This is a genomic window from Massilimicrobiota sp. mt181 (genome assembly GCF_055420065.1).
Map to the genome: position 1 here is coordinate 173015 of NZ_JBVAYN010000002.1, position 45418 is coordinate 218432.

The following is a 45418-nucleotide window of genomic DNA, read 5'->3' on the forward strand; positions in this document are numbered from 1 at the left end:
ATTGAGTTCACCGCCAACACCAATTGCATCGACACCTGCATCTAACCAACTCTTTACATTATCAAGTTTAACGCCACCTGTGACCATTAGAGATGCTTGAGGCAAAGGTGATAAAATTGCCCCTACATATCCTGGGCCAAAAGCACTGCCAGGGAAAAGTTTTACCATTTCACTTCCTGCTTCCATAGCTGTCACAATCTCAGTTACAGTCATACACCCAGGAATATAGGGAACACCATAACGATTACATAAAACAGCTGTATCATAATGAAAGGAAGGTGAAACAATATATTGTGCTCCCGCTAAAATAGCACTTCTCGCTGTCGGAACGTCTAATACAGTTCCTGCTCCAATAAAAACATCTGGATCATCATAATACATTTCATTTAAATCCTTAATAATCTGTGAAGCATTTGCATTTGTATATGCCATTTCAATAGCTTTTAATCCACCTTCAATACAAGCCTTTGATATTTGAATACCTTCTTCTAATGTGTTTCCACGAATAACCGCCACAACGCCTTGTTGTCTTAATTTTGTTAGTACTTCTGATTTTTTCATTTTCTCTTCCTCCCTATTCATTTATGAAGTTATTTCATATATCCACCTTTCATAGCTGATACTGCTCTTTCAGAAAAGACTTTTAAAACACCATCTTTATATTTACTTTCAAATGGTTTTAAATGTTTTCTTCTTTCTTCCAATACTTTTTGAATATCTTCTTCAGACATTTTCTGACCATGGATACCACAAATACGTAATATACGTTTTGGGATATTAATTTCAATTAAATCTCCATCTTCAACCAATGCAATTGGTCCTCCGTCAGCAGCTTCAGGTGAGACATGTCCTATGGCTGGACCTTTTGAAGCTCCAGAGAAACGTCCATCTGTAATTAAAGCAATAGATGAACCCAATGTCTCATCTGAGGCAATGGCTTCAGTTGTATAAAACATTTCTGGCATACCACTCCCCTTTGGACCTTCATAACGAATAAACACAGCATCTCCTGGTTGAATAGAATGTGATAAGACTGCTGCAATAGCATCTTCTTCACAATCAAATGGTCTTGCAACTAATGTCGCCTCAAACATTTCTTTTGGTACAACTGTATGTTTTACAACGGCTCCTTCTGGTGCCAGATTTCCTTTCAAAATAGCAATACTTCCATCTGTTCCAAAGGCATTATCAAAAGAACGAATGACATCTTCTCTTTGAATGCCGTATTTTTCTAAGTTTTTAAAACATTTTTCATAATATCCACTCTGTTTTAATTCTTCTAGATTTTCTCCTAATGTTTTACCAGTCACAGTCATCACATCTAAATGCAGCATGCTTTTAATCTGTTCCATAATCATTGGAACTCCACCTGCATAATAGAAGAATTGTGCTGGCCAACGTCCAGCAGGACGAATGTCCAATAAATAATGTGCTCCTCGATGCAAACAATCAAATGTTTCTGAATCAATATTAATACCAAACTCTTTAGCAATAGCTGGTAAATGAAGCAATGAATTCGTTGAACCAGAAATAGCCGCATGAACCATAATCGCATTTTCAAAAGATTTCATTGTCACAATATCCTTTGGTTTGATATCATGTTCAGCTAACCAGACAGCCTGTTTTCCTGCACGATAAGCAAAATCTCGCAAATCTTGACTTGTCGCTGGAAGCAAAGCACTGCCTGGCAATGTTAATCCTAAAGCTTCAGCCATGATTTGCATTGTTGATGCTGTTCCCATAAAAGAACAAGCTCCACATGAAGGGCAGGCATGGTGCTTATAAAATTCAAATTTTTCTTTTGGAATTTCTCCTCGCTCATACATAGCACTATATGCACCAATCTGTTCCAAAGTCAAAAGATCTGGTCCTGCATCCATAACCCCACCTGTGACAACGATTGAAGGGATATTGACACGCGCTAATCCCATTAAGTGCGCTGGCATTCCCTTGTCACAACTGGCAATAAAGACACCACCATCAAAAGGTGTGGCATTGGCATGAATTTCAATCATATTAGCTATCATATCGCGTGAAGCTAATGAATAGTTAATACCATCATGTCCTTGTGCTTCACCATCACAAATATCTGTTGTAAAATAGCGTGCTCCAAATCCTCCAGCATCTTGAATTCCTTTTCTTGCTTCTTCAACAAGTTCTAACAAATGACCACTTCCTGGATGACTATCACCAAAAGTACTTTCTATAATAATCTGTGGTTTAGATAAATCTTCCAGTTTCCATCCTGTACCTAAACGTAAAGGATCTAATTCTGGCGCTATTTCCCTTAACTTTTGACTTTTTAACATTTAAAATCCTTCCTTCCTTTTCAAATTAGCAACAATACGAAAAGGCAATCTTAAAGCATAAAAGATTGCCTATAATCAATTATTTTTTTAAAGTTTCCAAAACAAGATTTAACACTTTTTCTCCATTCATCATGCCATAATCTCTCGTATCAATAACTTCTACAGGCTTATCAGTAAATGTAGAACGTATATGATTCAGTTGAAAACGAACCTGTGGACCTAATAAAATCATATCTGCATTTTGACCATATGTTTCTACTTCTGCCACTGGGCGAGCTTCAATATGAATATCTAACCCCTTTTTCTTAGCTGCCTCTAACATTCTTGTGACCAGTAAACTTGTAGACATCCCAGCTGAACAAACAAGCAAAATATTCATGTTTCATTCCTCCTATTTATAATCATTTTCTTCATCTTCAATTTCAAACTCACGTGTTTGAATTAAATCTTTATAAAAATATGCTGATTTTTTCAAATGTCTGTTTCGTTGATTTTCTAAATCAATTTCAACTAATCCATATCTATTCTTAAATGCATTCATTGGAGAAACATTATCTGTAAAAGCCCATAACATATAACCTTTACAATTTGATCCTTCCTGAATACCACGAATCAACCAATCTAAATGCATTTTAATAAAATCTATACGGTAATCATCCTGAATCATTCCTGTTTCATCTTTATATTGCTTTTCGTTTTCTACACCCATTCCACTTTCAGCAACAAACCATTCAAAATTATTATATTCTTTTTTCATACGCAAAGCCATATCATACATGATTTTTGGATAAATCTCCCAGCCACGATGAGGATTCATTTTTTTACCAGGCATATTAAAATCTTCATAATAGAAATCTGGATGGAATGGTGCATCAGGATGAACAGCAGTTGTGCGACCTTCCACACGATTAGGATGATAGAGATTAATACCTACCCAATCCAAAGTATTATTTTGAATAATATCTAATTCTTCTTGAGTATAATCCATTAAAATATCATGTTTCTTTAATAAATCAAAAAAACCTTCTTCATAATGTCCTTTAATCGCAGGATCTAAGAAAATACGATTGTAAAATAAATCATATTTATCAGCAGCATCTAAGTCTCTTGGGTTATGACCTCTAGGATAAACTGTTTCAATATTAATAATCGAACCAAATTTTCCTCCTTCAATGCGATAACCCCCCTCTTTATAAACCTTCATGATTTTATTCGTTGCTAGAGCTTTATTATAATTCCATTGCATCCATGCTTTGCTATCCTGGTAAAAAGGATAACGCAAAGCATCTAAATGAATACGTGTCTGCACAACAATAGGTTCATTAAAAGCAAACCAGTATTTCACTTTATGCCCATATCTTTTAAACGCTTCTTCAGCATAACGAACAAATAAATCCACAACATGTTTACTTGCAAAACCATCATACTTTTTAAATAACTCTCCAGGTATTTCATAATGTTCTAAACAAACCATGGGTTCAATACCTTGAGAAATCAATTCATCTAACATCTGATCATAGTATGCAGCATAATCTTCATCAACAATGACATTTTCATAATCTGTTAAAAAGCGTGTCCAGTTCAATGAAGTACGATAACAGTTCATACCAATTTCTTTCATATAACCAATATCTTCTTTATAGCGATGATAATAATCTGTCGCTACCGCTGGTCCATAGCCATTATGCCAGACATTTTTATTTTCTTTATACCATAAATCTATATAAGAATCCTGATGTTCTTTTTTACCGCTCCAACCTTCAGTTTGCCATGCACTGGCAGCAGCTCCTAAGAAAAAGTCATCAGGTAATAAAACTTTCTTTTTCATATACTATTTTCCTTTCAAAGCATCAATAATACCACCAAGATACATTGCTCCTAAAGCGCGATCATATAATCCATATCCTGGTTTACCTTTTTCTCCCCAAATCATACGTCCATGATCCGGACGAATATATCCATGAAAATCAGTTTCAATATAAGCTCGCATAATGTCAACCATATCTAAAGATCCACATTTTGAATAATGAGCACTTTCTTCAAATGAACCATCTTCTAAGATTTTCACATTTCTGACATGTGCAAAATGAATTCTTTTCATACTTCCATATTTTCTAATGAGATATGGAATATCATTAAGCTTTGTACATCCTAAAGAACCACTGCATAAAGTTAATCCATGATGCGTATCATCATATAATGATAAAAAACGATCTAAATTCTTTTCACAAGTGATAATTCTTGGAATGTTAAAAATAGACCAAGGTGGATCATCTGGATGAATCGCCATATTGACATCACATTCAACAGCTACTGGCATAATTTCCTGAATGAAATATTCAAGATTACTCCATAAACCTTCTTCACCTAATTGCTGATAAGCTTGGATTAATTCACTGACTTCTTCAGGTGAATAAGAGGAATCCCAACCTGGTAATGTCAATTTTGTTGGATCTAACTGATCTATTTCATTTTTATAATAAACAAGTGCCTGTGATCCATCTTCAAGAACATGGTCAATAGATGAACGTGTCCAATCAAAAACAGGCATAAAATTATAACAAATGCATCGAATACCACATTGTGATAAGTTTTTAATTGTCTGTTTATAATTATCAATATATTTTTGATAATCTCTTCTTCTTAATTTAATATCTTCATGTACTGGTACACTTTCAATGACTTCCAATTCTAAACCATATTGATGGACTTCATCTACCAGTTTCTGAATTCTTTCTAGTGGCCATACCTCACCAACAGGTATATCATAAATAGCACTGACCACTCCTGTCATATTGGGAATTTGTCTTATATTTTCTAATGTGACAGGATCATCTTCTCCATACCATCGAAATGTCATTTTCATGTCTATCGTCTCCTATCGCATACCCTAACTTTAATGAAATTGTATCTGCTACATTTTTCACAATCATACCTAAATCATCTAAATCAATCTGGCTTTCATAAAATCCTACACAACTGATAGATGCTATAACTTTGCCACTGTAATCAAATATAGGTGCTGCTGCAGCAATCTGCTGTAAAGTATTTTCACGATCATCAATTGCATATCCTTTTTTTTGGACTATTTCTATCTCTTTTCTAAACTCTTCAGGGGATGAAATAGTATACTCAGTAAAACATGTATATTCAGTAACAGCTATTGCTTTTTCTATTTCTTCTTTTGTACAAAAAGCAATCATGGCTTTCCCTAAAGCCGCACAATGAAGCGATCTCCTTGTTCCAATATTTGCAGTTGTGATAATACTTCTTTCAGATTCATATTTATAAATATATGTAACCATATAATCATTCAATACAGCCATAAAAGTTGTTGCCTGCATTTTATTAGCCAAATTAATCAAATCTTCTTTGGCATAATTCACTAAATCAATATTATTTAAGTAATGACTGCCTATAAGAAAAGATTGTAATCCGATTTTATAATGTGTAATACCTGAATGACTATCCTGTAAAATCATATTGCGATGTACTAATGTTTTGATAATATCAAAAAGGCTTGACTTAGGGCAGTTAAGCAATTGTGTTAACTCTGCTAATGTATAACCCTCTTTTTTTGTTGAAATGACCTCTAATACATCAATAGCTCTATCTACTGTTCTGTTCAATTTCATGGATATTACACCACCTTTTTACAATTTTTGTCAATTTTATTATAGTATATCTTTTTTCTGTTTTAAACTATATAATTTGATATCTTTCAAGTTGCAAAAGAATAAACATGACCAAAATTGTAATGGCAACTATTGATTGAGCCGTTTTTTCAATTTGAGTAAACTCTGATTTCTGACACCAAATCCTATATAATGCATAAGGTGGAAAAAGGACATTAAAAATATACGTAATGATTTTATATGTTGTGAATGCTTTCACTTGATGTGGATCTGGTTTATTTAATTTTTCTCTTAACTCTACAATATGTCTTTGGCGTTCATCAAGTCCTTCCATACTTTTTCGCCTATCTTTTCTTTTTTCTATTTTTGTAGCCATATTCTTCTCCTTTTATAAACTATATCCCATTGCTTTTGATATTAACATTGCTGTTGACATCACATTTTGAGCAATACTTTGTATATCTAAATTCTTTTGATAAAAATTGACACAACTTATTGCCGCTATAATCTTTTTGTTATGATTAAAGACAGGCGCAGCAACACAAACCTGATGAAGCGAAGCTTCACGATCATCAATGGCATATCCTTGTTTCTTCACATTTTCTAACTCATCCAGATATTTTTTCATAGATGTAATCGTATATTCAGTATATGGAATAAAATCTATTGTTTTTAAGATTTTTGTAACTTCCTGCTCATCTTTAATATAAGCAAGTAAGACTTTTCCTAATGCTGTACAATGAGGTGACATTCTTGTTCCTATGTTAGCTGTTGTAATAATACTATGTGATGATTCGTACTTATATAAATAGGTAACCAATCCTTCATCTAATATCGCTAAAAAGACTGTAGCCTTTTGCTTATTACCTAAATCTATTAAATATTTATTAGCAACCTCAACAATATCTAATCTTTCAAGACAACTACTTCCAATCACAAAAGAGTGAATACCCATTCGATATCGTATTTTTCCTAAATCATAATCCTCAACAATCATCTTTTTATATAATAAAGTCTGAACAATATCATATGCACTAGATTTTGGAATATCTAACATTTGTATAATTTCCATCAAAGTACAACCATTTTTGTGTTTAGATATAAATTCTAAAATTTCTATTGTTCTTAATGAAGTCCTATTAAGTTTCATATCAATCACCTTTGAATATAGTATCAAAAGCCGCTTTATATGCGGCTTAGATATCATTTATGCATTTTCCTCAGGTTGTTGTTTATTTGCAATAATGACAAATGGTGCATAAATAACAACTGAAATGACAATACATATAGCTTGAGTAATAATTGTACCAATACTTCCTCCCGAAGCTATCCAAGCATTTAAGAATGGCGGAGTTGTCCATGGAAAAGCATAAACAAGAACATCAGCGAATCCAATAACAGTCATAAAATAACCAAATGCCATTGTTGCTAATGGAGTAATAATGAATGGCAACATTAACAATGGGTTTAACATAATTGGTAAACCAAAATGTAATGTTTCTGAAATATTAAAGATATTAGGAACAATTGATAGTTTAGCAACCTGTTTATAATCAGATCTTTTTGAAAAAATCAAACATGCAATTAATAATCCCATGACGCATCCTGAACCACCAATATTTCCATAAGTATCCCAGAATGACATTGAAATAATATTAAGATCAGCAGGATTATAGTTTGGTGTATTGACAAGATCTGTATTTGCTAAAATGGCAGCATTTAATAATGGATCACGAACAGGTTTGATAATCTGATTACCATGAATACCGACACACCAGAAAATCTGAGCAACTAACATCAGTATAAGAACTCCTGGTAAACCTTGCACAACTGCTTGTAATGGTTGTTGTAAGAATGTGTAAATGATATCATATAATGACAAATGAACAATCTGAACAGCTGCAAAATTAATGGCTGCAAAGATAATAATTGTTAACATAAATGGAAATAAGTTATTAAAACTGTTTGTTACATTTGCTGGAACTGTATCTGGCATATGAATCTTTAAATATTTACTTTTCTGTAATTTTGTAAATAATTCAACAGACAATATGGCCACTAACATTCCTAAGAATAACCCTTTAGCAGCAGTGTAATCTTTTGCTAATCCTGCGACAGTTGTTGTTTCTTCACCAATTGTTGCCACAAGATTTGTATCTAAGCAAGCAACAAAACTACATAAAGCAACAATTCCTGGCATGAAACCTAGAATTTTATTTTTTTGTCCTAGTTCCAAACCAATTAAAACAACAGCAGCAACAGTAAAGAAATTAAGTGTTGCATAGTTAGCAGCGTTAAATAAATCTGTAAACATTGCCAACCAAGAAAAACCTGGTACTTTAGCTAAACTAATTCCGTTTCCGTCTGTAGCACATACAACGTTAACAACTAAAGTACAGAATGCTCCTGTAATGATAACAGGCATCAAAGTTGTGAATGCTGTTTTGATTGAATACATATGTTTTTGATTACTAATTTTATCAGCAATCACAAGTAACTTTTCTGTAAATGCATCTGAAATGTGCATTTCTCATTTCCTCCCTTCATATTTACGAACATCGTTCTTATATCTGTATTATAGGTTTAGGGGTAATCGCTTTCAATATCAAATCTTTATTTTCGTATCGTTTCCGTAAATGCGAACATTTTCAATCGATATACGAATATTTTGTCAATAAAAAGCACATAATGTGTTTTCTTTCCTTATATTTCATCGCTAAGACATTGACCATTTGTTTCAATAACTTTTTTATACCAATAAAAACTATCCTTTTTTATACGTTTATAGTCATTTTCTTTATCAACATAAACAAAACCATATCTTTTTTCAAAACCATCTCTTGTAGAATATAAATCTATTGCCGACCATGTCAGATATCCAATAATATTCACACCTTCATCTATAGACTTTTTCATATAACGTATATGTTCACGTAAAAACTCGATACGGTAATAATCATGCACTTGATTATTTTCTAAATTATCTTTATACCCCAAACCATTTTCCAATATTAAAATAGGCAACTGATAGCGATGATAATAATCATCTAATAAATGTTTAAAACCATAAGGATCAATATTCCAATCCCATTGTGTCTGTTTAACATAATGGTTAGGTGTTTTAATACAGTTTCTTAAATTCCCCTTATAAATACAATGATCGACTGGAATAGAGAAATAATATGTTAATGACTGAAAGTCAGGCTCGCTAGAACGAATAATATCCATATCTCCTTGATATATGACTTTATCAAATTCAGCTCCTCGAAAATCTTTTAAATAACGTTTAGTATAAACACCTCGATAATAGACATCGGCATTTCCATAACCAATTTTATACGCTAAATCATCAGCCAGTTCTACATCGATTGGATTGCATGTTTTCGGATAAAAGCATGCATTACCTATATTAGCTCCAACTTTAGCCATTGGATCGATGCGATGAATCAACTTCGTCGCTTTGGCGTATGCCAAATTAAAATGATGAACAATTTGAAATGTCTCTGTCATGTTTTTTTCTTTATATCCAGTCATATATTCTGCATCAAAACTTGCATGATTTTGTTCATTAAATGGTATCCAATATTTCACTTTTCCTTTAAACGCTGTGACAACTGTTTCTACATATCTCAAATAATCCTGTATACACTCTCTACTTAACCAACCATTATATTTTTCTAATAAATGATAAGGCAAATCATAGGCATACAAGGTTACAATAGGTGTAATATGATATTTTTCCAATTCATCTAAGATAGCACTATAAAAATCAATACCCTCCTGATTAACACAATCATCATTTCCATTTGGAAAAATACGTGTCCAGGCAATTGTAAAACGATAAGTCGTAAATCCCATTTCTCCGTAGTATGCTATATCTTCTTGATAATGATGATAATGATCACTTGCGACTTTAAATCCTTCAAAATCACCACTTTTTAAAGATGGTATATGCCTTTTATCAGCAATACTCAGACCCTTACGGCCTTCATTGGCTCCTCCTTCAAACTGTTGTGCATTGGTTGAGGAACCCCATAAAAAATCATTAGGAAATCCTTTTGTCATTCTATAAATCCTCCTTCAATATTTGATTATCAATGCTTTGATATTCTCATTATTATAAGTGATATATCGATTGTCAATTTTTTGAATGTAAATAGCATTGATTTAACTTGATATGTTATAATAATTGCGCAAATTATTTTCTCAAGGAGATTTCATATGAAAATACCATTAAAACAAATAGCTGAAGATTGTCAGGTTTCAATCACCACTGTTTCCCGTATTATCAATCATAAAGGTCGTATATCACAGCAGACCAGAGATAAAATTTTAAAATATATCGAACAAAAAGAAACCGAAATATATACACAATCTTTTCCTAAAAAAACCATTGGAGTTATCGTTCCCAATATTCAAAATGAATATTTTTCAACAATGATCAGTTTGATAGATAAATATTTTTCACAACATAATTGTTCTATTATGCTTCATATCACATCTAAAGATATCAATCAGAAAAAAGCTGCTTTTGAGGACTTTGTTTATCGACAGGTTGCAAGTATTATATATATTGGTGGCCCAGAAAAATTTCTTGACTATCATTCATTAAACAATATTCCTTTAATATGTATAGAACATTCACCCATTTTCAATGGATTTTGTGATTGCTTGATTCAAGTTGACCATGATATGGGTGGTTATCTAGCGACACAGGAATTACTAAAAAGTGGCTGTCGTCGCATATTATTCTTAGCCAATAGCAATATGTTAAAAGAAGAAACAGGTCGTTATTCAGGATATAAACGTGCTTTAATGGAAGCTAACATTCCACTTGATTCACAACTTATTTTTCAATCACCCAGCCAAAAATTTGGAATTATGGAAGCCAAAAATGCTATTCATTATTTACTTGCTAAATCGGTATCCTTTGATGGTGTCTTTGCAACAACTGATTGGCGTGGATACGCCGTGATTGCCGCCTTAAAAGAACATAATATAAAGATTCCCAAACAAATCCAAGTCGTTGGATATGATAATATCACAATATCAAAATACACTTTTCCATCTTTGACAACGATTCACATCAATTATGAACAAATTGCTCTCATTGCCTGTGAACAATTAGAAAAAATTCTTCATCAAAACAAAATTGAAAATCCTCTTATCACAATTTCACCACGTATTATCAGAAGAGAAACAACTCACATAAAATAAAGGAGATTCAACTTAAATCTCCTTTATTTTTCTTTATTCAATTGATATATCTTTCTTTCCAAAGAAACAAAAAAATGTTCTTTTGAACTTTGATCAAAATGTATCAGATAGAAAGACAAAACAAGACCTCCAATCACAGCTACCAGCATATCTGTGATTGTATCATGAACACCTGTTGTCCAATGGTTAATAGCATCATAATTAAAAAAGACTAATAATGCATATTCATAAAATTCCCATAATAAAGCAATTGATGCATTGACAGCATTTAAAAACAAAAACATCAAACTTTTACGATGATCTTCTCTTAAAAAATGTTTATATACAAAATATATCAGTTCACAAATGACAACACCACTGGCACAATGTGTAAATTTGTCATAATAAGGTGTTGAATAACCACCAAGACAACTTCCCCATAGACTCGCAAAATAAACAAAAACAAGATTAATAATGTAAAATTCTAATGGAACTTTGATATGTATGATTTTCATAAACATAGGTAAAATCCATGGTGTCAGACACGCAACAAAAGTCATCCCAAAATACTTACCTTGCCAATTCACATAGAACGCATATATCAAAGTCCCAATATAAATGATTAAACAACTATACCACACCATCTTCAATTTTTTCATAATGACACCTCTTTTTTATATTGTATCATTATTTCATGTTAATTGTGATGAAATAAATTTCTTTTTGTCGATTTTTCTCCATATTCATCATCACCCAAATAAATCTCCTTTTTAAATATTTTGTGAAATACCAAATCATTTAAAACAAGTATATCTTGTCTGATTCTGATAATACTGACATCACACAATAACATCATTTTTTATTATGTCAATTCTTTATATTGAAATCATAGAAATTTTCAACAATACGCATCAATAAATTTGGTTTTTGTTGATTTTTGTCTTTTATAATATCTAATAATACAAGACTTCCTCCACCTAAAGCACATAGCATATCCGTCATAGAATCATGAACACCTGTTGTGTAATGAAGAATACAATCATTGTTAAAAAAGATAAGCATAAAATATTCATAAAACTCCCAAATGACAGCAATGGATAAATTGACTGCCATAATAAAGATTAAAAAAAGAACATAATCTTGTTTATTATAAATTGCACGTTGTTTTTTAAGCATATAATAAAGAATCATTGCTATTATGCTCGCTAAAATACCACTAAAAAAATGTACAATTTTATCATAGAAAGGCCATGCATACCCTGAAAGAGCACTTCCTATCAGCGATGCAAAGTATATAAAAACAATATTAATAACTTTGATTTCATAGGTCATCTTTAAATGCAACAAATGCATAAGCAACGGGAACATCCATGGTGTTATACAAGCAACAAAACACATCATTATAGCTTTCAAATCTCCTACTTTTATATTCATAACAAAAGCAAATAAAAGTGTCACAATATAAATACCACTAACCAGATATAATATTTTTGACTGTTTTGTTTTCATAAATTTCCTTATCACCTTTTTATAAGAATCAATCCTTAAACAACTTTTTCGAATTCAAATTGCTTTAAAAATAACAAATACATCCAATAAACTCTCTATGAAGCTTAGGCCAAGGTAGTTTCTCAAACTCCAATCTTCAGTTACTCAGCATAATTGACCCAATGACGTAATATTTATAAGAGTATGACTTTTCTCTAACAAAACACATGACATCAATAGTCATATCTTTTATGTGTCAAAACAAATATCTACTTAACAAAAATTCTATCCATGTCAAATCATATCACTCTTAATAATATATAGACTACACAAAAGACTTTATGCTTATGAATTTATATATATAACCTATTTATTTTACTTACTTCTATATTTCCCATTTTGCATTATCCTAAACGAAATGCTATCAAACGATAACAATCAAACAAGTATCCCATCATTTAATAAAATACAAAAAATATTTTCTCTATAGTCTCCTTAATCCTTATAATAATTGATTCATTCTATAATAAAAAAGTAAAACTATTTTTCTTTTCATACTTACTTATATGTCTTGAAAACATAAAAAAGAGATATGATTTCTTTCATATCTCTTATAAAAATGATTCGGCCCATTTTTTTAAAGTATTTGCATCAACCTGACTATCAAAACGACGTCCTTGACATAGCTGAGCATTCACACAAGAGGGTGCTAATTCCTGATTTGTATTTCCCATACCACTGCCTCCTGATGTCGCAAAAGGAATGATTGTTTTTTCTGATAAATCATATTGTTCTAAAAATGTATTGATAATTGTTGGTGCTACATACCACCAGATTGGAAAACCAATAAAGATCACATCATAATCATCCATATTTTGCACTTCGTTTTGAATCGCTGGACGATATGTTTTATCTTTCATTTCTTGACTGCTGCGACTTTGAGGATTGTTCCAATTTAAATCAGCTTGACTATAAGGTTGAGCTGGTATAATTTCATGTAAATCCCCATGAATGGCTTCTGATAGTTTTTGAGCCACTCTGGCTGTTGTTCCACTTGCAGAAAAATACGCTACTAAAACTCTTTTCATTTTCTTCACTCCTATTCTCCAAAATATAAGGAAATCTCTTCCATTCTTTGCATTTGACTGACATGGAAAGGACAGCGGTGATTGCAATGCCCACATTGAATACAGTCACTAGCTTTCTTTTCTAGATGATGATAGTGATCACTAGCTAATTCATCACCTAATAATGCCAAATCATAATATTTATTAATCAAAGCAATATCCAATCCCATAGGACAAGGATGACAATGTTTGCAATAAACACATTTTCCCTGATGTTCTACAGCATCAAAAGTTGAAATAATCGTATAATCTTTTTCTTCATCACAAGCTTGTGTATACTTGAGGATGTCTTTTAAATCATTACGATTTCTCACTCCTGGCAAAACTGTCACAACAGCTGGTTTATCCAATGCATATTGGATACATTGAATACGTGTAAGTGCTTGGGGAAAAGGTGATTTATCGGCATCTAAAAGTTGCCCTGCACTAAAAGCTTTCATGACAGAAATTCCAACCCCTTCTTTTTCACAACGCTGATATAAAGCCATTCTTTCATCAGTCTGTCCAATTGCATATTCTCCATGTTTATAATCATATGCAGGATTAATACTGAACATCACCATATCTAAAATATGCATATCTAAAACTTTATGAACAATTTCTGGTGTATGTGATGATAATCCGATATGTTTAACAATACCCTGTTTTTTGAGTTCTTGAATATAATCTATAACCCCTGCTTCTTCAACAGCTTTTAAATCTGCTTCTTCATCAAGACAATGAATAAAACCAAAATCAATATAATCTGTCTGCAACATTTTTAATTGCCATTGTATTGATTGTTTAATCTTTTCTAAATTCGTTGTCCAGCCATATTCACCTGTTTCATAATTAGCTCCAAAATGAATCTGTAAATACACTTTTTCTCTTTGATCTTTGATAGCTTGACCAACTGCCTGAAATGTTTTCGCATGCCCACTAGCCAAATCGATATAATTCACCCCTTGTGCTATTGCTTCTTGAATCGTTGCAACGATTTCTTCATCACTTGATTCGCCAAGTGAACTGGTTCCTAAACCAATCACACTGATTTTTTCATTGCCATGTGGTAATTGTCTATACTCCATTGATTTCAACTCCTTTGCATATAAGTAAATTGTAAAATCTTTATCTCGTTGATAGTGCCCAAGTTGCTTCATGTGATGATGATCATAGAATTCATAAGCACAACTTGTGTCCGTATACAATATATAACAAGAACATGCTTCTTTTTGAAATAAAGATTCTGCATACTCATAAAGCCTTGTTCCTACACCCTGATGCTGATATTTTTCATCAACCATAAACAAAACAATTTCTCCATCATATGTCTGATGCGTCTGTTTTAATAACTGATCACAACTTTGATGATAAGCTTGCATCATTTGACGATAAGATGAAATAGAATGAAAGTCATCATGTTGATGATAGAGAAGATTCTGATATTCTTCGGGAATCAAAATTTTATCTTTTTTAGATAAAGATAGTGCTAAAAAACCAACAATATTTTGATTTTCAACCGTGATATATAAATCTGTTGAATGCAATAGAACATCATAAAAATATTCTTGTGAAAAAATCATTCCATTTTTTAAGCCCTTAAACATTTGATCTAATTTCCAGACATGGCAAATCATCTCTACGATTGTTGATGTCTCAGCCCATTGAAATTTTTCTATTTGCATAATGTCACCACAACTTTCAATTTTATTGTATATCACTCCATATATGACTTCAAATACTTATATTTCATATTCAATTATGCTTATAAAGCATAATAAAAGAATCACTTATCAAAGCAATTCTTATTCTAGATATTCTTTAATTGAACTCATTTTATCATCCAAATCATTTCACATCTACACAGAGGCAAATAACTACTGAGCTATATAATTCTCTTTATCTTGATTAATCACCATTTTATCTCAAATTGCCCTAAAGTTCATAATCCACTTTTTTCTAACTATGTGAATAGCATCCTGCAGTCATAAATATCATATTGAAAAGAACAGATCATAATAATCCAACAATATTATAAAGATACCATTGTTTCTACATTCCCTGAATAACCCTGTTATTTTAGCCATTGAGCAATGTTCACATGAGACCTTAAATGCGGATGAAGTGATGAGTGGCAGGATTTCTTCCTGCCACTCATCACTTCATCAACAAAAGTATCTTTAAACTGTTCAATCATCATATGACTTTTCTGCCTTATGATTTAATTGCATCTCTTTCATTTTATTTTTCATTTCAAAGTAGAACATTGTTGAAGTTGTCAAAACAGCAATGGTATCCGCAATAGGCTCTGCCAAAAAGACTGCAAAAACCTGATCAGATATCAACATTGGTAAAATATAAATCAATGGAATCAAAACAAGAATCTTTCTAAAGACTGCCAAAAAAGCACTCTTCTTTGAATTTCCAAAAGCAATAAATGTCTGTTGACATGAGATTTGAATACCCATCAATAAAACACCTGCCATATAAATTCTTAATGCCCAGATTGTGATTTCAGTTAATTGTGGATCACTTGTAAAAATAGCAACAAATAAACCTGGTACTAGCATAATCAATAACCATAATAAAGATGAATATGAAAAACATGAAATTGTTTGAAGTTTAAATGCCTTTTGAACACGTTCTCCCTGATTAGCACCATAGTTATAACTAATAATAGGTTGTCCACCTTGTGTTAAACCTTGTAATGGCAGCATCGCAAATTGCATAACACTTGATAAAATTGTCATAGCCCCAACAGCCAAATCTCCACCATATTTTAATAATGATGAGTTAAAGCATAATACCAAAACACTTTCAGTAGCCTGCATAGCAAAAGGAGCAACTCCTAAAGCAATACATGGAAGTAAAATATGAAAATCAATTTTCAAGTTTTTTCTTTTTAATTTCAAAGTTGTGTTTTTTCCTGATAGGAACCAGAATGCCCAGATGGCACTTAAGGCCTGTGATAAAACTGTTGCGATAGCTGCACCTTGAACACCCATGTTGAATCCAAAAATGAAAATAGGATCTAAAATAATGTTTGTGACAGCACCAATGACAACGGTTAACATACTGATTTTAGAAAACCCTTGTGCAGATATAAAAGCATTCAACCCTAGTGTCAATTGAACAAAGATTGTCCCTATGGCATAAATTGTCATATAATCCATAGCATAACCAATTGTATTTGTGCTCGCTCCAAAAAGGTATAATAAAGGTTCTTGAAATAATAAAACCAAAACTGTTAATAACACTGCAATGATTATTAATGATGTGGTACAGTTTCCTAAGATTTTTTCTGCAGTATCATTATCTTTTTTACCCATGAAAATACTGGCACGTGGTGCTCCACCCATACCAAACAAGTAAGCAAAAGCTGAAATAATCATAATAAGAGGAAAACATACACCTACGCCTGTTAAAGCTGTTGAACCAATTTCTGGAATATGTCCAATATACATACGATCAACCATATTATATAATGCATTGACAACCTGTGATGTAATGGCTGGTACTGCCAAAATAAACAGTAAATGTCCGACAGGTTCTTTTCCCAAATCGACTTCCTGTGACATTTTCAATTTCATAATCAAACCACCCTTTCTATTGATTTTCTTTAAAACGTTGAATAATTTTTGACATCGTCATTTCCATAGCCTTCATCTCTTCTTCACTAATATCTGCTAGAACATCATGATTAATCTTTTGAATCTCTGACTTTAAAACCTTAATCACTTCAGATGATTCTGATGTTAAATAAATATGCAAAACACGCCTATCAGAGACATCATTTTCACATCGAATCCATCCTTTTTTCATGAGACTATCTATACTTCTGCTAATCAATCCTTTAGAAACTCCCAGCAAAACATTCAACTGGCTGCTTGTGGTAATTGTAGGATTATTAGAAAGTAAAATAAGAATATTAATTTCATTAGGTGATAATTTTATATCTTTAAGTCTTTTATTCAAAATATTTGCATAACATTTTCTAATTTGAATAAAATATTCTAACATTGTTTCTATGTTCGTTTTCATACACCCTCCTTTTAGTTTACATGTATATCATTTACACATAAACAATATACATCCAAACTATAGTGAAGTCAATAGTTTTATCTGACCCTTATCATTAAAAAAAGTCCCAAAACATATGAATGTTTGGAACTCTCCATCATTATGAATTTTGTTTTAATAACTCTTCAAACAAATCAATATCATCTTTTATCATGTCTATTGAATTTTGCCAGAAATGAGCATCTTGTAAATCAATACCAACGCTTTTTCCAACATCTTCTAAACTCATCTGTCCTGTTAATGATAAAAACTTTTCATAAGTCTCACTAAAAGATGGTCCTTGTTGTTGATATAAAGCATATAATCCTTTCGCCAATAAAAGACCAAATGCATAAGGGAAATTATAGAAAGCATAATCTGCCTCATAATAATGTGGCTTCCATGTCCACATATAAGGATGTAAATAACGATGATCCAATCCTTGTCCATAAGCTTCCTTTTGAGCTTCAAGCATCAAATCTTTGATTTCTTCAACGCTTAAAGGTCCTTTTTGTCGTCTTTCAATCAGACGACTTTCAAATAGAAAACGAGAATAAATATCAACAATAACTTGTGCGCAATCACAAAGTTCATTTTCTAAAATAAAGAGCTTTTGTGTTGAATCAGCTGATTTTAAAGCTGCATTTTTAATAATAGTTTCACAAAATGTTGAAGCTGTTTCAGCAATAGGCATTGGATAATCTGCATTTAAAGCTGTTTGTTGATTCAAGCATTCTCCATGAAAACCATGACCGAGTTCATGTCCCAAAGTCACGGTATCACCAAATTCATTGCCATAATTCAATAAAAAGCGACTTTCCCCAATACAATGTAAATTATGGCAGAATGCACCTCCAACTTTACCTACTCTTGGATAAACATCAATCCAATGTTGTTCAACTGCTTTTTTAGCATAATCACCTAAATGTTTGGAAAAACTATAAAACTGCTCTATCACAAACTGACTGCCTTTTTCAAAAGGATAAGATTCATGACTTTCCACTACTGGAGCATACAGTTCATACCATGGTAATCCCTGAAAGTAGCCTAAGTGTTCCGCTTTTAAACGATAATATCTTTCAAAAATTGGTAATGCTTTTTTCATTGTTTCCAGCAAAACATCCAATGTTTTTTGTGACATTCTTGAATCTATTAAAGTACGCTGTAAAACAGAATCATAACCTCTTAATTGTGTTACTGTTATGGCTTCACCTTTAATAGCATTCAAAGCACTGGCCACACCCTGTTCAACTTGACTGTAGGCTGCCAGTTCTGCTTCGTAAGCTTTTTTTCTGACATCTTTATCCTTTGAATAAGCCATATTCAGCACTTCTGTTAATGGGTAATCTTTTCCATCCATTGACACTTTCATAGATGAAATCAACTGATCTTTATATTTCAGCCAGGCACTTGATCCCGTTGTTTTCATTTGTGCCAAGACTTTCTCTCCTTCATCACTTAAGAGATGATGATTGTTTTCCTGAATTTCTTGTAAAACATACATATGTTCCTGAATATAGGAATCTTGAATCTGACTCAAATCAAACTGTCCAATCCAACGATCAATTCTGGCTTGTGTATCAGCAAAACTTGCTAAAAGAGTTTCAATAACAGATGAATATTTTAAAGCATCCTGATTTGTTGTATCACTACTCATCGTTAATGATATAAAAGCATATATTTTTTCTACCAGATCCTGAAATTGATTGGATTGTTCTAAATATGACTTTAGATTGTCTTCGTGAACATCCTGACAAGGAATGCTTTTCATATCTTCTAGTCTTTTTTCTAAAGTCTTTATATCCTTTGAGAATTGTGGATCATCAAAAGATAAATATAACTGATTTAAATCCCAACATTTTTCCATAAAAAACCTCCTTGTTCTTATTATATACTTATTTTCTTCTTTTTACACGCTTATTGCTTTTGACGCCATTGTGCAATAGCCATTGAGATAAAAACAGTAATTGGAAAAATAACCCATCCTGGATGCCACCAGTTTTGTGTAAACCCCATAATCAAATAAATCATCGCCGCCAAAGGCATTGTTATAGCATAAATACTTTCATTTTCTTTTTCCTTTTCTTTTTCTTTGATATATGATGAATTATCAAGTAAGAATTTATACATATCATCCAAAATTCCATAATAGATAAAGAGAAAAACAGCCAGACTCACACACAAGATAAACTGTGCTGTAATCAGTTGAGGATAAGGTATGTGAAGTTCACTCAATAACGCAACAATCGCTAAAGATAAAATAATAATCAAAACTCCTGAAGCCATAGCTACTACAAAACGTGAATGAAAATGTTGATATTGATTTTGTAGTTGCTGCAAAAGAGAATAGCTCATTTTCATTTCTTTGTTTTCTATATCTTGATACTGTTTTGTTGAAAGACCAGTCATAATAAGTCCAAAGACACCAATACCTACTACCAATAAAAAGCCAAATCCACTCAATGTTTCATAAGCTGTATCTGTACATAAAATAGGAATGATTAAACCTAAAACAATAAATGCAATCAAACAAGCCATATATAAAGCAAATTTCTTTTTGAATTGCATATATGTTTCAATTTGATGTTCTGAAACATAATCATAGTTTTTCTCATATGATTGAGGAGTCGTTTGATCTTTTATTAAATAATCTAAACTCACCTGAAACAAATCACTGATCAGTATCAATTTTTCCATTTCTGGATAACTTCCCTGTGATTCCCATTTACTCACTGCCTGTCTAGACACATGAAGCATTCCAGCAAGTTCTTCTTGAGATAAACCTCTTTCTTTTCTTAAATATTGTAATTTTTCTCCAAAATTCATATTTTCACCTTCCTTGGTTTTATCATAGCGAAAACAATTCCTATATACCACCAACATGAAGTTGTTTTTTGTCAACAGATGGTTGCATTTTTCTTTTTTTAAGATTGCAACTTTATTTTAACATATTTCATATCATGAAAAAAAGAAGATGCCACAACATCTTCTATAAACACATCTTATAAATATTGAGACAATCTTCCTGTGTCAATGGACGATAAGCATTTGGTAAAGACTCTTTTCCATAACAAGCTTTGACTTTCATTTCATCAAATTTTTGATCATCTAAACCAAGTTCTGATAAATGAACTGGTAAATGTAATTCATCTTTAATAAATGCCTGCAGAGCATCAATGGCCTGATAGGCATCAACTTTGACATCTCCACTTGGTTCAACATCCATAACGTTTTTACCAAATCTAGCAAAATCTTCAGCAACACTATCATCTCGATCTAATAAATATTTCATCCATTTTGGTGCTAAAATTGCTAAACCTAATCCATGTATCAAATCATATGATGATGAGAATTGTTCTAATGCATGTAAAGAAGCCTGTGTCTTAAATCCAGACGTACAGAAACTATTTAATGCCCAGCTGGCAGCCCATAACATGGTTGCTCGAGTCTCATAATTTTCAGGTTCTTTAATAGCAATAGGCAGTTGTGTTCGAACAGTTTTTAAAAGCGTTTCGACAACATTGAACTGTAATGGATATTTAGGTGCATTAACAAAATAATTCATATCAAAGAAATGAGCCATAATATCAAAACCACCACAAGCTGTCTGTCTTGCTGGAACTGTAAAGGTATTTGTTGGATCTAGGAATGCTGCTTTTGGTCTAATCGCTTCTCCATTGATTCCACTTTTGACCTTGATATCTTCATTGGCAATCACACAAGATTTATCCATCTCACTACCAGTCGAAGCAATTGTTGGCATAGCAATCACAGCCAAGGCATCTTTCCATTCAACTTTTCCTTCAACCAAATCCCAAATATTATCTGTTTTTGATAATGCTGTTGCTGCAATAGCTTTACAACAATCGATTGTTGAACCTCCCCCTATGGCTAGAGTTGTTTGAATGCCATGTTCTTTACATAAGGCAGCACCTCTATTCACTGTTGTATGTCTTGGATTGGGTTCCACTGCTCCTAACTCATAAACTGTAATACCATGAGATTTCAATTCATCTAAAACATTTGAATATAGTGGTGAATTTTGAATAAATTCTCCTCCATGAGCAACAAGAACCTTATCACCATATTTCAATACTTCTTCATGAAGATGATGTAATTGGTTCTTTCCAAAATAAACCTTTGTCGTATTTTGAAATTGAAAATCATTCATTATTATTCCCTCGCTTTCTTTATTTTTCTTCATCATAATGATATCGATTCAAACAAATTCTTTTCACAACGTTAGGATTTCTGTTATCAAATGTATTTTCCTGAGGATCATCCAATAAAGATATCTGATGCATATCTTCATCAGTTAAACAGAAATCAAAAATATCCATATTTTCTTTCATTCTAAATAAATGTGTTGTACGTGTTAAAGTCACAATGCCACGTTGGATTAACCAGCGCAATATAATTTGTCCGACACTTTTATGATGCTTACTAGCTATCTTTAATAAGATTTCATTTTCAAACAACTGATGATTTCCCTGACTAAATGGAGAATGTGCCTCATGAACAATATCATACTGATCCATAAATTGTTTTGTATCCTGATGTTGAAAATAAGGATTGGTGCGAATTTGATTAATGACAGGTTTGACATTGACATGCATCAAAAAATCCATCAAACGAGCAGCATACATATTACTTACACCTAATGCTCTCACTTTTCCTGCATGGTAAGCTTCTTCCATGGCTTTCCATTGTCCATAAATATCTCCCATAGGTTCATGAATCAAAAGTAAATCTATATAATCCAATTGCAATCTTTGTAAAGCAGCATCAATCGCTTTTTGAGACTTTTCATAGCCAGCATCCTGTACCCATAATTTTGTTGTGATAAATAAATCTTCTCTATTGACACCACAATTTTGAATAGCTTTTCCCACTTCAATTTCATTCATATAAATAGCTGCAGTATCAATTTAACGATAACCTGATTGAATGGCTTCAATAACTTTTTGTTCACATTCTTCTTTTTTAATTTGATAGACACCAAAACCAAGCATAGGCATAATTACGCCATTATTTAATGTTTTATATTCCATTTGTCTCTTCCTTTCCACTTACATATGAGATTATTGTTGTGGTATTAATGGGCCATAATAGTATGAAGCAGTTGCTCCGCCATCAATCAGGAATGTTGATCCCGTAATAAATGCTCCACGATCACTCATCAACAATTCTGCAACATTTGCAATTTCATCGGCTGTTCCTGGTCTACCTGCTGGACAAGAAGCAAACATGTTCTTATAGAAATCTCCTCTAGGCCCATTGAATTCATCAATAGCTAATGGTGTGACCACAATCCCTGGGGCAATGGCATTAATACGTGCTTTCTTTTCTCCCCACTTCACTGATTCAGCCATAACTCTTTTTTCATTACAACGTTTTGCAAGTTGATAAGCATGTAAAGTATCTCGAATATTTTCCACTTTTAATAAATCAATATTCAACAACTCTTCTGTTGGTGTACAAGCCAGTTGCTCATCTTCTTGTGGTGTTAATTGTTTCATTCTAAATCCTGATTGACTTGAAATTGTCACACCTACTCCACCTGGTTCAATAACCTTTCCAACTTCTTCTAACAATACAGCTGTTCCATATAAATCGACATGTAAAATCGTTTCAATAGGTGCCTGACTTGGAGATACTCCTGCACCATTGACCATCATTGTGATAGGTCCATATTTTTTAGCTTCTTCAATCATCTTTAAAATAGATTCTCGAGAAGATAAATCCATTTCAAATGGTACCACATCATATCCTGCATCATTCATTGTTTTGGCAATCGCATTCGCATTTTGAATATTCTTATCACCCATCACAATTTTCTTTCCATAACCTACTCTTCTGGCAATCGCCATACTAATTTGACCAGCTCCAGTCACAATCATAACTTCTTTCATATTTTATCGCTCCTTTTCTCTTATATTTGAATTTCAAAATTTTGATCTTTTAACCATTTTTCAATTTGCCCTTTTGCATGTTTCACCTGACTGCCTCTTATCGCTAAAGGCTGATGAATAATCGCCTGTGGACATAATTTTTGAATATCTTCCACACTATGTTCCATTCTACTTCCTTCATGCGTACAAAGTGGATAAATATGTTTATGCTCTGTCTGATGACTTTTTAAAAATGTAAACATAGCCATTGGCATGGTTGACCACCAATTAGGATAACAGAGAAAAATATGATCATAATCCTTAAACTGATGAACATAATCCAATATTTTGGGTCTTTCATTATTTTCCAATTCTTTTTTCGCTTCTTGTGTACATTGATGATAATCTTGAGGATATTCATGGACTGTTTCCACTTGAAACAAGGTACTTTCAATACATGAATGAATCATTTCTGCAACGACTTCAGTATTTCCTTTTTCCAAAGAGACAACCTGACCATTCACATAGTTCTCACCACTTCTTGAAAAATAAACAATTAAATTTTTACTCATTTGGCATCACCTCTTACATTTCTTATTATAGGGATTTACACTTTTTTAACAATTTTCCTTTCTAATCATATTTATAAGATTTTCTTATAAATATCTAAACAACACTTAAAGCACCTTGAAAACACTGCATGTATCAATAATTCTAGAGGCAGAAAGAAGATTTTTTACTACTCCCGAATGAACCTTGATACAGTAAAATACTTAGAAATGCAAAGTTACAGATTCAAAAAGCACATCAGTATTAACAAACTTGAATAACATATAGATGATAGGAATGTATAAAAGTGTTTTTTCTATGTTAGATATTCCAAAATGAGTATCTATTTTTCCCAAAACGAAAGGAGAATCAAAAAATGAATAAGATATTGAAATAATTATTTACTGGTATTCTCACCCTTGCAACTATCTTTATCGCACTGTCTACAAGCACTGTTCTTGATGCAAAAACAGCAAATATCAACTGGCGCATCTAGGCTGATGATATTGTTTTAAAAAATGAGAACAATCAGCAGACAGAAATGCACTATGCTCCCAACAATCCATAACAGATATAGCATAAAAATAAGAGCAGAAAATAAAAAATCACGAGAAAAACGTTGTTATTATGATAATATTTTGATAAAATTAAGATAGAATAAAAACGTGAAAGGAGTGCATAAACATGATACAAATTAGACCTGTTTCTGACCTTAGAAATAAATTCCCAGAGATCGAAGCTATTGTAAACAGTGGAAAACCTGTATATCTTACAAAAAATGGTTATGGAGCAATGGTCGTATTAAGCCTGGAAGAATACGCAAGTCTGACTGACAATATCGAGATGAAACTTGATGAAGCTGACAGACAAGCAGCAATGACAGAAAAAAGGCTTTCTCACGAAACAGTTTTTAGTAATGTAAGGAGTGCGGTTCATGGAAAATAAATCCTATCAACTTAGGTATTTACCACTATTTGAACAGGATTTAATTAGTACTGCGAATTACATTACTAATGTTTTAAAAAATGAGGATGCAGCATTACGATTGATTGATGATGTTGAAAACGCCATTTTGGAAAGACTGAACAATCCTACTGTTTTTGAACCGTACCATTCTGCTAAAAAACGAGACTATCCATACTATCGAATCCATGTAAGAAATTATGTAGTTTATTATGTGGTGATTGATGATGTAATGGAAGTACGCCGCTTGATGTATGGTGCAAGAAATACGGATAGACATTTAGAATAGAAAAAAATTCACAGAAGCAGTAAATCTAAAGTTTGCTGCTTTTTTCATGGAAAAGAGTATTTTTTATATGATACTATTCAATAAATGTGGGAAACATATCAATGTTAATAACAAATCACTACTTTTTCGTTTTTCTGCTAGTTCATTGCTTCTGCAGTTTGTTTCAATGGTTATACTACAGAAAAAAAGAATAACTATCCTTTGATAATTATTCCTCATAACTTTTTCTCATCTTTTTTCTTAGAATCTCAACAAATTCTTCAATATAATAAGTTGTCTTTTCTTTTCGCCAAAAAGCACAATAATTACGTTGTAGCTGTTTATGATGTCGATAAAGTGGTATCACCTTAATATTTGAAGAAGGTGAGACAGGCACTTGGGCATGTTCAATTGGCATAAAGCCCTTATTAATCGCAACTAATAGTCTGGCCTCATCAATATCATTCGCAAATATATAAGGACACTTCAGTCCAATAATATTTTCATAAAACTCCTGTTCAATCGCCTGCTGATCTTGAGACGCCACTACAATACAAGGTGTTTTTTTCAAATCATCCACATCAAGAATATTTTTTTCACTTAAAGGATGATTCGTAGAGATTTCGACATAGCATTCCATATGTAATAAATGATAATTGACATAATCATCATGAAAAGCCCTTCTTTGATCACTAATGACCACACTTGACTGCTGGTCAAGTAAATAATTATATAACTCTTCATGATTCCCACGTTTTAAATCTATAGAAACATCAGGATACAAAGAAGAAAACTCAACAATGGCTTCTTTCAATTCTTTTCCTGGATATCCTCTTAAATATCCAATCTTTAAAACATTCTCATCCTCTTCAATTTCTTTTGTCTTTTGACATAATTCATGAACTTCTTCCAGCACTTCTTTGGAACGTTTGTAAAAATATTCACCAGCTAAAGTTAAAGAAAATGACTTTTTATAGCGAATCAGTAATTGTGTATCTAACTCTTCTTCTAAGGCTTTGATCTGTTGAGAAATAGCAGATTGTGAAATATAACATTCTTCAGCAGCCTTCGTAAAGCTCTGTGTTTCAACAACGGCTATAAAATATTGCATCTGTTTAAACATAGGGTCATCTCCTTGATACTTATTTTACTATGAAATGAAAAAAGTATAAAGAAAAAGTCAATTCATTTTGTGTGAGAAAACAGTAAGAATTGACTTTATTTTTTAGATCTGTCGTCCTATTTCATAAGACTCTTGATATGATGGATGTTTGATAGCATCACCTATTTGAAAAGCACCTGTGCCATAAATAATTCCTTTTTCATCAACAGTACGTAAAACACGGATAAACCCTCGTAAACTTTCAATTGTGCCAACCATTTGCTGGTGATCTGGTGAACCACTTGTGATGATGAAATAAGCATCTTTTCTTTTTGATGATTCTCTGATTTCATATTCTCTTGCAAATATTCTATCTATCAGAAGTTTTAGCTGAGCAGAGACACTATAAAAGTAAACGGGTGTCGATAAAACCCAGATATCTGCATCAATCATTTTTTGAATGATTTGATTGGCATCATCTTGACGGAAACATTGATTATCGTGATGTCGACAATATTCACAGGCAATGCAGGGAGCAATTTGATAAGCATTTAAATGAATTATTTCTACATCTACGCCCTGTTCCTGTGCTCCCCTAGCAAATTGTTGGCATAAGACTTCACTATTTCCATGACGTCTAGGACTAGCAGATATGATTAAACATTTTCTTTTATTCATTTTGATGTTTCTCTCTTTCCATTATTGTTTAGCTGCTTCATTGACACAACGTAAAGCATTTAAACTTCTTGGATAACCAATATATGGTAAACATTGAGAAATAATTTGAATCAGGAAATGCTTATCATTTCCAATGCCCATATTGGCTGCCGCATGTGAAGTTAATTGAGGTTCACATCCTCCTTGTGCTGCCAAGAAACAAAAAGTAATCATTTCTCTTTGTTGATAGTTTAAACCACCTCTTGTGTAGTAATCTCCAAAACAGTTATCTGCCAGCCAATGATTGATATGCTTTGATTCTTCTGGTCCAGATTGATAAAAATCTCTCATACTCTCTCCAAAAATATTAACCTGTGCCTGAATCCCTTTTTCTAATCTGTTTTGAGAATTTGTCGTTGACTGTCCAGCTAATGGTAACTCAATACCCTGATTTGTACAAAAATCATTAACAGCATGTAAAAATGGGAAAGTTCTTCCAATTCCTAAATAAGCTGTTCCCTGATAAACAATTTCTTTCATTTCAACAGGTGTCACACCCATATGATAAGCAGCAACAAGTATAGTCTTAAATTCATCAATCCCTTGACATCCCAGCAGGGTTGCTAAAATAGCTAAAAATCTTGTCTTATCATCCAAATCATCATGATTCACAACTTCATCAAAAGTAAAATTATCAAATAATTCAATAAATTCAGGATCTGTTTTTGCTAAAGATGAATCATAACCTGGAAACATTCTTTCATGGTATTTTTTTGCATTTTCACTTATTGACATTTTGATTTCCTCCTTATAATGACATGAGTAACGTTATCCAATCATCAATTTCTTCTGGTTTTGTTATTAAGCGATTTCCACCTTGAGAATCAAATTGAATCGCCCGTTCATACTGAAACATTGCCCCTTGGCATAATTGTTTGATATCCTCAATAGTATGTCCTGGCCATCTACCATGTGTCTGAAAAGGAATCACTTTACGATTTTCCCAATGATGCTGTTTGATAAAACAAAACATGGCTGGTGCCATTGTATACCACCATGTTGGTGTTCCTCATATGATGGTATCGTAATGAGATATATCTATGGCATCAGCTTTCAATACAGGTTCGAAGTGATGCTCAACTTCCCATTTTCCTCTTTCTACAATTTCATCATAACTTCCTTGATAAGGTTCCATTGTTTCAATTTCAAACAAATCATATCCACACTTCTCATGAATCCTTTTGGCAATACTTCTAGTATTTCCATTGGCCTGTGAATAATAAACAATCAAAACATGACTCATGGTTTTCATCTCCTCTCATTATTATTTTATCTTTTCCATCAAAATCATCAATCTAGATTTCTAATCCTTTCTATAAGTTTTCCTTATTTATCATATTCTGATTATTTTTATTATCAAAACTTGTAAGAATATGATAAAGTATTAGTGGGGGTAATAATAATGATTAAAGAATTTCAAGAACTATTAAAAGACAAACATATTGATTACTATATTGTGCCTACTGATGATGATCATCAGTCAGAAACTGTTGGAGATTATTATCAGGCTCGTGCTTATTTAAGTGGTTTTACAGGAAGTGCTGGAACACTGCTTGTAACACCAAACGAGGCTTATTTATGGACTGATGGACGTTACTTTATCCAGGCAGCTAAAGAACTCTATGACGGTATTACTTTGATGAAGATGGGACAAAAAGGTGTTCCAACATTATTAGAATTTTTGGTAGAACATGTTCAAGACCATGAAGTCATTGCTTTTGATGGTCAAACAATGACTTGTCATTTTGTATTAGATTTAGAAAAACATCTTCAAAAAGACTATCAGATTCAATGTATTGATTTCATGCAGGAATTTTGGAAAGACCGTCCTCAAAGATCATGTGAAAAAGCTTTCCTTTATGATATTCAATATCATGGTTTAGCTGCACACGAAAAAATTGAAATCATATTAGAATATATGAAAGAAAATGATTGTCAATCACATATCATTGCCAGTCTTGATGATATTGCATGGACATTTAATATAAGGGGAAATGATATCCCTTGTTCTCCGGTTGTTTTGGCTTTTGCTTTAATTACTAATGAACGTTCTTACTTATATCTCCAAAAAGGAAGTTATGATTTAGAAATGGTTAAAGCCTTACAGCAGGAAAATGTAATTATTAAAGATTATCAGGATATTTATCAAGATGCTCATGAATTAACAGGACGTGTTTTATTAAGTACAAAACATATCAATTATCAATTATTTGAAGCTATTCAATGCCAGGTTGTAGATGGTATGAATCCTTCTCAAGCTTTTAAATCTATTAAAAATGATGTTGAGATTCAAAATTCTCAAAATGCACACATCAAAGATGGTGTTGCCATGACTAAATTTATGTATTGGCTTAAAAATAATTATGGAAAGATTGATATGGATGAAATGAGTGTTTCTGATAAAGTCCTAGAGTTTAGACAACAGCAGGATTTATTTATTGAACCAAGTTTTACAACAATCTGTGCATGGAAAGACAATGCCGCTTTAATGCATTATCACCCTACAAAAGAACAATATTCACCAATTGATCAGGATGGTATGTTATTAATTGATAGTGGTGGACAGTACATGGATGGAACAACAGATATTACGAGAACTTTTGTTTTAGGACAAATTACACCTATTCAGAAGAAACATTTCACAATGGTTTTACAAGGTATGTTAACACTTCAAAATGCTCATTTCTTACATGGATGTACAGGACAAAGCTTAGACATTTTAGCAAGAAGTCCTATGTGGAGTGAAGACATTGATTATCAATGCGGAACTGGACATGGAGTTGGACATCTTTTAAATGTTCATGAAGGTCCACAAGGTTTCCGTTATAAACTAAGATCTATGGATGAAAATGTGACACTTGAACCAGGCATGAATATCACAGATGAACCTGGAATCTATTTAGAAGGACAATATGGTATTCGTATTGAAAACGAATTATTATGTGTCAAGGGTGTAGAAAATGAATATGGACAATTCTTACATTTTGAACCATTAACATTCGTGCCTATTGATTTAGATGCTATTGAGGTGGATATGTTATCTCAAAAAGAAAAAAACTGGTTAAACCAGTATCATCAGGAAGTCTATGATAAAATTTCTCCATATTTAAATGAAGATGAAAAACAATGGTTAAAAGACTATACAAAGGCTATATAAAAGCAGGTCAAATCGACCTGCTTTTATTTATTATCCTAAATCTTCTCCATTTGTTTCAATGACTTTTTTATACCAATAGAAAGATTTTTTCTTTGCTCTTGAGAAATCTCCTTCATGAGCATTGTTATAATTAACATAGATAAATCCATAACGTTTATCATATTCACCAGTAGAAGCAGAAACGATATCAATTGGTGCCCACATTGTATATCCTAATAAATCAACACCATCATAGTCAACAGCTTCTTTCATAGCAGCAATATGAGCAGCTAAGTAATCAATACGATATTGATCATCAACAACATATTGATCATTATCATCAATATATTTATCATATGCTCCAAAACCATTTTCAACAATCATCATTGGAAGTTCAAAACGATCATTAAACCAGTTTAAACACCATCTTAAACCAACTGGATCAATTTGCCATCCCCAGTCACTTGCTTTTAAGTATGTATTTCTTACGAAATCTTCTTCTGAGAAATCAAATGAACGACCAAATCTTCCAGTGTATTTTGTTGCATAACTCATGTAATATGAGAATCCAATATAATCTACACATCCTTCAGCTAATGCTTTTTCATCTTCAGGCAAGATAAAATTGTCATATCCTTTTCTTTCAAATTTCTTTAATATATGTTTTGGATAATGTCCTCTTGCATGAACTTCTACAAACCAATATTTTTGATGCATAGCTTGTTGTGCATTCAAAACATCTTCAGGGTTACAAGTTGCTGGATAGACACCATTCATACCAATCATACATCCAACTTTTGCATCTGGATCAATTTCATGTGCTGCTTTAACAGCTAAAGCACTTGCTACCAATTCATGATGTGCTGATTTATACATCATGTATTCAATATCATCGCCCTCTTTCACAAGAACGGCACCTTCTTGCGCAAGGTGATGTGCTCCCATAGCTGTTAACTCAGCCTGATTATTGATTTCATTAAAAGTCATCCAATATTTGACTTTTCCTTTATATCTTTCAAAACATACTTTGGCATATTTCACAAAGAAATCAATACATCTTCTATCCATGAATCCATTATACTTTTCAGCTAAATGATATGGCATTTCAAAATGTGATAAAGTGACAATTGGTTCAATTCCCAATCTGTGCATTTCATCAAACATCTCATCATAGAATTTTAATCCTTCTTCATTTGGTTGTTCATCATCACCATTTGGAAAAATACGTGTCCAAGCAATAGAAGTTCTAAAAGCTTTAAATCCCATTTCTGCCATTAAAGCTAAATCTTCTTTATAATGATGATAGAAATCAATACCAACATGGTTTGGATAATCTTCACCTTCAACAACACCATGTGTAATTCTTCGTGCAACACCATTAGATCCGGCTGTCATAACATCAGCAATACTGACACCTTTTCCTCCTTCTTGCCAGGCACCTTCTGCCTGATGGGCTGCAATGGCTCCACCCCATAAAAAGTCTTTTCTAAATCCCATTTTTATTTCCTCCATTTCTGTTTTTATTATACTACATTCATTAACTTAACGTCATTATTTTTCATATCATAAAAAACATTATTTTTTATCTTTCTTCTACAATCACATGAACCCAATCGCCATCACCCTTATTTAATCTTTTCCTTATAGATTTCACTATCCCAATCACATAACAAATATTCCCTTGAGAATCCTTTACACCCATATTGACAATACTTCCATCATAAGGAATACCGTCGAATTCAACATGAACCTTGACACGTCCTTTATGAAAAATCTCTCTGATATCATATGGAAAAATCACATACGCTCCTCCATTATAAGGCGCTTCATGAATCATTTCATCATATTCAAATATTTTCATCATAACTCCCTAAAAAAGGAACAATCAAACAGACTGCTCCTTTTGCTTTAATAATTGTTTCTCTTTTAAACGATGATTTGTCCATCGTCTAATCAATTCATAAATGACTGAGAATGTTGGTAAACCAAAAATCATGCCTGGTATACCAAACAGTCCTCCACCAGCACTCACAGCAAATAAAACCCATAATGCTGATAAACCAACTGAACTTCCCACAACATGTGGATAAATCAAATTTGATTCAAATTGTTGAAGAAGTGTACTGAAAACTATAAAAATCAAAGCCTTAACAGGTGACACAAAAACAATCAAAACAGCAGAAATTGCCGCTCCAATAATAGGTCCAAAATAAGGTATGATGTTAGTAAAACCAATCACCAATGCTGCAATAGAAGCATAGGGAATATCCAAAATCATACATCCAATATAACAAAGAACACCTATAATGACTGATTCTGTTAATTGTCCTGCTAAAAAGTTTTCAAAAGTTGATCCTGTCAGATGAACCACTTCACTGATATACTGATAATGGTGATCTGAAAAAACAGCATGAGCCAGTTTCTTGATTTGTCTTATTAATTTATCTTTAGAAAACAGCATATAAACCGCCATCACAAATCCCATAAAAATATTGACGATACTTGAGGTGAAATGTGATACCCCTGAAGCAATCCCAGGTGCCCAAGCTGTCAGCGTAGAAAGCAAAGTTTGGGCAAAACGATTTTGAAACTCATTAATTCTTTCTAAAACATCTGAAGACAAATGAATTTCTGCCAAGAGATAATCCATCCACTTTTCAGCCTGCGCAAAGATTTCTGGTAAATTATCAATCAATGATCTGACATTTTCTATAACTTGTGGGACTATGACCATAATAATAACCACAATTACTAAAATAATTAATAAAATGGATAAAATAGCTGAAATTGTTTTTCTCTTTTTTTCATTTTTTATTGGCAATCTTTTGTAAATATGTTTCATGGGTATATTAAAGATAAATGCCAAAACAAAACCTATAATAAACGGTTGTGCAATACCAATCAAATTTCCAATATAATTCACAATCGTTTTAAAATAAATCAATCCTAAAACTAATAGTGCAGCATAAGTCATCATAATCAAAATGCTTTTCAAAGTAAAATCATGAATCTTTATGGATGTTTTCATTGTTTTCACCTCAAATCTTCTTTTCTCTATTATAACTCATCAATATGAACTTCTTATTGAGGAAGAATATATTTCTTCATGAATACCTCATTTTTTTCAATCATTTTAAATAGAATAACACCAATCATTAAAACAATACCTTCACCTAAAAACACATATCCTGCATTTATAAAAAAAGGTAAATCTAATAGATAATAAAGCTGCAAACCGACAATCACACCATTGAATAGCGCTCCTGTCAAAGCTCCCATCCATAAATGATGAACACGATTGAGTGCAAAACATGTCAATAGTGTTGCGAAAGTTCCAAAAAGCATATCATAAATACCCATTGGCGAAAAAACATTTGCAAAGAGACAGCCTACCACTAATCCAGGAATAAATTTTCGATTATAATAAGCTAAGAAAATCAGAATTTCTGATAATCTCAACTGAATACTACCATAGGAAAAAGATGAGCAGATAATCGTCAATATGGCATATACACAAGCAATCATCGCATTCATCGCAACATTATGTATTTTGATTGTTTTCATATCTTTCTCCTCTCTTCTTGCTTTTGCCATTATAACATATTTTTTCATATTTTATTGATAAACTTCCCTTTTTTTATAATATCCTTTAAACTAAAGACAAGGAGGTTTATTTTATGCGCACATTATATGTATCTGATTTAGATGGGACTTTATTAAATTCTGACCAGAAATTATCTACCTATACCATACAAACAATTAATGAACTTGTGAAAGAGGGAATGCTATTTTCCTATGCAACAGCACGTTCCTTTCAAACCGCACAGAAAGTCACAGCAGGATTCAATGCACCGATTCCTCTGATTGTTTATAATGGTGCATTTATTAGAGATAACAGTGATGGCAAGATTTTGTTATCCCATTTTTTTGAATCTGATATTCATCAGGTTTTAGATCATTTCTTGTCTCATCAGCTATATCCCATTGTTTATTCATTTATTCATGGTGAAGAAAAGTTCTCTTTCATTCCTGAAAAATGCACACCAGGTATGAATGACTATATTGCATCAAGACATGACGATCCAAGAATGCGCCCTATTCATGATCCACAGCATTTGCATGATGGCGATATTTTTTATATCACATTTATTGATGAAGCTAGTAAACTTCAACCCTTTTATTTACATTATCAAAAACAATATCGTTGTCTTTTTCAAAAAGACATATACACCAAACAACAATGGCTGGAAATCATGCCACAAAATGTTGACAAAGCTCATGCTATAGCACAATTAAAGGAACTTTATCATTGTCAACAACTGATTGTGTTTGGTGATGGGAAAAATGATATTGATATGTTTCAACTTGCTGATGAAGCTTACGCTGTAGAAAATGCTCATGAAAAACTAAAATCATACGCTACAAAAATCATTCCTTCCAATAATCAAGATGGGGTCGCTCAATTTTTAAAACAACATTACAAAAAGCTATAACACTGACAATGTTATAGCTAGACACTGATAATTTTTATTTCTGATAAATTCACTTTGCCTTTAAGAATCATCTGATGCGTTATCAAGGATTGTGGTGAAACATCCATCTCTAGATGTGATAACATGACATCTGTCTGATCAATAACCTTCCATGTTGCTGGTATATATATTTCAAGCATTGCACATGTTGCATCAATCTGTACATCAAAACTCTGTCCCTGAACATCAGCATGATCAAAATAAACTTTCATGACTCCTGCCATATTTTTAATATAAACAGACTGAATATTTTGCGAATCAATATATCTCATATAAGTTCCAAATTGACCATCAATATATATTTTTTCACCCTTTATTGTTTCCTTATCTCGAAAAGTTTCGTGATATTTCTTTTTTGTTTTAGGTTGAAACAAAATATGACAACCAATGCTTGCCAGCAATGCTGCCAACAACACTGTCCATGGTGTAATAGCTTCAATACCCAATGGCTTGTCATAAAGAATGGCTAAAAAAGCTAATGAAAACAACAAACCAGTAGGTCTTTTATGAAACAGACTCCAAATGGCTGTAACACCAAAAAAGATCGTTAACAATAATGTCCAAATGTTTATGTTAATCTCCCATATTCCTAGTTGTGTCACAATCAATAAAAATGCACATACAATAAAAAGTGTTCCCCAAAACATTCTACTTTTCTTCATCCAATTAACCTCTTTTCCTCTAATCTTATACGAAGCAGTTTATAATAGCGCCTAGAGACATAAACCTGTTTATGTGTGTTTTCAAACTCAACAAGACATGGCCCAGATATGGATTTATGCATAGCATAAATTTTTTTCATATTCAGGATTGTTGATTTTGATACTCTCATAAAATAACCAGGTAAGATTTCTTCAAGTTCATAAAGTTTATATTTGATTTTATACATATCTGCTGATGTATGAGCTTGTACATCTTTTCCATCTGTTTCAAAAAACAGAATTTGTGATAAATTCAAATAATATTCAACTTGTCCTTTATAGAAAATCATTTGTGTCTGTTGTTTAGATAAATCACTTAAAAAATCTTGAATGAGCTTAACTCTTTGATTCAAAGCCGGCACCTTCATTATAATTTCTTCTTCATTTAAACTTTCATCAATCTCCACTTTAATTTTCATTTCTGTCTCCTCTTACATTCTTAATATAATCAGAATTCATTGGATTGTAAAGGCTCTTAACCTAAGTGGTTCATTTCATGAAGTAAGTGGTTAAAAAAGCAAAATAAAAGATATATATCATCTTGATATATACCTTCCATTTATATATTCTCATTGATAAATTCAATTAGAGACAATGAATAAGAATCTTGTTTATCTTTTAATTCATAAAGATGTTCTTCTTTGATTGGAAATAATAATTTGTGAGAAGCATCATGATTATATAATGGAAATACCATCTGGAAAGGAACGTCTTTATCATTTTTAGAATGAACATAAACTGTAGGAATTTGATTCTTCTTGACCAATTCTACTGTATTCATCTTTTTAATATCCATTTTCAACTCATCTTTAATGACTTTTCTAATCACTCTTCCAGCCAAATACTTTGGTACTTTCATTTCTTTTTGACATTTGAAAGTTAAGTAATGATAGACATCATCATAAGCTCCTTCACTGATAATACAATCCACATTTTTTAATTTTCCCATTCCTGAAGCATTTAAAATCGTATTAGCTCCCATTCCTTGTCCATACATCACAATACGATGATCATCACCATATTTTTGTAAAAGATATGTGTTAAAATACATCAAATCAAAAATATCTCGGTAACCGAAACCACGGATATAACCATCACTCAACCCATGCGCATGAGCGTCAGCCATTAAAATATTATCATTTTCAAAAATACTTTCTAAATAACGAACCGTTTCTATTAAAGATTGTGCTGAAGCCATCATCGCATGTAAACATACCACAGTTCGTTTGGCAGATGGTTTTTCAATTAAATAAGCCTGTAAATATAAATTTTTATGATTTTGAATCTTCACTTTTTTCGCATGAAGCTGTTCATACCAGTCTCCCTGATCTTCTTTGCTTAAATGCTCACGATATAACATCTTTTTCGCAAACTGATTGGCTAAAGCTATACTAGCAGTTAAAGTTGAAGCCGTTAAAGTAGAAGCTACTGCTCCTGTAATCGCTAATTTCTTTTTCATTTATACCACTCCCTAAAATTATCCATTAATAATCTACTGATATTCGCAACTTGTTCAAATGAACTTAAGCGATAACTTTCATTTTCCATTCGTGCTGCAAAATATTGTATTGCTGTTACAAGTTCATCTCTCACCTTTGGTTTCATTTCTTCTGGAAAAGACTCTATTGGGAAACAAGTAAATACGAATGTATTATAGTCTCTATGGAATAAATCTAATAATATCTGATAACCTTCCATATGAATAATAGAATTTCCTAAAGCCAAATCTAAATCATGATTCGCAAAAGTCAACATATAATGAATGATATTACGCAAAACATTAATCAAGACTTCATAATAATGTTCGTAGTCACTATAAAAAATATAATAAATATATGAAAAAATAAGATTTCCTTTATTTTTTTCTTCTTCTTTTGTATTGATTAAAACAAAGTCTTTATCAATTAAAAGAAATTCATCTTTAAACTTATTGATAATTGCTTTTGTAACATAATATTGTGATAAAACCATTGAACCAAAATCAGTCATAATTGCAAAAGTAAAACGTGTATTTAAACAGAGTGTTCTGATAGCCTTAAATAATTCATCAGGAACATTCTTATAAAACTTATCTAAATGGCGATAAACAATACGAATGATTTCTCTAATATAATAAAGATGATATTGATACTCTGTATCTAGATACTTAGAATTGGTTCCATCCCATTCATATTGATATAATACACATTCAAATAAAAGATTGACTGAATCCATAAAACTTTTATAGTTCTTTTTCTTAAGATAAGTTTTCAGACAAGGTAAAAACAGTTTATAAAAATCATCCATGGTCTGTTGATTAATACCATGATGGTATTTCATATAGCTTAAAATATCACAGAAATCTATAGGTGCTAAAATATTTAATTCATTAGATACTGTTTTAATAAAATTTTCATAAAGAGAATAATGCAAAACTCTTTTATATCCTAATTTTGATAAAACTCTAGAAAGTGCATCTTTGACTATATAAACTTTCTCCTGCTCATGCAGATCTTCAGAAAAAGTATATGTGATTTCATCCTGACAATGAATTTCAACAAAGATATCAATCTGTCTGAAATTAAGATCCAGCATATAATAATGAACCTTAAAAGTATTTTCTTCTGTTCGATAACCACTATGATAACGATATTTTCCTACATACTGTGATTGATGTTCAGCCATGAACTTTTCCATAACTGCTTTTTCAAATGCCATATTTTACCCTCCTTTGTGAGCTTTTAAAAAACGTGGTAAAAATTGATTGCGTACATATTGTACAGCTATATAACGGATATTGTCTTTTGAAAAGTCGCCACCTATTGATAAGGATGTATCCATAATCTCTTCCGTTAATAATGTGAGTTCATGATCTGATAACTCTATTTTTTCTAAAGCAATTGTTGTTCTGACAATTTCTTTACACTCATCTATATAATCTTTTTTATCTATATCTGTAACGTGTTCCATATCTTCTCTCCTCTTGTTTTCTATTATAACATGATTATATGTATTTTTTGTAAATTTAACTATAAAATTTCACTAACGCAATCATTATCTTAAAAACGAAATATCTTCCGTTAATGTTAATCCTAAAGATTCAATATAAGATTTAGCCTGCTGATATGTATGCATATCCAATAATGCTGCACTTTCATGGGCATCTGTTCCAATAATAATACGATTTCCCACTTCACTGGCAAGCTTAAAAAATGTTTCATTTGGATAATGACGATGGGTTTTGTATCCCAATAAATTAAATTCTAAAGGTATATTCAAATGTTTCGCTTCCTCACACAATCTCTTCATTTCCTGTTTGTAAAGAGGATCTGTTGTATCATATCGTGCTAAATCCGGGTGAGCAATATAGCTATATAATCCAGTGTGAATAGCTTTGATGCAGCTATCTACATATTTCTTCAATTGTTGTGCAGTTAATGGATAACCAAAATAAAGACCATTTTCATCTGTTTCATCATAATGGTTCCCTAAAATAATATAATCAATAGGATATTGTTTTAACATATTTTCTAGTCCAGTCATATATCTTTCAAAATATTCACATTCCAAACCTATTTTAATGGTTATCTGATTTTTATATTTCTCTTTTAAAGATAATAAAGTTGTCACATAATCCTCAATCTCACGTGCTTCCATGCGCATTGTAGGATGAAAAGAAGACTCATAAACCCATGGTGTATGATCACTAAATCCCAGCTCTGTATATCCTGATTGAATAGCTGCTTGAATATAATCTTCTTCACTATCAATCGCATGATGGCAACGTCTTGTATGTGTATGATAATTTTTCATTCCATTCAGCTCCTTTTTCCAGATTATTATAACGGAGAAAAAAACTTTTTTCCATATACAAAAAGGTATCCTCTGATACCTTTATTCATAATCGCATGTATAACCACGCATATCCAGCTCTAATTTCTCAACTTGCCAATCTGTTAATAAATCACCAAGTTCTTCTTTCATTCTCACGACACCTTTTTTATCGCTTTCTCTAATAACCGCCATAATTGTTGGACCAGCACCAGATAAATAACAACCCAGTACATTATCATCCTGTTCTAAGACAGACATGATTTCATCATATCCCTTGATTAAGGTTCCACGATAAGGTTGATGTAAACGATCTTTAAACCCAAGCTTTAAACCTTCATCATAACCATTAATCAATGATGCCACCATCAATGCCAAATGAGAAACATTGGCAATGGCATCCTGACGTGGTAATTGCTGAGGTAAGACTGCACGTGATTTTTCAGTAGACAATGTAAATGGTGGAATAAATGCCACAAAACGATAATCATGTTTCACAGGAATGTTTAGAGTTGTGACCTGTTGTCCATTCATGACTGAAACCGTCAATCCACCAAAGATAGCAGGAGCAACGTTATCAGGATGTCCTTCTATTTGTGTCGCTAATTCGAGTATTTCCTGACGCTCTTCACTGCGATCCATAAAGGCATAGGCACCAACAATTCCTGCCACAATACATGTGGAAGAACTTCCTAAACCTCTTGTATAAGGAACATCCCCACTACACTCAATACGCAAACCTTGGAATTGAAGTCCACATGCCTGAGCTCCTTCCACAAATGCACGATAAGTTAAATTGTCATGATTACAAAACTGCTGAGGGCAACCTGTAATTTCTAATCCTTCATCCAACAGTTCAAAGACAAAAGTATTATATAATGTGACAGCCAATCCTGCGACATCAAATCCCGGTCCTAAATTGGCACTAGTAGCTGGTACTTTGACCTTGACTCTCATAATGATAACTCCTTAATTTTTTGAGATATTTCTTGAATAATATCATCTTTATGAATCACTTTATGATGTTTGACTTCTTTTTGGTCTAGATGTACCAATGGTGTTGGAATAGGAACACCAGTTTTTTGATGCACAGCTTCTATTGCTTCATATTCAGGAAGTTTCTGATTTTCTAAGGCTTCATAAACTGAATCAGCAAATTTATATGGCGAAGCTGTTGCTAAAATGATTGTCTTTGTTTCATCACGAAAAGCTTTCTGATATTCTTTATAGACACCATAACCAATCGCTGTATGTGTATCCAATAAGTATCCTGTTTCTTCAAAACATGTATGAATAACAGATAAAACCTCATCTTCATCAAGCCATCCTGCTTTAAAGAGAGTCTGTAATTTTTCTAATAAATCATCAGAGATTTCATAAACACCTTGTTTATTCAAATTATCCATATATGTCTGAACTTTTTGACTGTCCTGACTGACCATATAAACCAATCTTTCAAGATTGCTGGAAACAAGAATATCCATAGCCGGTGCATTCGTTTTATAGAAATCACGACGTGCATCATATTTCCCTGTACGGAAGAAATCTGTCAAAATATTATTTTTATTAGAAGCAACAATGAACTTTGTGATTGGAAGTCCCATCTTTCTAGCAATCACTCCAGCTAAACAGTTACCAAAGTTTCCACTAGGAATTGTAAAATTAACCGGTTCTCCTAGCTTGATTTCCTGATCATGAACAAGTGTCATATATGAATAGAAATAATAGACAACCTGTGGAATCAAACGACCAATATTAATAGAATTAGCTGAAGATAAAAAGACATGATGTTCATCACACAAATCCTTCAAATCAGGAGATTGAAAAGCTTTTTTGACAGCAGTCTGAGCATCATCAAAATTCCCCTGAATACCCACAACATCAACATTTGATCCTGTTTGTGTAATCATTTGTTGTTTTTGAATTGGAGAAACCCCATCAACTGGATAAAAGACTTGAATATAAGTTCCCTCAACATCTTTAAATCCTTCCAAAGCTGCTTTCCCTGTATCACCAGAAGTCGCAGCCAAAATCATGACTTTTCTTTCTTCACCTTTTTTCTTTAAAGAATAAGTCATAAAATGTGGCAACAATGATAATGCCATATCTTTAAAGGCAGCTGTTGGCCCTTGAAAAAGTTCTGCAATATAAACATCTCCAGCTTTTTTGACTGGCACAACTTCCTGAGGAAATAAACCATTTCCATAAGCTTTTTGACAAAGTTCTCTTATTTCTTCTTTTGCATTTTCATCCACAAAAGATGAAATAATTTCTGTCGCCATATCAACATATGATAAATTCTGTAAAGACTTTAAATCTTTTTGTTCTAATTCAAAATCAGGTACCAGTAAACCACCATCGCTACCAATTCCCTGTAAAATAGCATCATAAAAATCTAGTGGTTTCTGTTGTCCTCTTGTACTGATATATTTCTTGTCACTCATGCTTCTTTTACACCCGCTTTCCATATTTGCTTTATTGTATACAATTTTAAAATACAAGTCAATACGATTAGAATATTTAAGCATATTTCATCACCTTTTTATATTTTTTCTAAAATATCAATCATTTTATATGTTTTTTTAAAAATATCATTTTGACTATTGCATAACAATATAATATAATAGTGACATTATTGAAGGGGGAATCAACAAATGAGCCATATTATCATACCAAAAGATTATAGTCCACACTTAAATCTAATTGAAACAGAAGTGGCTATCAAAATGATTAAAGATACTTTTGAAAGACGTCTAGCAGAGCAGTTACGTCTAACACGTGTTTCTGCTCCATTATTTTTATTAAAAAACACAGGACTTAATGATGATTTAAACGGTATTGAAAAACCTGTTTCTTTTACATCATTTGAACTCAATCATGACGATGAAATTGAAATTATTCACTCACTTGCGAAATGGAAAAGAGATGCTTTGCATCGTTATGGTTTTGAACAACACACAGGATTATATACAGATATGAATGCGATTAGAAAAGATGAAGAATTAGATAATATTCATTCTATGTATGTTGACCAATGGGATTGGGAAATGGTCATTTCTAAAGAAGATCGTACCTTGGATTATTTAAAAGCCATTGTTTCTAAAATATATAATGCTTTATTAGATGTAGAATTCTTAATGATTAGACATTATCCTCAGTTAGGTGAATCCATTTTACCAGATGAAATTTATTTTATAACTTCTCAGGAATTAGAAGATTTATATCCAGATTTAACACCTAAAGAAAGAGAAAGAGCCATAGTGAGAGAAAAAAAAGCTGTGTGTATTTTACAGATTGGCGATCTTTTAAAATCAGGTCATAAACATGATGGACGTGCTCCTGATTATGATGACTGGAAATTGAATGGTGATATCCTCGTTTATAATACACAATTAGATGATGCTTTAGAAATTTCAAGTATGGGCATTCGTGTTGATGATCAGGCACTTCAAGAACAATTAAAAAAAGCAGGTGCTACAGAACGTTTATCTCTGCCTTTCCATCAAAATATTATCAATCATGTTCTTCCATTAAGTATTGGTGGCGGAATTGGTCAAAGTCGTTTATGTATGTTCTTTTTAAGAAAAGCCCATATTGGTGAAGTTCAGGCCTCATTATGGGATGAAGAAACAATGAAACTCTGTCAGGAAAATCACATTCAATTATTATAAAAGAAACTATAATCAATCATATCAGGTTGATTATAGTTTTTTTATTTCATCGCATATTTTCTATAACTGGGATAACATCTAATAAAGATGAAAGAACTCCTTGCGCCTTTTGGACATATTCCTTTCCTGGCTGTTTTAAATCTGGAATACAATAAACAGGAATATGCGCATCATAAGCGGCCTGTATACCTGCTTCACTATCCTCTAAAACAATCGCCTCTGATGGCAAAACATCTAATTTCTCACAAGCCTTAAGAAAAATATCTGGAAATGGCTTTCCTCTAGAAACATCGGGTCCATAGACCATAGTATCAAAATAATCCAAAACCTGACAGTCTTTTAATATTTGATTGGCGCGTGCAGCCAAACTAGACGTTGCTAGTGCTATTTTGTATTGATGACCATGAAGATATTGTAATAGTTCTTTAGCTCCCGCTTTTAATGCCACACCATCTTCTTGCATCAATTGGGCTTCTCGTTGATGAAAATATTGAAATGTTTCTTCAATATCATAATCCAAATGATAACGCTCTTTAATAAACTGTAAAGAGACTTTTAACTGTCGACCTGGATAGTCTTTCACATAATCATCCATTGTAAATGTATAACCATAGCTTTCAATCAATTTTTTATAACATTGATATGAAATGACTTCCGTATCAACTAAAAGTCCATCCATATCAAAAATCACTGCTTTTATCATCTTATCACCCTCTTCATTTTTCATATCTTATTATAAATTTTATAAAAAGAAAAGTTTCTTACTCATATAGAAAAAATTTCCTACTATCAAAAAACTCACTGATGTTCAGTGAGCATTTTCTATTCTATTTCAATCTGATGGTCAATCATATAAATCGTTAACATTGTGAGCGCCAATCCGATGAATAAAGTGATGAAATTATAAATAATTCCTGAACCATCTGAAGTGATTCCGATTATAGCCAATCCCATTTGTAACCATGAAACAAGCACCTCTAGTACAATCCAGATACAGATACCTACAAGTAAACGATGATGGCGACAAAGTTTTGTATGAGCAATCGTTAATGAAAAGTAGATAGATATAATTAAAAAATAGACTTGGACTATCAATAAAATCAAATTATACAAAAATCCTGGTATATCATAAGAAATAGCTTTCAAAAAGCTTTTAAAAACATAAGGAATACCTTGAAGTAATTCGATAACAGATAAATTGTTCTGTAAAAATGCACTCACAATTCCCGTCAGTAATACGCCAAAAAGTAAGACGATACCACCAATCACCAACCATAAAAATGAAACAATCAATTTTGAAATAATAAGCTTAGTTGATGAAACAGGTAATGTTAATGTGAGATATCCTGGTCTTTTAAACATAGATTGATAATAATTAGAAAAAATACTGACAAATAATGCAATAGTTATTCCCATAACTAAGACTGTAAAACCAAATGCTACAAAAAAAGTAAGAACCGGAATATCAGGAATCAATCCTTCAGAAAAGAAAGGTAATAAAATGCATGCTCCCCAAAATACACAAAATGAAATAAAAAAGGAACGCATGGAATGAATAAATTCATATTTCATTAATTTTAACATTTGAACTCCTCCTTAAACACATCATTAATAGAAGCTTGTCTACGCATTCTTAAATCTTCACTATTTTCATGTAAAATCACTTCACCGTTCTTCAGGAAAATGACTTCATCAAATATTTTCTCAATATCTGCAATCAGATGTGTCGATAATAAGACAAGCGCATCTTCTGCATAATTATTTAAGATGATATCTAAAATCAATTCTCTGGCAGCTGGATCAATACCACCTAATGGTTCATCTAAAATGTAAATTTTCGCTTTTCGAGACATGACAAGAATTAACTGAAATTTTTCTTTCATACCTTTTGATAACTCTTTGATTTTGATGCTCTTTTCAATATCCATTCTTTCCATCAAAGATAGAGCTTTATTTAAATCAAAGTCTTCATACATATCAACAAATAAATTCAAAGCATCACTCGTTGTCATCCAGTTTTCAAAATAGGGTTCATCTGGCAAATAAGAAATCACACTTTTAGAATGAACACCGATAGGCTGCTGATCAATATGAATATGTCCTTCATAATCTTTGAGTAACCCATTGAGTATCTTGATGAGCGTTGTTTTCCCACTCCCATTTGGTCCTAATAATCCAATGATTTTTCCACTTGTCAAAGTAAGATGAACATCTTTTAAAACCAATTTCTTTCCATATTTTTTATTTAAATTATCAATTTGAATAAGTTCACTCATATTCTTTTT

Annotated in this window: 49 protein-coding genes (1 of these 49 only partly in view); 6 read left to right on the top strand and 43 right to left on the bottom strand. The window is 32.2% G+C overall.

All coding sequences use genetic code 11. The annotated features are described in order from the left end of the window. From ACZYT4_RS02080 to ACZYT4_RS02125, 10 genes are all read right to left on the bottom strand, one after another. On the bottom strand, nucleotides 1-561 hold the 5' portion of the coding sequence (locus tag ACZYT4_RS02080) for a bifunctional 4-hydroxy-2-oxoglutarate aldolase/2-dehydro-3-deoxy-phosphogluconate aldolase (RefSeq protein ID WP_463781992.1). It extends 81 nt beyond the left edge of the window; only the first 561 of its 642 coding nucleotides appear in the window; it begins with the start codon at nucleotides 559-561; its stop codon lies off the left edge, out of view. 29 nt (nucleotides 562-590) lie between these two features. After that, complete coding sequence (gene ilvD / locus ACZYT4_RS02085) at nucleotides 591-2309, bottom strand: dihydroxy-acid dehydratase (RefSeq protein ID WP_463781993.1); 1719 nt, start codon at nucleotides 2307-2309, stop codon at nucleotides 591-593. 79 nt (nucleotides 2310-2388) lie between these two features. After that, nucleotides 2389-2688, bottom strand: a complete 300-nt coding sequence (locus tag ACZYT4_RS02090; protein WP_463781994.1) for a PTS sugar transporter subunit IIB — start codon at nucleotides 2686-2688, stop codon at nucleotides 2389-2391. A 12-nt stretch (nucleotides 2689-2700) separates the two neighbouring features. Beyond that, nucleotides 2701-4137, bottom strand: a complete 1437-nt coding sequence (locus ACZYT4_RS02095) for a glycoside hydrolase family 1 protein (protein ID WP_463781995.1) — start codon at nucleotides 4135-4137, stop codon at nucleotides 2701-2703. Between the two features lie 3 nt (nucleotides 4138-4140). Beyond that, a complete protein-coding gene (gene uxuA, locus ACZYT4_RS02100; RefSeq protein ID WP_463781996.1) occupies nucleotides 4141-5175 on the bottom strand; it encodes a mannonate dehydratase in 1035 nt (344 codons plus the stop codon). Beyond that, nucleotides 5141-5944, bottom strand: coding sequence for an IclR family transcriptional regulator (locus ACZYT4_RS02105; RefSeq protein WP_463781997.1), 804 nt, complete (start codon nucleotides 5942-5944; stop codon nucleotides 5141-5143). The genes uxuA and ACZYT4_RS02105 overlap by 35 nt, the downstream gene beginning before the upstream one ends. Before the next feature lie 67 nt (nucleotides 5945-6011). Further along, nucleotides 6012-6320, bottom strand: coding sequence for a hypothetical protein (locus tag ACZYT4_RS02110; RefSeq protein ID WP_463781998.1), 309 nt, complete (start codon nucleotides 6318-6320; stop codon nucleotides 6012-6014). Nucleotides 6321-6332: 12 nt separating this feature from the next. Continuing rightward, nucleotides 6333-7094, bottom strand: a complete 762-nt coding sequence (locus tag ACZYT4_RS02115; RefSeq protein ID WP_463781999.1) for an IclR family transcriptional regulator — start codon at nucleotides 7092-7094, stop codon at nucleotides 6333-6335. A gap of 57 nt (nucleotides 7095-7151) precedes the next feature. Next, the gene (locus tag ACZYT4_RS02120) at nucleotides 7152-8471 is read right to left on the bottom strand and encodes a PTS sugar transporter subunit IIC (protein WP_463782000.1); all 1320 of its coding nucleotides are present in this window, start codon (nucleotides 8469-8471) and stop codon (nucleotides 7152-7154) included. A 176-nt stretch (nucleotides 8472-8647) separates the two neighbouring features. Then, a complete protein-coding gene (locus tag ACZYT4_RS02125; protein WP_463782001.1) occupies nucleotides 8648-10009 on the bottom strand; it encodes a glycoside hydrolase family 1 protein in 1362 nt (453 codons plus the stop codon). A gap of 156 nt (nucleotides 10010-10165) precedes the next feature. Here ACZYT4_RS02125 and ACZYT4_RS02130 point away from each other — a divergent pair, with 156 nt between their 5' ends. Further along, nucleotides 10166-11161 (top strand): LacI family DNA-binding transcriptional regulator, encoded by a 996-nt coding sequence (locus tag ACZYT4_RS02130; RefSeq protein WP_463782002.1) that lies wholly within the window; start codon nucleotides 10166-10168, stop codon nucleotides 11159-11161. Between the two features lie 23 nt (nucleotides 11162-11184). Here ACZYT4_RS02130 and ACZYT4_RS02135 read toward each other — a convergent pair whose 3' ends face one another. From ACZYT4_RS02135 to ACZYT4_RS02195, 13 genes are all read right to left on the bottom strand, one after another. After that, on the bottom strand, nucleotides 11185-11799 hold the full coding sequence (locus ACZYT4_RS02135) for a DUF2238 domain-containing protein (protein ID WP_463782003.1): 615 nt from the start codon (nucleotides 11797-11799) through the stop codon (nucleotides 11185-11187). Between the two features lie 208 nt (nucleotides 11800-12007). Beyond that, nucleotides 12008-12649 (bottom strand): DUF2238 domain-containing protein, encoded by a 642-nt coding sequence (locus tag ACZYT4_RS02140; RefSeq protein WP_463782004.1) that lies wholly within the window; start codon nucleotides 12647-12649, stop codon nucleotides 12008-12010. A gap of 590 nt (nucleotides 12650-13239) precedes the next feature. Next, nucleotides 13240-13716, bottom strand: coding sequence for a flavodoxin (locus ACZYT4_RS02145; protein WP_463782005.1), 477 nt, complete (start codon nucleotides 13714-13716; stop codon nucleotides 13240-13242). Between the two features lie 11 nt (nucleotides 13717-13727). Continuing rightward, the gene (locus ACZYT4_RS02150) at nucleotides 13728-15419 is read right to left on the bottom strand and encodes an aldo/keto reductase (RefSeq protein ID WP_463782006.1); all 1692 of its coding nucleotides are present in this window, start codon (nucleotides 15417-15419) and stop codon (nucleotides 13728-13730) included. Between the two features lie 504 nt (nucleotides 15420-15923). Next, entirely contained in the window at nucleotides 15924-17324 is a 1401-nt protein-coding gene (locus ACZYT4_RS02155; protein WP_463782007.1) for an MATE family efflux transporter, read from the bottom strand. A gap of 16 nt (nucleotides 17325-17340) precedes the next feature. Further along, a complete protein-coding gene (locus tag ACZYT4_RS02160) occupies nucleotides 17341-17775 on the bottom strand; it encodes a MarR family winged helix-turn-helix transcriptional regulator (RefSeq protein ID WP_463782008.1) in 435 nt (144 codons plus the stop codon). 139 nt (nucleotides 17776-17914) lie between these two features. Further along, nucleotides 17915-19660, bottom strand: a complete 1746-nt coding sequence (locus ACZYT4_RS02165; protein ID WP_463782009.1) for a M3 family oligoendopeptidase — start codon at nucleotides 19658-19660, stop codon at nucleotides 17915-17917. Nucleotides 19661-19710: 50 nt separating this feature from the next. Beyond that, nucleotides 19711-20619 carry a helix-turn-helix domain-containing protein gene (locus ACZYT4_RS02170; protein WP_463782010.1) on the bottom strand — a complete coding sequence of 303 codons (909 nt, stop codon included), beginning with the start codon at nucleotides 20617-20619 and terminating at the stop codon, nucleotides 19711-19713. Nucleotides 20620-20782: 163 nt separating this feature from the next. Then, a complete protein-coding gene (locus ACZYT4_RS02175; RefSeq protein ID WP_463782011.1) occupies nucleotides 20783-21964 on the bottom strand; it encodes an iron-containing alcohol dehydrogenase in 1182 nt (393 codons plus the stop codon). Between the two features lie 19 nt (nucleotides 21965-21983). Continuing rightward, nucleotides 21984-22721 carry an aldo/keto reductase gene (locus ACZYT4_RS02180; RefSeq protein ID WP_463782040.1) on the bottom strand — a complete coding sequence of 246 codons (738 nt, stop codon included), beginning with the start codon at nucleotides 22719-22721 and terminating at the stop codon, nucleotides 21984-21986. Then, entirely contained in the window at nucleotides 22722-22844 is a 123-nt protein-coding gene (locus ACZYT4_RS02185; RefSeq protein WP_463782012.1) for a hypothetical protein, read from the bottom strand. 30 nt (nucleotides 22845-22874) lie between these two features. Further along, complete coding sequence (locus ACZYT4_RS02190; protein ID WP_463782013.1) at nucleotides 22875-23705, bottom strand: SDR family oxidoreductase; 831 nt, start codon at nucleotides 23703-23705, stop codon at nucleotides 22875-22877. A 20-nt stretch (nucleotides 23706-23725) separates the two neighbouring features. Beyond that, complete coding sequence (locus ACZYT4_RS02195) at nucleotides 23726-24256, bottom strand: flavodoxin (RefSeq protein WP_463782014.1); 531 nt, start codon at nucleotides 24254-24256, stop codon at nucleotides 23726-23728. Nucleotides 24257-24917: 661 nt separating this feature from the next. Here ACZYT4_RS02195 and ACZYT4_RS02200 point away from each other — a divergent pair. Together ACZYT4_RS02200 and ACZYT4_RS02205 are read left to right on the top strand one after the other, a co-directional pair. Continuing rightward, nucleotides 24918-25178 carry a type II toxin-antitoxin system Phd/YefM family antitoxin gene (locus ACZYT4_RS02200; protein ID WP_463782015.1) on the top strand — a complete coding sequence of 87 codons (261 nt, stop codon included), beginning with the start codon at nucleotides 24918-24920 and terminating at the stop codon, nucleotides 25176-25178. Beyond that, on the top strand, nucleotides 25168-25485 hold the full coding sequence (locus ACZYT4_RS02205) for a type II toxin-antitoxin system RelE/ParE family toxin (protein ID WP_463782016.1): 318 nt from the start codon (nucleotides 25168-25170) through the stop codon (nucleotides 25483-25485). The genes ACZYT4_RS02200 and ACZYT4_RS02205 overlap by 11 nt, the downstream gene beginning before the upstream one ends. Before the next feature lie 208 nt (nucleotides 25486-25693). Here ACZYT4_RS02205 and ACZYT4_RS02210 read toward each other — a convergent pair whose 3' ends face one another. The 5 genes from ACZYT4_RS02210 to ACZYT4_RS02230 all read right to left on the bottom strand — a co-directional run bounded on the left by ACZYT4_RS02210 (nucleotide 25694) and on the right by ACZYT4_RS02230 (nucleotide 28526). Beyond that, a complete protein-coding gene (locus ACZYT4_RS02210) occupies nucleotides 25694-26587 on the bottom strand; it encodes a LysR family transcriptional regulator (RefSeq protein WP_463782017.1) in 894 nt (297 codons plus the stop codon). A gap of 102 nt (nucleotides 26588-26689) precedes the next feature. Next, nucleotides 26690-27244, bottom strand: a complete 555-nt coding sequence (locus ACZYT4_RS02215) for a flavodoxin family protein (RefSeq protein ID WP_463782018.1) — start codon at nucleotides 27242-27244, stop codon at nucleotides 26690-26692. 21 nt (nucleotides 27245-27265) lie between these two features. Continuing rightward, on the bottom strand, nucleotides 27266-28018 hold the full coding sequence (locus ACZYT4_RS02220; protein WP_463782019.1) for a carboxymuconolactone decarboxylase family protein: 753 nt from the start codon (nucleotides 28016-28018) through the stop codon (nucleotides 27266-27268). 13 nt (nucleotides 28019-28031) lie between these two features. After that, nucleotides 28032-28268 carry an NADPH-dependent FMN reductase family protein gene (locus ACZYT4_RS02225; RefSeq protein ID WP_463782020.1) on the bottom strand — a complete coding sequence of 79 codons (237 nt, stop codon included), beginning with the start codon at nucleotides 28266-28268 and terminating at the stop codon, nucleotides 28032-28034. Nucleotides 28269-28292: 24 nt separating this feature from the next. After that, nucleotides 28293-28526: an NADPH-dependent FMN reductase family protein gene (locus ACZYT4_RS02230; protein ID WP_463782021.1), complete on the bottom strand. Its 234-nt coding sequence runs from the start codon at nucleotides 28524-28526 to the stop codon at nucleotides 28293-28295. Between the two features lie 159 nt (nucleotides 28527-28685). On the opposite strand from ACZYT4_RS02230, the gene ACZYT4_RS02235 reads away from it, so the two are divergent. Next, nucleotides 28686-30440, top strand: coding sequence for an aminopeptidase P family protein (locus ACZYT4_RS02235; RefSeq protein WP_463782022.1), 1755 nt, complete (start codon nucleotides 28686-28688; stop codon nucleotides 30438-30440). A gap of 30 nt (nucleotides 30441-30470) precedes the next feature. Here the strand turns inward: ACZYT4_RS02235 and ACZYT4_RS02240 are convergent, their stop codons facing one another. The 4 genes from ACZYT4_RS02240 to ACZYT4_RS02255 form a co-directional block, all read right to left on the bottom strand. Beyond that, a complete protein-coding gene (locus tag ACZYT4_RS02240) occupies nucleotides 30471-31916 on the bottom strand; it encodes a 6-phospho-beta-glucosidase (protein ID WP_463782023.1) in 1446 nt (481 codons plus the stop codon). 85 nt (nucleotides 31917-32001) lie between these two features. Then, a complete protein-coding gene (locus tag ACZYT4_RS02245) occupies nucleotides 32002-32280 on the bottom strand; it encodes a DUF1905 domain-containing protein (protein ID WP_463782024.1) in 279 nt (92 codons plus the stop codon). Between the two features lie 24 nt (nucleotides 32281-32304). Further along, nucleotides 32305-33447: an AI-2E family transporter gene (locus ACZYT4_RS02250; RefSeq protein WP_463782025.1), complete on the bottom strand. Its 1143-nt coding sequence runs from the start codon at nucleotides 33445-33447 to the stop codon at nucleotides 32305-32307. 53 nt (nucleotides 33448-33500) lie between these two features. Continuing rightward, nucleotides 33501-33983, bottom strand: coding sequence for a QueT transporter family protein (locus tag ACZYT4_RS02255; RefSeq protein WP_463782026.1), 483 nt, complete (start codon nucleotides 33981-33983; stop codon nucleotides 33501-33503). A gap of 113 nt (nucleotides 33984-34096) precedes the next feature. Here ACZYT4_RS02255 and ACZYT4_RS02260 point away from each other — a divergent pair, with 113 nt between their 5' ends. Next, a complete protein-coding gene (locus tag ACZYT4_RS02260; RefSeq protein ID WP_463782027.1) occupies nucleotides 34097-34912 on the top strand; it encodes an HAD family hydrolase in 816 nt (271 codons plus the stop codon). Between the two features lie 17 nt (nucleotides 34913-34929). Here ACZYT4_RS02260 and ACZYT4_RS02265 read toward each other — a convergent pair whose 3' ends face one another. The 8 genes from ACZYT4_RS02265 to thrC all read right to left on the bottom strand — a co-directional run bounded on the left by ACZYT4_RS02265 (nucleotide 34930) and on the right by thrC (nucleotide 41906). Next, on the bottom strand, nucleotides 34930-35613 hold the full coding sequence (locus tag ACZYT4_RS02265) for a LiaF transmembrane domain-containing protein (RefSeq protein WP_463782028.1): 684 nt from the start codon (nucleotides 35611-35613) through the stop codon (nucleotides 34930-34932). Beyond that, the gene (locus ACZYT4_RS02270) at nucleotides 35610-36071 is read right to left on the bottom strand and encodes a LytTR family DNA-binding domain-containing protein (RefSeq protein WP_463782029.1); all 462 of its coding nucleotides are present in this window, start codon (nucleotides 36069-36071) and stop codon (nucleotides 35610-35612) included. Before ACZYT4_RS02270 ends, ACZYT4_RS02265 begins: the two co-directional genes overlap by 4 nt. 140 nt (nucleotides 36072-36211) lie before the next feature. Next, the gene (locus ACZYT4_RS02275) at nucleotides 36212-37111 is read right to left on the bottom strand and encodes an alpha/beta hydrolase (RefSeq protein ID WP_463782030.1); all 900 of its coding nucleotides are present in this window, start codon (nucleotides 37109-37111) and stop codon (nucleotides 36212-36214) included. After that, nucleotides 37108-38349 carry a hypothetical protein gene (locus tag ACZYT4_RS02280; protein ID WP_463782031.1) on the bottom strand — a complete coding sequence of 414 codons (1242 nt, stop codon included), beginning with the start codon at nucleotides 38347-38349 and terminating at the stop codon, nucleotides 37108-37110. The genes ACZYT4_RS02275 and ACZYT4_RS02280 overlap by 4 nt, the downstream gene beginning before the upstream one ends. A gap of 3 nt (nucleotides 38350-38352) precedes the next feature. Then, nucleotides 38353-38601, bottom strand: a complete 249-nt coding sequence (locus tag ACZYT4_RS02285) for a hypothetical protein (protein ID WP_463782032.1) — start codon at nucleotides 38599-38601, stop codon at nucleotides 38353-38355. Nucleotides 38602-38685: 84 nt separating this feature from the next. Continuing rightward, nucleotides 38686-39444 carry a histidinol-phosphatase gene (locus ACZYT4_RS02290; protein WP_463782033.1) on the bottom strand — a complete coding sequence of 253 codons (759 nt, stop codon included), beginning with the start codon at nucleotides 39442-39444 and terminating at the stop codon, nucleotides 38686-38688. A gap of 81 nt (nucleotides 39445-39525) precedes the next feature. Beyond that, a complete protein-coding gene (gene thrB / locus ACZYT4_RS02295) occupies nucleotides 39526-40419 on the bottom strand; it encodes a homoserine kinase (protein WP_463782034.1) in 894 nt (297 codons plus the stop codon). After that, nucleotides 40416-41906: a threonine synthase gene (thrC, locus tag ACZYT4_RS02300; protein WP_463782035.1), complete on the bottom strand. Its 1491-nt coding sequence runs from the start codon at nucleotides 41904-41906 to the stop codon at nucleotides 40416-40418. The genes thrB and thrC overlap by 4 nt, the downstream gene beginning before the upstream one ends. Nucleotides 41907-42116: 210 nt before the next feature. On the opposite strand from thrC, the gene asnA reads away from it, so the two are divergent. Then, nucleotides 42117-43133, top strand: coding sequence for an aspartate--ammonia ligase (gene asnA / locus ACZYT4_RS02305; protein ID WP_463782036.1), 1017 nt, complete (start codon nucleotides 42117-42119; stop codon nucleotides 43131-43133). A 46-nt stretch (nucleotides 43134-43179) separates the two neighbouring features. On the opposite strand, the gene ACZYT4_RS02310 is transcribed toward asnA, so the two are convergent. The 3 genes from ACZYT4_RS02310 to ACZYT4_RS02320 all read right to left on the bottom strand — a co-directional run bounded on the left by ACZYT4_RS02310 (nucleotide 43180) and on the right by ACZYT4_RS02320 (nucleotide 45409). Beyond that, complete coding sequence (locus ACZYT4_RS02310) at nucleotides 43180-43836, bottom strand: HAD family hydrolase (RefSeq protein WP_463782037.1); 657 nt, start codon at nucleotides 43834-43836, stop codon at nucleotides 43180-43182. Between the two features lie 119 nt (nucleotides 43837-43955). After that, nucleotides 43956-44717, bottom strand: coding sequence for a hypothetical protein (locus ACZYT4_RS02315; RefSeq protein ID WP_463782038.1), 762 nt, complete (start codon nucleotides 44715-44717; stop codon nucleotides 43956-43958). Further along, entirely contained in the window at nucleotides 44711-45409 is a 699-nt protein-coding gene (locus ACZYT4_RS02320) for an ABC transporter ATP-binding protein (protein ID WP_463782041.1), read from the bottom strand. Before ACZYT4_RS02320 ends, ACZYT4_RS02315 begins: the two co-directional genes overlap by 7 nt. Nucleotides 45410-45418: the final 9 nt, after the last annotated feature.

Bases quoted from the DNA above. Each gene is read 5' to 3' on its own strand.
- ilvD (WP_463781993.1), bottom strand. From the start codon at position 2,309: ATGTTAAAAAGTCAAAAGTTAAGGGAAATAGCGCCAGAATTAGATCCT.
- ACZYT4_RS02090 (WP_463781994.1), bottom strand. From the start codon at position 2,688: ATGAATATTTTGCTTGTTTGTTCAGCTGGGATGTCTACAAGTTTACTG.
- ACZYT4_RS02095 (WP_463781995.1), bottom strand. From the start codon at position 4,137: ATGAAAAAGAAAGTTTTATTACCTGATGACTTTTTCTTAGGAGCTGCT.
- uxuA (WP_463781996.1), bottom strand. From the start codon at position 5,175: ATGAAAATGACATTTCGATGGTATGGAGAAGATGATCCTGTCACATTA.
- ACZYT4_RS02105 (WP_463781997.1), bottom strand. From the start codon at position 5,944: ATGAAATTGAACAGAACAGTAGATAGAGCTATTGATGTATTAGAGGTC.
- ACZYT4_RS02110 (WP_463781998.1), bottom strand. From the start codon at position 6,320: ATGGCTACAAAAATAGAAAAAAGAAAAGATAGGCGAAAAAGTATGGAA.
- ACZYT4_RS02115 (WP_463781999.1), bottom strand. From the start codon at position 7,094: ATGAAACTTAATAGGACTTCATTAAGAACAATAGAAATTTTAGAATTT.
- ACZYT4_RS02120 (WP_463782000.1), bottom strand. From the start codon at position 8,471: ATGCACATTTCAGATGCATTTACAGAAAAGTTACTTGTGATTGCTGAT.
- ACZYT4_RS02125 (WP_463782001.1), bottom strand. From the start codon at position 10,009: ATGACAAAAGGATTTCCTAATGATTTTTTATGGGGTTCCTCAACCAAT.
- ACZYT4_RS02130 (WP_463782002.1), top strand. From the start codon at position 10,166: ATGAAAATACCATTAAAACAAATAGCTGAAGATTGTCAGGTTTCAATC.
- ACZYT4_RS02135 (WP_463782003.1), bottom strand. From the start codon at position 11,799: ATGAAAAAATTGAAGATGGTGTGGTATAGTTGTTTAATCATTTATATT.
- ACZYT4_RS02140 (WP_463782004.1), bottom strand. From the start codon at position 12,649: ATGAAAACAAAACAGTCAAAAATATTATATCTGGTTAGTGGTATTTAT.
- ACZYT4_RS02145 (WP_463782005.1), bottom strand. From the start codon at position 13,716: ATGAAAAGAGTTTTAGTAGCGTATTTTTCTGCAAGTGGAACAACAGCC.
- ACZYT4_RS02150 (WP_463782006.1), bottom strand. From the start codon at position 15,419: ATGCAAATAGAAAAATTTCAATGGGCTGAGACATCAACAATCGTAGAG.
- ACZYT4_RS02155 (WP_463782007.1), bottom strand. From the start codon at position 17,324: ATGAAATTGAAAATGTCACAGGAAGTCGATTTGGGAAAAGAACCTGTC.
- ACZYT4_RS02160 (WP_463782008.1), bottom strand. From the start codon at position 17,775: ATGAAAACGAACATAGAAACAATGTTAGAATATTTTATTCAAATTAGA.
- ACZYT4_RS02165 (WP_463782009.1), bottom strand. From the start codon at position 19,660: ATGGAAAAATGTTGGGATTTAAATCAGTTATATTTATCTTTTGATGAT.
- ACZYT4_RS02170 (WP_463782010.1), bottom strand. From the start codon at position 20,619: ATGAATTTTGGAGAAAAATTACAATATTTAAGAAAAGAAAGAGGTTTA.
- ACZYT4_RS02175 (WP_463782011.1), bottom strand. From the start codon at position 21,964: ATGAATGATTTTCAATTTCAAAATACGACAAAGGTTTATTTTGGAAAG.
- ACZYT4_RS02185 (WP_463782012.1), bottom strand. From the start codon at position 22,844: ATGGAATATAAAACATTAAATAATGGCGTAATTATGCCTATGCTTGGT.
- ACZYT4_RS02190 (WP_463782013.1), bottom strand. From the start codon at position 23,705: ATGAAAGAAGTTATGATTGTGACTGGAGCTGGTCAAATTAGTATGGCG.
- ACZYT4_RS02195 (WP_463782014.1), bottom strand. From the start codon at position 24,256: ATGAGTAAAAATTTAATTGTTTATTTTTCAAGAAGTGGTGAGAACTAT.
- ACZYT4_RS02200 (WP_463782015.1), top strand. From the start codon at position 24,918: ATGATACAAATTAGACCTGTTTCTGACCTTAGAAATAAATTCCCAGAG.
- ACZYT4_RS02205 (WP_463782016.1), top strand. From the start codon at position 25,168: ATGGAAAATAAATCCTATCAACTTAGGTATTTACCACTATTTGAACAG.
- ACZYT4_RS02210 (WP_463782017.1), bottom strand. From the start codon at position 26,587: ATGTTTAAACAGATGCAATATTTTATAGCCGTTGTTGAAACACAGAGC.
- ACZYT4_RS02215 (WP_463782018.1), bottom strand. From the start codon at position 27,244: ATGAATAAAAGAAAATGTTTAATCATATCTGCTAGTCCTAGACGTCAT.
- ACZYT4_RS02220 (WP_463782019.1), bottom strand. From the start codon at position 28,018: ATGTCAATAAGTGAAAATGCAAAAAAATACCATGAAAGAATGTTTCCA.
- ACZYT4_RS02225 (WP_463782020.1), bottom strand. From the start codon at position 28,268: ATGGCACCAGCCATGTTTTGTTTTATCAAACAGCATCATTGGGAAAAT.
- ACZYT4_RS02230 (WP_463782021.1), bottom strand. From the start codon at position 28,526: ATGAGTCATGTTTTGATTGTTTATTATTCACAGGCCAATGGAAATACT.
- ACZYT4_RS02235 (WP_463782022.1), top strand. From the start codon at position 28,686: ATGATTAAAGAATTTCAAGAACTATTAAAAGACAAACATATTGATTAC.
- ACZYT4_RS02240 (WP_463782023.1), bottom strand. From the start codon at position 31,916: ATGGGATTTAGAAAAGACTTTTTATGGGGTGGAGCCATTGCAGCCCAT.
- ACZYT4_RS02245 (WP_463782024.1), bottom strand. From the start codon at position 32,280: ATGAAAATATTTGAATATGATGAAATGATTCATGAAGCGCCTTATAAT.
- ACZYT4_RS02250 (WP_463782025.1), bottom strand. From the start codon at position 33,447: ATGAAAACATCCATAAAGATTCATGATTTTACTTTGAAAAGCATTTTG.
- ACZYT4_RS02255 (WP_463782026.1), bottom strand. From the start codon at position 33,983: ATGAAAACAATCAAAATACATAATGTTGCGATGAATGCGATGATTGCT.
- ACZYT4_RS02260 (WP_463782027.1), top strand. From the start codon at position 34,097: ATGCGCACATTATATGTATCTGATTTAGATGGGACTTTATTAAATTCT.
- ACZYT4_RS02265 (WP_463782028.1), bottom strand. From the start codon at position 35,613: ATGAAGAAAAGTAGAATGTTTTGGGGAACACTTTTTATTGTATGTGCA.
- ACZYT4_RS02270 (WP_463782029.1), bottom strand. From the start codon at position 36,071: ATGAAAATTAAAGTGGAGATTGATGAAAGTTTAAATGAAGAAGAAATT.
- ACZYT4_RS02275 (WP_463782030.1), bottom strand. From the start codon at position 37,111: ATGAAAAAGAAATTAGCGATTACAGGAGCAGTAGCTTCTACTTTAACG.
- ACZYT4_RS02280 (WP_463782031.1), bottom strand. From the start codon at position 38,349: ATGGCATTTGAAAAAGCAGTTATGGAAAAGTTCATGGCTGAACATCAA.
- ACZYT4_RS02285 (WP_463782032.1), bottom strand. From the start codon at position 38,601: ATGGAACACGTTACAGATATAGATAAAAAAGATTATATAGATGAGTGT.
- ACZYT4_RS02290 (WP_463782033.1), bottom strand. From the start codon at position 39,444: ATGAAAAATTATCATACACATACAAGACGTTGCCATCATGCGATTGAT.
- thrB (WP_463782034.1), bottom strand. From the start codon at position 40,419: ATGAGAGTCAAGGTCAAAGTACCAGCTACTAGTGCCAATTTAGGACCG.
- thrC (WP_463782035.1), bottom strand. From the start codon at position 41,906: ATGAGTGACAAGAAATATATCAGTACAAGAGGACAACAGAAACCACTA.
- asnA (WP_463782036.1), top strand. From the start codon at position 42,117: ATGAGCCATATTATCATACCAAAAGATTATAGTCCACACTTAAATCTA.
- ACZYT4_RS02310 (WP_463782037.1), bottom strand. From the start codon at position 43,836: ATGATAAAAGCAGTGATTTTTGATATGGATGGACTTTTAGTTGATACG.
- ACZYT4_RS02315 (WP_463782038.1), bottom strand. From the start codon at position 44,717: ATGTTAAAATTAATGAAATATGAATTTATTCATTCCATGCGTTCCTTT.
- ACZYT4_RS02320 (WP_463782041.1), bottom strand. From the start codon at position 45,409: ATGAGTGAACTTATTCAAATTGATAATTTAAATAAAAAATATGGAAAG.